Source organism: Desulfuromonas sp. CSMB_57 (genome assembly GCF_020194955.2).
Classification (GTDB): domain Bacteria; phylum Desulfobacterota; class Desulfuromonadia; order Desulfuromonadales; family Syntrophotaleaceae; genus JAFCIY02.
This window is the reverse complement of record NZ_JAFCIY020000022.1, coordinates 115,343-172,060: the sequence shown is the minus strand read 5'-3', so window position 1 is coordinate 172,060 and position 56,718 is coordinate 115,343. Positions and strand designations below refer to the sequence as shown.

Genomic DNA, 56,718 nt, shown 5'->3' with positions numbered 1-56,718 from the left:
CGATGTCGTCATTGGTGGCGCGGTTGTTGTAGGCCTCGATGCCGTCCAGCCCCAGGACGGCAAAGGCATCGAACAGCTGCAGCAGCTCGGCGCGCTGATCGCTGATGTAGGAGGGATGGGCCAGCACCGCCACGCCGCCGGCGCCGTGCAGCAGGTCGATGGCATCCTGCAGGGGGAAAAACCGCTTGGGCTCGTTGCAGGGGATCAGATACTGATGGAAGGCCTGTTCCTGGCCGGCGACGTAACCCCGCTCCATGAGCACCTGGGCGATATGGGGGCGTCCGGGGGTGCCGGCGGCCCGCGCCCGGACTTCGGCGAAGTCGATGGGCGCCCGCCCTTCCTCCTGCAGGCGGGCATTGATATTGGCGACGATGCGCTCGTTACGTCCGCCGCGGAAGGCCCGAAACTCGGCCAGAGCAGCGGTCAGGGCCGGCTGGTGATGATCGATGCCGTAGCCGAGGATGTGAATATCCTCCCAGGTTTCCCACTGCACGGACAATTCCACCGCCGGCAGCACCTCCACCCCCAGGACGGCGCCGGCGGCCAGGGCCTGGTCGATGCCGTCGACATTGTCGTGATCGGTCAGGGCCACGGCGGAAAGGCCGGCGACGGCGGCTTGACGGATGACTTCCGCCGGTGGAAAACGGCCATCGGAACAGGTGCTGTGCAGGTGCAGATCGACCCAGCGTGGCATGGCAAAACTCCCTGAAAGGTAAATGTTCAGCACAGGGTCTCGGGGTGTCCATGCCGAGGGTGTCTGGCGCCCGGATGGCGCCGGCCAAGCCCCAGGGATGGGTTCATGCGTCCCTCGGCGTGGGCGCCCCGAGTCCCTTTTCTGCGGCTGCTGAATAGAGACCCCTGAATAAATATCGGCTACTTGCGCCGCACCCGGAACCCGGCCTGCTCCCAGCCGGCGGTATCGGCGGCGTTACGGCCACCTTGCGGGGCACGCTGCTTGCCGCCGGCCGAACCCGCGACCGGTTGGGGCAACGTCTCCTTGATGGACAGGCCGATGCGCCGCCGCACGGCATCGACACTCAGCACCTTGACCTGTACCACATCGCCGACCCGCACCACCTCGGCCGGATCCTTGACGAAGCGGTGCGCCAGGTGGCTGACATGCACCAGGCCGTCCTGATGCACGCCGATATCGACGAAGGCGCCGAAGGCGGCGACGTTGGTCACCGTGCCGGGCAGAATCATGCCGGCCTGCAGGTCGGTGATTTCCCGGATATCCTCACGGAATGCAACGGTTTCGAAACGGCGCCGCGGATCGCGGCCCGGCTTTTTCAGTTCTTCAAGGATATCCCGCAGGGTCGGCAGGCCGACGGTGGCGGTCACGTAGCGGGCCGGATCGATACCCGCCACGGCCGCGGGATCCGAGGCCAGGGCGGCGACGGAGCGACCGAGATCGGCGGCCATGGCCGCCACCGCGGCGTAGTTCTCCGGATGGACGGCGGTGTTGTCCAGGGGTTCCGTGCCGTTGCGGATGCGCAGGAAGCCGGCCGCCTGCTCGAAGGCCTTGGGCCCGAAACGCGGCACCTGCAGCAGTTCCCTGCGGGAGGCAAAGGCGCCCTGCTCCTCCCGCCGGCGCACCATGGCCCGCGCCAGGGACTCGCCGATGCCGGAGACATAGGACAGCAGCGCCCAGGAGGCGGTATTGAGATCCACCCCGACATAATTGACGCAGCTTTCCACCGTTTCGTCCAAGGCCTTTTTCAGGGCCGTTTGACTGACGTCGTGCTGGTACTGGCCGACACCGATGCTCTTCGGATCGATCTTGACCAGTTCCGCCAGGGGGTCCTGCAGACGCCGGGCGATGGAAATGGCGCCGCGCACGGTGACGTCCAGATCCGGGAATTCCTCGCGGGCGATATCGGAGGCCGAATAGACGCTGGCACCGGCCTCGTTGACCATCACCACCGGCAGATCCATGCCTGCCTCGCGCAGGGTCTCCCGGACGAAGAGATCCATTTCGCGGCCGGCGGTGCCGTTACCGATGGCGATCATCTCCATCTCGTGGTCGCGCAGCAGGCTCAACAGGGTCTGCCGGGCCGGGTCCACCCGGCCCTTGCCGGCATGGGGATAGATGGTGGCTTCGGCCAGAAAGCGGCCGGTGCCGTCCACCGCCGCCAGCTTGGATCCGGTGCGCAGCCCCGGATCGACCCCCAGTACCCTTCGGCCGCCGGCCGGCGGCAGCAACAACAGATTGCGCAGGTTGGCGGCGAACACGGCGATGGCCGCCTCGTCGGCCTGCTGTTTGGCCTGCAGGCGCAGTTCCACCTCAATGGAGGGGGCGATGAGCCGCCGATAGGCATCCTCGGCCACGGCGGCCAGCAGGTTCTGAAAAATACTCGGCCGCTGCACCAGAAAAGTACGCAGGTGTTGGACAATAGCCTCTTCGGGAGCTTCGATGGCGAGGCGCAGCACCTCCTCCTTCTCACCGCGGCGCATGGCCAGCATGCGGTGGGAAGGCACCTCGCGCAAGGGTTCGCGATGTTCGTAGTACATCTCGTACTTGCTGACCCGGCCGACCTGCTCAGGGGCGACCTTGGAACAGAACACCCCCTGCTCCCAAGTGATGCGGCGCACCCAGGCCCGCACCTCGGCCTGCTCGCTGAGCCGCTCGGCCAAAATGTCCGCCGCCCCCTGCAGGGCCGCCGCGGCATCCGGCACCTCCCCTTCGGGATGGACAAAGGGCGCCGCGGCCTCTTCCGGCCGACCCGCGGTCAGGGACTGGGCGGCCACCAGATCGGCCAGGGGTTCCAGCCCCCGCTCCCGGGCGATGGTGGCGCGGGTCCGGCGACGCGGCTTGAATGGCAGATAGAGATCTTCCAGTTCGTTCTTCTGCCGCACCGCCTCGATGCGCGCGCGCAACTCCGGGGTCAGCTTGCCCTGGCCGTCGATGGTGGCCGACACCGTCGCCTTGCGCTCTTCCAACTCGCTGAAATAGGCACAACGGTCCGCCAGGGTGCGGATTTGGACCTCATCGAGTTCGCCGGTGCGTTCCTTGCGGTAGCGGGCGATGAAGGGCACCGTGGCCCCCTCGCGCAACAGAGCCACGGTCTGCTGCACCTGAAAAGGCTGCAGTCCGGTTTCCTCGATCAGAAAGGCGAGAACCCGGGACAACTGGATATCATCAAGGGACATGGGATGGGAACTCCTTGCTGTGGTGGATTGAAGGGGCCGATTGTACCACGCCGGGCCGGACAGGGGAAGGTTGGGTGTAACTATTCGCCATCCGTGGAAAGTGTTCCACGGCGGGATCACTTGACCGCTCGCCCGCTTCCGGGTAGATTGAGCTCCGACACCTTTCCGGGGAGTTTCCATGGCGCCACTGCTCGACGTCCGCAATCTGCGCACCTATTTTTTTACCGGCGGCGGCCTGGTCAAGGCAGTGCGCGGGGTGGATTTCGCCATTGAAGAGGGGCAGACCCTGGCCCTGGTCGGAGAGTCGGGCTGCGGCAAATCGGTCACCGCCCTGTCTCTGCTGCGCCTGGTGCCCCCGCCGGGCCGGGTGGTGGAAGGCCAGATCCTGTTCGGCGGTGAGGACCTGCGACTGCTACCGCCCCACGAGATGCAGCGGGTGCGGGGCGATCACATCGCCATGGTATTCCAGGAGCCCATGACCTCCCTCAACCCGGTGCTGCGGATCGGAGAACAGATCGCCGAGGTGCTGCGGGTGCATCGCGGCCTGAAACGCCGCGAAGCCCTGGAGCGCGCCGAAGAACTGCTGAGCAAGGTCGGCATTCCCGAACCGCGCCGGCGGCGCGACGAGTATCCCCATCAACTCTCCGGCGGCATGCGGCAACGGGTGGTCATCGCCATGGCTCTGGCCTGCAATCCGCGCCTGCTCATCGCCGACGAACCGACCACGGCTCTGGACGTCACCATCCAGGCCCAGATCATGGCCCTGCTCAATGAACTCAAGGAACAGTACCGCATGACCACCCTGCTCATCACCCACGATCTGGGGGTGGTCGCCCAAAGCGCCGACCAGGTGGCCATCATGCACAGCGGCCTGATCATGGAATACGCGCCCACCCTCACCCTGTTCGAACAGGCCCGCCATCCCTACACCCGCAGCCTGCTGGCCTGCCTGCCGCGTCTGGGGGAAAAACGCCGGCGCCTGGAGACGCCCATGCGCGTCGAGAGCCATGACGCCGCCACTTTTCTGGATCTCTGCCCGCCGCCCTTCGGCCTGCAGGAGGGCAAACTGCCGCCGCTGCAGGAGGTCGAACCGGGCCACCTGGTCCGCTGCTGGAGCCTGTGAATGGAGACCTTGCTCGAGGTTCGTGACCTGCACAAAAGCTTCAACGTCGGTGGCACACCCCTGGCCGGCAAAAGGCTGCGCCTGACGGCGGTGGACGGGGTATCCTTCACCTTGCGGCGCGGCGAAACCCTGGGCCTGGTAGGGGAATCGGGCTGTGGTAAATCGACCACGGGCAAAGCCATCCTGCGACTGGTCGAACCGGATTCCGGCCAGGTGCTGTTCGCCGGGCGCGACCTGCTGCAATTCTCGGCCCGGTCGTTGCGCGAAGAGCGCCGTCGCATGCAGATGATCTTCCAGGACCCCTATTCGTCCCTCAACCCGCGCCAGTCGGTGGCCGCCATCATCGGCGAACCGCTGCGGATTCACGGCCTGGCCAAGGGCGCCGAACTGCAGCGGGAGGTGCTGCGACTGCTGCGAACCGTGGGCCTGGGGCCGGAGCATCTGGATCGCTACCCCCATGAATTTTCCGGCGGTCAGCGCCAGCGCATCGGCATCGCCCGCGCCCTGGCCGTCAGTCCCGACCTGATCGTCGCCGACGAACCGGTCTCGGCACTGGATCTCTCCATCCAGGCCCAGATCATCAACCTGCTGCAGGACGTGCAACAGCAGTTCGAACTCAGCTACCTGTTCATCGCCCACGACCTTTCGGTCATCGAGCATATCAGCGACCGGGTGGCGGTGATGTACCTGGGCAGGTTGGTGGAATTGGCGCCGGCCACGGACCTCTACCGCGCGCCGCGCCATCCCTACAGCGAAGCCCTGCTCAACGCCGTGCCGGTACCCGACCCCAAGCTGCGGCGCCAGGCTCCCCGTCTGCTCGGCGAGCCCCCCTCGCCCATCACGCCGCCGCCGGGTTGCCACTTCCATCCGCGCTGCCCCTATGCCCGGGACCTCTGCCGGGAACAGCGACCGCCCCTGGCCGACCAGGGCGGCGGCCATCTGGCGGCCTGCCATTTCAGCTCGGAAGTCGGCCGCTTCCGAATTTGAACGGCCGTGGCAACTCCCTGCCGGGCGTGGACTATCAGCGGCTACAACCTGCCAGAAAGCTGCTTCCCATGGGTTTGATCCAGACCGATCCGCACCGCTGCCGCGCCTGCCACGCCTGCGTGCGCCATTGCCCCGTCAAGGCAATCCGGGTGTCGGCCGACAGTGCCGCCACCGACCCGGCACGCTGTATTGCCTGCGGCCGCTGCCTGCAGGCCTGCAGTCCCCAGGCGCGTACCGCCGGTGGCGCCTTGCAGCGCGTGCGTCGCCTGCTGGACCGGCGCGAACCGACGGTGGCCGTGCTTGGTCCGGCGTTTCCGGCTTTCTACGGCGACTGGCAGCCTGGTCGCCTGGTGGCAGCCATCCGCCAACTGGGCTTTCAGGGGGTTCATGAGGGCGCCGTCGGGGCCGACCTGCTGGCCCGGGTGGTGCCGGGCCTGCTGAGCGCCCAGGGCCAACCGCCCTGCATTCTCAGCCATTGCCCGGCGGTCGTGGCGTTGGTGGAACGCCATTTTCCGCAACTGCTGCGCCATCTGCTGCCCGTGGTTACCCCCTTGGTGGCGGCGGCCCGGTTGATCCGCAAGCCATTGGATCAGACCCCGCGCATCGTCCTCATCAGTTCCTGTTTCGCCACCAAAGGAGAAATGGCCGACGACCAGATTGCGGATTCCGTCGATGCCGCCCTGACCTTTGCCGAGCTCAATCTGCTGCTGAGCGATGCCGGCCATACCCCGCAGCGCCTTGGGGAGGAAGACTTTTCCGGGCCGGCCGGCGGCCTGGGACGGCGTTTCCCGTTGCCGGCCGCGGCCCTGTCCGTACTGGGACTCGGGACCGCCAGTGACCCCGAGGTGCTGAGCGCCGAAGGCGCGGACAACGTCCTGGAAATCCTGCGCGACCTGGCGGCAGGCCGTATCCACCCGCGTTTGGTGGATTTGCGCTGGTGTCGGGGCGGCTGCCTGGCGGGCAGCGATGGCGGCAGCCGGCTGAGCGCTTTTGCCCGGGCGCCTTTGATCCGGCACTATGCCGCCACGGCCAAACCTGCCGGGGAAATCGGCGTCGATGATGTACTCCCCCGGTCCGACCTGCAGCGCCGCTTTACCCACCGCCATCCGGCGCGGGATCTGCCCGATGGCGAACATATCCGCCGCATCCTGCAGGCCACCGACAAGTATGCCATAGGGGATGAGCTGAACTGCGGCGCCTGCGGTTATCCGACCTGCCGCGAGCATGCCGCGGCGGTCTGCCGGGGGCTGGCCCGCGAGGACATGTGCCGGCCCTGGTTCATCAAGCGGCTGAGCGCCCAGAGCCGGCAGATGGAGCAGCGCTACCAGCTGGCCCGGCTGGTCCTCTCCGGCCGGGAACAGGTGGGCGACCTGGTGGCCCGGGACGCGCCAACCCGAAAACTGCTTCAGATTGGCCGGGAACTGGCGGCGACGGAGAGCCCCTTGCTGCTGCGGGGCGAGCCCGGCACGGGCAAGAAGACCTTGGCACGCTTGATCCATGACAGCAGCCCGCGGGCGGCTTTGCCCATGGCGATGGTCAATTGCAGCGGCCGGACTGCCGAGCAGTTGCTGCGCATGCTGCGCGGACCGGACGCACCTGGCATCGAAGGTTCCGAACCGCCCGGCGGGCTGTTGCTGATGGCCTCCGGCAGCACCCTGGTGCTGGAGGAAATCGGCGATGCCCCGGCGGAAATCCAATCTTTTCTGGCCGAGGTCCTGGACCGCAGCCATTTTTCCCTGCCGGGCGGCAAAATCGAGCAGCCTCTGAACGTGCGGCTGATGGCCACCAGCTCGCGCAACCTGGAGGCGGGCCTGCAGGAGGGCTGGTTCAACCGCGACCTGTATGTGCATTTCAGCCTCTGCAGCCTGAACCTGCCGCCCCTGCGAGCCCGGGGGGACTCCCTGCCGGAACTGGTCCGGACCCTGCTGCGACGAGCCGCGCAACGGTTGCACCTCCAGGTGTCCGATATGGAACCGGCGGTGCTAAAGATTCTGCAGGGCCATGACTGGCCGGGCAACCTCTACGAACTGGCCAACGTTCTGGAGCGGGCGGCACAGTTGGCCGACGGCGCCCCCATCCGGGCGGAGCACCTGCCCCTCTTGCCAACCGCCGGTCCGGCAGCGGACTCGGCGGAGCGCCACCGGGACTTTCGTGCCAGCCGCGATCGACAATTGCAGGGCATCGAGCACAGTCTTCTGGAACGGTTTCTGCACGAAAACAACGGCAACGTCAGCGCCGCGGCCCGCAGCGCCAATCTGCCGCGACGCACCTTTTACCGCCTGCTGGAACGGCATGGCCTGCAGCGGCGGGAGAGTCCGAGGGGCGCGCCCCGTAAAGGGAACGACTGAGTCCGTCGCTTTGGCGGTCAGGCCCTTGTTGCCATTATCATTTCATGCCCGGGAAATGCTCATGAACCGAAAAACCACTCCCCGTCTTGATCTGCACACCCTGGAAGATATCAGCGCTCTGATCCTGCGCTCCCACGATCTGACTGAAACCATGAACAACATTGTCGCCATGGTGGCCCGGCGCATGGGTTCGGAGGTTTGCTCCATCTACCTGCTGGAGGAGGATCAACAGACCTTGCGGTTGCGCGCCAGCAAGGGACTGTCGCGGCGGGCCGTAGGTCAGGTAACCATGAAAATCGGCGAGGGTCTGACCGGCCTGGCAGCCGAGGAGCGGCGCGCCGTGGCCATCGAAGAAGCCCAGGACCATCCCCGCTTCCGCTATTTCCGGGAAACCGGCGAAGAACGCTTTCACTCCTTTCTCGGCATCCCGCTGCTGGACCGCGCCGCACCCATCGGCGTGCTGGTGGTGCAGACCCGGCAGCCGCGCCGCTTCAGCGGCGAGGAAATCAGCCTGCTGTCGACCATCGCCTTCCAGGTCTCCTCCATCGTCGTCAATGCCCGGCTGCTGGATTCCATTCACCGCAAGGAGGCCGAGGCACGCCGCTATGCCGAAGCTCTGCGCCTGGCCGGCGAAGCCCGCAGCGAAACGGCGGAACCGACCGGTGAAGCCGCCACGACCGTACTGCGCGGCGTCGTCGCCTATCCGGGTCTGGTCTCCGGCCCGGCCCAGGTGCTCATGAGCCAGGACGGCTTGGCCGACATTCTCGACGAACATCTGGTGGACCCGGCAGGTGAGCACCGTAAGCTGGAAGCGGCCCTGGAAAAAACCCTGATCCAGACCCTGTTCCTGGAAAAGCGGGTGGCGGAGCGGCTGTCCCAGGAGGATGCCGCCATTTTTCATACCCATCTGATGATCCTCGAGGACCGCACCTTTCAGGAGCGCCTGCGTGACCAGATCGACCAGCGCCACAGCGCCCGTTTCGCCCTCAAAAAGGTGGTCGGCCAATATATCGAGGCCTTCGAAAAGATGGAGGACCCCTATCTGCGGGAACGGGCGGCGGATCTCAAGGATATCGGCCGCCGGCTGGCGGCCAATCTGGCCGGGGACGATCCTCTGCCGTTGCAGCTAAAGGCGTCCGGGATCCTGGTGGCCCGCGAGATTCTGCCCTCGGACATGGCAATGCTGGACCACCAGATGATTCGCGGTCTGCTGACGGAAGCCGGCGAACGCAATTCCCACGCGGCCATCATGGCCAAATCCTTGGGCATTCCGGCTCTGGTCGCGGTCAAGGGCGCCCTGCAGCACATCGCCCCGGACGATCACCTGGTGCTGGACGGCAATTCCGGACTGGTGCACATCAACCCTCCGGCCCGGGTGCTGGAGGAGTACCGGCGACTGGAGGAGGATGCCGGCCGCGAACTGCACCGCTTGGAGGAGTTTCGCGATCTGCCGGCGGTGACGGCCGACGGGGTATCGGTGGAATTGCGTGCCAACATCGGCCTGCTCAGCGACGTAGCGGTCGCCCTGCGCAACGGCGCCGCCGGAGTCGGCCTGTATCGCACGGAGTTTCCCTACATGATTCGCTCGGATTTTCCCAGCCGCGAAGAGCAGTACCAGCTCTATGCGCGGGTGGTGCAGGGCTTCCAGGGGCAACCGGTGACCATTCGCACTCTGGATATCGGCGGCGACAAGGGTTTGCCCTATTTTACGCCCCCCCGTGAAGACAATCCGTTCATGGGCTGGCGCTCGGTACGCGTCTCCCTGGACAACCGGGACATCTTCCGCACCCAGATCGAGGCCATCCTCATGGCGGCCGTGCACGGCCCGGTGAAACTGCTGTTCCCCATGATTTCGGGTTCGGAGGAAGTCCAGGCCTGCAAGACGGTGGTGCGGGAGGCGCGGCGGCAACTGGAACAGGAAGGCATCGCCTGCGCCGCCGAACTGCCCTTGGGCATCATGGTGGAAGTGCCGGCGGCCGTGCAGCTGGCCGCGCAATTGGCCCGGGAGGTGGATTTCTTTGCCCTCGGCACCAACGACCTGATCCAGTACCTGCTGGCCGCCGATCGCAACAATCCGCTGGTCAGTCGCTATTATGATCCGCTGCACCCGGCGGTGTTGCAGGCTCTGGCCCAGGTCACCCGGGTCGCCGTAGAACAGGGCAAAGGACTCTGCCTGTGCGGGGAAATGGCCAGCGATCCGCTGAATTTCATTTTTTTGCTCGGGCTGGGATTACGGGAATTTTCCATGGCAGCACCCTTTATTCCTCGTACCAAGGCTCTCTTGAGACGCCTTTCCAGCCAGATTGCCCGGCAGACGGCGCGGCGGGTGCTGCAGCTGAGCGACAGCCGGCAGATTCGCACCGAATTGCAAACCGTACTCGACAGCCTCCCGGACGCCGATCCGGATTCCTGAGGAGACCGTCCATGGCCGGCAACGGACCGCCGGACTCCGGTTCAGGGATTCCGGGAGGAGGGTTCGGTGTCCGTCAGCAGAGCCATGACCAGTCCCCGGCCGGCCCGCACCTGGAGCAGCAGAGCCTCGGTCGCCGCTGCATCGAGGGGCCGGGCGAACAGATAGCCCTGTCCCTGACGACATCCGAGCCGACGCACAATCTCCAGTTGCTCGACGGTTTCGATGCCTTCAGCCAGGACTTCCATCCGCAGGCTGCGCCCCAGGGCGATGATGGCCGCAACGATGGCGGCATCGTTGGCATCACTCACCAGATTGCTGACGAAACTCTGGTCGATCTTAAGGCGGGAGAAGGGAAAACGCTTCAAGTAGTTGAGGGAACTGTAGCCGGCACCGAAATCATCGATGGCCAGACGGACGCCGATCCGCCGTAAGGCGCCGAGCAGTTCCACGGTACTGGTTACGCTCTGCATCAGCATGCTTTCGGTCAGTTCCAGTTCGAGCAGATGGGGCGGCAGCGCAGTTTCTTCCAGGATCTTGACCACCGTATCGACAAACACGGGCTGACTGAACTGCCGGGCGGAAATATTGACCGCCACCGGCAGGGGCGGCAACCCCTGTGCCTGCCATTGCATGGATTGTCGACAGGCCTGACGCAGAATCTCCTCACCGAGGCGAACAATCAGGCCGGACTCCTCCGCCACCTGAATGAACTGCCGAGGCATCAGCAGGCCACGTTCCGGGTGTTGCCAACGCACGAGGGACTCCAGCCCGATGAGCTGCCCGGTCTGCAGGTCGTACTGGGGCTGATAGTGGACGGACAACTGCCCTGCCTCCAGGGCCTGGCGCAGGTCGTTTTCCAGAGCCAGCCGGGAATTCAGGTCGGCGTGCATCAACGGCGTATAGAACTGGAAACTGTTGCGGCCCTGCTCCTTGGCCTGGTACATGGCGGTATCCACGCATTTCAACAAGGATTGGGCGTCGGGGGCATGGCGGGGATAAAGACTGATGCCCAGGCTGCCGGTCAAATAGAAATGCTGTTCGCCAACGCTGAAAGGCTCGGCGATGCTGACCAAAACCTTATGGGCCACCGCCCGGGCGGCAGGAAGATCGGTGATGCCTTCCACCACGACCAGAAACTCGTCGCCGCCGAAGCGGGCGACGAAATCGCTCTCGCGAACGATTTTTTCCAGACGACGGCCGACCTCCACCAGGATTTCATCCCCCGTATCGTGACCCAGGGCATCGTTGATGTTTTTGAACAGGTCGAGATCGAGCAACAGCAGGGCAACCATGGTGCCCTGCCGGCGAGCGCGGTCCAAGGATTGGGCCAAACGCTCGAAGGCCTGCACCCGGTTGGGCAAACCGGTCAGGACATCATGATAGGCCAAAAAATCCAGCCGCGTCTGGTTTTCCCGGAGCATGCGCTCCGCTTCCCGTTGTTCGGACAGATCCCGCATGAGGATGAAAAAATAGCAGCGGCCGTTGGATTTGACCCGGCTGATGCCGATGTGGGCCGGGAAACTGGAACCATCCCGGCAGCGCACCATGAGTTCCACCTGGCCGCTGCCGCTCTCCATGGCCGTCAGCAGCTTGGATAGCGGCAGGGTGGTACCGATATCCTCCCAGGATAACTGCAGCAATTCCTCCGGCCGATAGCCCAGGCGCGTCCAGGCCCGGCGGTTGACGTCCATGACCCGGCCCTGTTCGTCACACAGGAAAAAGCCGTCCGTCGATTCCTGGAAGATATGCCGAAACAGCTGTTCGCTCTCCCGTTGACGTTCCCGTGATGCCAGCAGTCGATCCCAGACCAGGTACAGCACCACCCCGGCCAGCAGGCTGACCCCCAGCAGCCAGACGTTGAAATAGACGATGGTCTGTCGGCCCTTATTGTAGACCGATCGCGGCAGCAGGGCCGTCAACCCGAGGGCCGGGCCGCCATATACATCCCGCAGCAGAAAAAGACCTTGCAACCGAGCCCCATCCAAAGGCCACAGGCGCACCTCGACGGAACCGGAAATCCACCCCTCCTGCTCCGGCCGGAAAGCGGCGGGTTCGGCCGCTGCAAAATCCAATTGCAGGCCGCATCGCTCGGCCAAGCGTGCCAGTTCTTCCCGATTCAGAAACCGTCCCATGAGCAGCGCGCCCCGCGCCGGGCCCGAACCGTCTCCCGGCAGAATGGCGTGGGCCGCCAACAGCAAAGGACCTTCCGGCAGCACCAACAGCCCTTGCAGAGACTGCGAAGCATCCCGAAAACTCCAGAAGGTATTGTCCCGGCCGATTTCCGCCAACAGCCCGGCGGGGATCGGACGTAACTCCCCTTTCTCAAGATCAAACCCCCGGCCCGCCACGGGCCGGCCCTGTTCATCCAGAAAGAGGATGACATTCAGACGCAGTGCTTCGAAGGAATTGTCAATCAGGTTGGAGGTGATGAAACGCGAGTCGCCCTCCTGCATGTACCGGTAGGCATCGTCCCAAATGGCCCAATCCCGCACGGGCCGAAAGATACCGGCCAGGTTTTCTCCATAGACCGAGACTCCCCGTTCCAGGTTTTCACGGGCCAGTTGCTGTTCCAGATCGACATAGGTCGGGAGAAAGTACCACTGCCCCAGAGCCAGCAGCAGCAGATCCAACCCCGCCAGCAGTGAGGCAACGCCGATGAGCAATTTCCAGCGAATGGTCATATCCGGTTCCCGCGATGGTGGTCAAAAACATCCGGCGACACTGCCCACCCGACAAGGTGCTGCAGTATGGACAAGGCCAATTAATACAATCCTAGGATTAGGTTTGTCAAAGTCAATCTTGCAAAAACGATTAATTTCCAAAACGGGGATTTTTTCGGAAGGGAACCTTGACGCCTGGGTGCCGGGCCGGTTATTGCGGACCGGCACCCAGGCAATTGGAGCGAGGAGAAGTCGAGCTTTGAGCGCCCTTTACCGGGTCCGGCGGCGGGTTGCCGCCACCCGGTCCGGCGTTACTGCCAGGCCAGGACCTTGTTCAGGCTTTCCTGGAGAATGGCCAGCTTTTCCTGGGCCTCGACGAGTTTGGCGCGATCCTTTTCCAGCACCGCGGGCGGGGCCTTGGCCACAAAGTCCTCGTTGGAGAGCTTTTTGCTGAACAGGGCCACGTCCTTTTCCACCTTGCCGATTTCCTTCTGCAGACGTTTGCGCTCTTCGTCCAGATCGATGAGTCCGGCCAGGGGCAGCAGGATTTCCACCTCGCCGGCCACCTGGGTGGCAGCCTGGGGCGGCCGGGCGACACCGACGCCGCAGTCCAGGGACGCGAGTCGGGCCAGAGTGCGCAGATAGTTTTCGCCCTCGGCCATGACGGCGACCGCCGCCGGAGTTTTGCAATCAAGTACGGCATCGATGCGCTTGCCGGGCGGCACGTTCATCTCGCCGCGGATGTTGCGGATGCCCTTGATGACTTCCATGATCTGCTCCATGCGCGCCGCTGCCGCGCCATCCACGGCGGCCCCATCGCCGTCGACATAGGCCGCCAGCATGATGGACGGCACCGGGCGGGTGCCGGGCAAAGCCTGCCAGATTTCCTCGGTGACAAAGGGCATGAAGGGATGCAGCAGGCGCAGCAGTTGTTCCAAAACGGTAAACAACACGGCCTGAGTGGTCTGCCGGCAGGTTGCATCATCACCGTACAGGGCATCCTTGCTCAACTCGATATACCAGTCGCAGAAGCTGTGCCAGGTGAAGGCATAAAGGGCGCCGGCCGCCTCGTTGAAACGGTATTCCGCCAGGGCCTGTTCCACCTCCTGCCGAACCTCGGCCAGCCGCGCGAAAATCCACTGGTCGGCCAGGGACAGCCGGGCCCCGGACAAGTTCATGCCGGCGGGTTCGAAGTCCTCCAGGTTCATCAGCGCGAAGCGGCTGGCGTTCCAAAGCTTGTTCACGAAATTGCGGTAGCCGGCGATGCGTTCCACGGACAGCTTGATGTCCCGGCCCTGGGCGGCGAAGGCGGCCAGGGTGAAGCGGAAGGCGTCGGTGCCGTACTCGTCGATGACCGTCAGGGGATCGATGACGTTACCCTTGCTCTTGCTCATCTTCTGGCCTTCCGCATCCCGCACCAGGGCATGGATGTAGACTTCGCGGAACGGCACCTCGCCCATGAACTTGAGGCCCATCATCATCATCCGGGCGACCCAGAAGAACAGGATGTCGAAGGCCGTCACCAGGCAGGAGGTCGGGTAGAACTTGTCCAATGCGACGGTTTTTTCCGGCCAGCCCATGGTGGAAAAAGGCCACAGGGCGGAGCTGAACCAGGTGTCGAGGACGTCCGTTTCCTGACGCAGTCGGGCCGCGCCGCAATGGCTGCAGGCATCGGGGTCCTGGCGGGCGACGGTCACTTCGCCACAGCTTTCGCAATACCAGGCGGGGATACGATGACCCCACCAGATCTGGCGGCTGATGCACCAGTCACGGATGTTGTTCATCCACTCGAAATAGGTCTTCTCCCACTGTTGGGGAACGATGCGGGTCCGCCCTTCCTGCACGGCGGCGATGGCCGGGGCCGCCAGGGGCGCGACCTTGACGTACCACTGCAGGCTCATGTAGGGCTCGATAACGGTCTTGCAGCGATAGCACTCACCGACGGCATTGAGGTGGCTGTCGGTCTTTTCCAAAAGTCCGGCAGCGTCCAGATCGGCCAGCACCCGCTTGCGGGCCTCGGTCCGGTCCAAGCCCCGATAGGGACCGCCGTTTTCGTTGACCACCCCGGAAGGATCGAAGATGTTGATGAATTCCAGGTTGTGGCGCTTGCCGATCTCGAAGTCGTTGAAATCGTGGGCCGGGGTAATTTTCACCGCGCCGCTGCCGAACTCCTTCTCGACATACTCATCGGCGATGATGGGAATTTCGCGCTGCAGCAGGGGCAGAACCACCGACTGGCCGATGAGATCGGCGTAACGGGGATCCTCCGGATGCACCGCCACGGCGCTGTCGCCGAGCATGGTTTCAGGTCGGGTGGTGGCGACGGTCAGAAAACGGTCGCTGTCCTTGACCGGATAGCGCAGATGCCAAAGCTGACCCTGCTGATCCTGATGTTCGACTTCCAGATCCGAGAGGGCGGTATGGCAACGCGGACACCAGTTGATAAGCCGGTTGTCGCGGTAGATGAGGCCTTCCTCGTAGAGGGTGACGAACACCTCCCGCACCGCCCGGGACAGGCCCTCATCCATGGTGAAGCGTTCCCGCGGCCAGTCACAGGAGGCCCCCAGTCGTTTGAGCTGGTTGATGATCTGGCCGCCCGATTCCTCCCGCCATTGCCAGACCCGCTCGACGAAACCCTCCCGGCCCAGCTCATGGCGATCGCTGCCGGCCGCTGCCAGCTGCTTTTCCACCACGTTCTGAGTGGCGATGCCGGCATGGTCGGTGCCCGGCTGCCAAAGGGCTTCGAAACCGCTCATGCGCTTCCAGCGCGTCAGGATATCCTGCAGGGTATTGTTGAGGGCATGGCCCATATGCAGCACGCCCGTGACGTTGGGCGGAGGTATGACGATGGAGAAAGGCGGTTTGGAGGAGTGCTCGTCCGCGTGAAAATACCCGTTCTGCTCCCAGAATCCGTACCATTTGGCTTCAACCTGGTGCGGTTCGTATCCTTTTTCGAGTTTCGACTCCATGGACCGTCCATCCTTTAGGCAATGGGTTTCACCATCCCCCGGAGGATGGCACCCCTTAAACAAAAATAAACGGGGATTTAACAATCCCCGTTTCAGCCGTCAACGGCCGTATGGTCGCAAGCTTTGACCTGCTGCAAGGCAACGTAACCGTTCAGCACAGGGGTTCGGGACGTCCTCCCCGAGGGTGTCTGGCACCCGGATGGCGCCAGTCAAGCCCCAGGGATGGGTTCATGCGAACCTCGGGGTGGGCGGCGCGAGGCACTGTTCCACCATGCTGAATAGTTACAAGGCGACTTACGAAACGCACCGCCCGGCAGGCCGGCTACTGTGCTTCAGCCCGAATCCGGGCGATTTCATCCTTGATCATGGATTCCGCGAGGTCCGGCACCACTTCCCAAACCACCCGCTCCACGATACTGCCGGCCAAACGTTCCAGAACCTGCCCGGCAACGCGCTCGACGATACGGGTCAAATCCTCTTCGCTCAGAGCCTGGAGGCGTTCTTCGGCGCTCGGAACGGGACCCGCTGCCGCGATCGGCTCGGCCAAGCCTGGTGCGACGACCGAAATTTCATCAGCGCCAATAGCCGGAGTTTCCTGCCAGGCATCCAACCCGCCAACGTGGAAATCGGTCGCCTCGATGGTCGCCGGCGCCTCGGCAAAGTTATCCTCGAACCCGAAATCGACGGTATCGACCTCCTCGGGCAATTCGGCGGCCGGTTGCGCCAACCGGGAAATCAGGCCGCTATCCTGAAAGAACGCCAGGCCGTTGGTGCTCCGAACCTCCGCGTCTGCCGCCGCAGCGCCGGAAGCCTCTCCCCCATGCGCGGTTTCTTGCTCGCCGAAGGGGGGCCAGGTTGCATCGGCCAATTCATCAACCCCCGGCTCGTCAATCTGGTCTTCGACCTCTTGCGGCTCTTGGTAGGACAACCATTGCGGAGTACCCTGCGGCTCATCCATCGTCGGCGGAAATGCCGGTGCCGCCATGTCCTCCTCGGCCATCAACTCATCGAGGGAGGGCACCTCGTCGGTGCCCGGGCCGACATCCGGCGCGGTCGGTGCGGGTGCATCGAGACCGGACAGATCAGGCTCGGGCTCAAAGTACTCTTCCATGATGTCGCTTTCATCAAGAAAGAGAATTTCATCGTCGTCGTCCTCCGGCCACGCCTCGGCGTCCGACAACATGTTCCCAGCCGGCCCAGCGGACGTTGCCGGCGGCTCCTGAATCTCCGCAGACCAGTCCCCGAAAGCGGCGGCATGGGGCTCGCCGTCACCCAACGCCTCCGCGTCTCGAGCTGCAACCACTGCGGCCAGTTCCTGATCGTCCCACCCCATCGCCGCCGGCACGGCGTCGGCCAACTCCGGGCCGGGGGCAGGCGTGGCAACAAAGGGTTCCGGCTCCTGAAAACCGGGAAGCTCCTCCCACATGTCGGCCGCGGCCGGCGCGGCGGGCGCCGCCGGTTCTGCAACGGAAGGCACCGGACGCGCCATGGCCTGGACCAGAAGGTCCTCGATTTTGTCGAGCAGGGACTGGGATTCGAAGGGCTTGGCAATCCAGCCATCGGCCCCGACCATGCGGGCACGCGCCTCGTCAAAGGGCTCGAAGGCCCCCGTCAGCAGCAAAACCGGAACATTCCGCAACTCCGGCTCCTGCTTGACCGCGGCGCACAGTTCATAGCCGTTTTTCCCGGGCATGACGACGTCGGCAAGAATCAGATCGGGCCGCCGCAAACGGGCTTCCTGGAGGGCGGCATCACCGTTGCTCACGGTGGTCAGGTCGAGGTTCTCACCGGTGCAAATGATCCCGACAACCTTCTGGATGGTCACACTGTCATCGGCCAGCAACAGCTTTTTATTCATTCAAGCCTCCTGCGCCCCATGATAAAGAAGACGGCTGTATTTGAAACGGTTCCCGGCATCCTGCCTCCGGCTGCAACGACTGCCGCCCCCGATTCACAAGGAGCAACCCAGCCGGCTTTACAGCCCGCAGACAGGCACGACCGGTTCTGCCTGACCAAATCATCCGGCCCCAAGTGGCCCGACAACGGAAGACAATGGATCTGCCTGACAAAAGCCCCTCATGGGCACGCATCGCAATGGATAAAAAAACGGTTCAACGCTAACACAGGGATCCTGACCTGTCAAGTTTATTAAGCGGAAAATTCAATAGGTTATGCCCTCTCGGGAAAACCTTGCCGGGGGCCTGAAGAAGACCGGCGGGGCACCCTGAGGAAGGTGTTCCGGGACCTGAATTGCCCGCCAAGCATACCACGCGATCCCTTTTGAAAAAACCATTTTGCGGCCCGTTCCATGCCCATGACGTCTAATTTTTATACACTTAAACCAAACCTGGAGCACCGCTGACTATATTTTAGACATCCCAGCCATCACCGAACACCCCGCCACCATCGTCCGGGCAACCGCGGGACAACCGCTACGACCGACAACAGAAAAGGCCGTCAATTGCCATCGGCAGGCCGTCAAAAGCGTATACGGCTCCACGTCAGGGCCATTTCATCCAAATTTCCAACCCGTTACGGAACTCCCAAAGAAAGGGGCAAGCAGCCGGAAAGTTGCTGATCTACCCGGTAATTGATTGAATTTTCCCGGCAAGGCTGTTAGCATGGAGCGGTTAAGTCATGTTCGTTCCCTGCGAACCGCTCCCGAGACGTGCCCGGTGAACGTGCTCAATCCTTCATCATCATGGCTGCCGGCGGCTGCAATCGGCCCGACAAGGCATAATTCCGTTCCATTGGAGTAATTCATGTTCGAAGTTCTGCAAAACGACACGCTGGCGCCCAATGTCCACCGTATGGTCATCAGGGCACCGCGCATAGCCAAGGCCCGTCAACCGGGCCAGTTCGTCATTGTCCATCCGGAGGCCGGTGGAGAACGTGTACCCTTGACCATCGGCGATGCCGACCCGGTGGCCGGAACCATTACCCTGTTCATCCAGGCCGTGGGAGCCACAACCCTGAAAATCACCAGTACTCCGGTGGGCGAAAGCCTGCGGGACATCGCCGGCCCCCTTGGCAAGGCCACGGATATCGAACATTGGGGCCGGGTCGTGTGCGTCGGCGGCGGCCTCGGTACGGCGGTCCTGTACCCCCTGGCCAAGGCTTTGGCGGCCGGCGGCAACGAAGTGACCACCATCATCGGCGGTCGTTCGGAGCCCTACATCATCCTGGCCGACGAGCTGGCGGTTTTTTCCCAAGTGCTTATCGCCACCGAGGACGGCAGCGCCGGACAGCAGGGCTTTGTGACCAACGTCCTGCAGGATCTCATCGACGACCCGGAGCGGCGCCCGGCCGCGGTCTTTGCCATCGGCCCGGTGCCCATGATGCGGGCCGTTGCGGAGTTGACCCGGCCCTATGGCATCAAGACCATCGTCAGCCTCAACCCCATCATGATCGATGGCACCGGCATGTGCGGCGGCTGTCGCGTCAAGGTCGGCGAAGAAACCAAATTCGCCTGCGTCGATGGTCCGGAATTCGACGGCCATCAGGTCGACTTCAAGCTGCTGATGGACCGGCTGACCATGTACCGGGAACAGGAAGCTGTTCTGCTGGAGGAATTGCCCCAGGAACTGCGTGACAAAATCATCAAGGTCAAGCGATAACATACCATGAAAAAGACTCTCTCCCCCAAAGAACGGATGGCTATCGAGCGGGTGCGCATGCCCGAGCAGGACCCGCAACAGCGCAACACCAATTTCGCGGAAGTCAACCTCGGTCTGACCGAAGAACAGGCCATCCGCGAAGCGCAACGCTGCCTGCTGTGCAAGAACCGGCCCTGTGTGGCCGGTTGCCCGGTACGGGTTCGGATTCCCGAATTCATTGCCGCCCTGGCGGAAGGCAATCTTCCCGAAGCGGCGCGCATCCTGCTAGCCGACAATACCCTGCCGGCGGTCTGCGGCCGGGTCTGTCCTCAGGAAACCCAGTGCGAAGCGGTTTGCGTGCGGGGCGCCAAAGGCGCTCCGGTGGCCGTCGGCTACCTGGAGCGGTATGTGGCCGATTGGGCCATGGCCCACCCCGACCAACTGCCCCATGAACCGCTGCCGGCGCCGACCGGAAAGAAGGTCGCCATCGTCGGTTCCGGTCCGGCCGGTCTGACCATGGCCGGAGAACTGGCCCGCATGGGACACGCGGTGACGGTTTTCGAAGCTCTGCACGAAACCGGCGGCGTGTTGCGTTACGGCATTCCGGAATTCCGGCTGCCGAAGCGCATCGTCGACCTGGAGGTCGCGCGCCTGACAGCCCTCGGCGTGGAAATCGAGTGCAATGTCGTGGTCGGCAAGACCCTCACCCTGGACGAACTGCGGCGGGACTTCGATGCCGTATTCATCGGCAACGGGGCGGGCCTGCCAGTCATGCTCGACATCCCCGGCGAGAACCTCAAGGGGGTCTATTCCGCCAATGAATACCTGACCCGCGTCAACCTGATGGCGGCCTGGCGCAGCGACCGCCCCACGCCCATCATCCACGGCAAGAGGGTGGTCGTCATCGGCGGCGGCAATACCGCCATGGATGCGGTGCGGACCTCGCGGCGCCTGGGCGCCGAGCGCTCCATCATCCTCTATCGCCGCACGGAGGCGGAGATGCCGGCCCGCATCGAGGAAATCCACCACGCCAAGGAAGAGGGCATCGAATTCATCCTGCTGGCGGCGCCCCTGGAGATCCTCGGCAACGAGCAGGGCTGGGTCAGGGGCTTGCTCTGTCAGCGCATGGAACTGGGCGAACCGGATGCTTCCGGCCGCCGCCGCCCGGTCCCCATTCCCGGCGACACCTTCGAACTGGAAGTAGACGTGGTGGTCAATGCCATCGGCACGCGTGCCAATCCGCTGCTGACCGCCACCGCACCGGACCTGAAGCTCAACAAGTGGGGCAACATCGAAACGGACGAAAACGGTGCCACCAACCTGCCCGGCGTCTTCGCCGGCGGCGACATCGTCCGCGGCGGCGCCACGGTCATCCTGGCCATGGGCGACGGCAAAACGGCGGCCCGCTCCATCGATGAATATCTTCAGAAGAAGGGCGACCACACTGCCAAACAATAGGCAGCAGATTCACCCCCAAATCTTTCCAAACTTAACTAGGCCCGTGCAACGGAGTTGCACGGGCCTAGTATTTTGCACAAATTCGCAGAACAGCAATAAAAAACGGGAACCCGCATCACTGCAAGTTCCCGTAATTTTGGTTTTGGTAGCGGGGGCAGGATTTGAACCTGCGACCTTCGGGTTATGAGCCCGACGAGCTACCAAGCTGCTCCACCCCGCGTCAAGAGTTGGGATAGTACGTCAATCGCCAAGCCATGTCAAATCTTTTTTCAGCAATCTTTTTCCAGTACCCTGGAAGGCTCAGCGCGCCCGGACGATGGTGGACGTGGCCAGTCGGTCCGCCTTGATGGCGGCGGCACTGCTGTTGGCAGCCTCGCGACTGGTGAAGGGTCCGGCATAAATACGGTACCAGTAGCCTTTTTCCCCCAGGTTGACGCCTTCCACATAGGCGGGGAAGCCCTTCTGGGCCAGGCGATCCCGCAAGCCGTCGGCAGCACTTTTTTCCTTCAGGGAAGCCACTTGCACCACATACAGGGCACCGCTGTCGGACTTGGCGGGGGCCGTTTTTTTCTCGGCCGGCGGCGCGGGGGTGGGCGCTACGGCCGGCGCGGGTTTGGGTGTTACGGCCTTGGGGGCCGGAACACTGGCCGTTACCGGCCGGGGAGCTGTTGCCGTGGCAGCCGTCGGGGCGGAAGCCGCCGCGGGCCGGGGAGTGGATGTTGCAGACGCGGATGCCTTGGACGGCTCGCTCCCGGAACCGGGCGGCAGGTTGATGCCGCTGCCGAGAGGCGGCTGCTTGCCCTGGGGCAGGCTGTCATAAAAGGTCAGTTGCGATGCACTGGAATCGTCCGTCACAACGGTTTCGGTGATACCGTCGCCGGGCTCCTCGGTCACCGGCTCCGGCGGGGCGGGAATGGCAATCCGCTGCGGTTCAGCCGTCGTCACCGCGGCCACCGGGGCCTCTCCGCGTCCGCCCCGACCTACCATCACCCCCAAGGAAAAACTGACCAGGGCCACAACCAGGGCCAATATCAGCAACAGCAAGCTCTGGCGCTTTTCCATCCGCCTCTGGGTGCGCAATCCAACCTGACGATTCATGGCAACTCCCCCTACATGGTTTCTGGCGCTGACACTCCCAACAACAGCAGAGCATTCTGCAGCACGGTTCGAACACAGTTTACCAGATAGAGCCGCGCTCGGCTGGTTTCCGGATCCTCACTCAGGACCCGCTCCTTGTTGTAGTAGCTGTGGAACCTGGCCGCCAGATCCTGCAGATAAAACACGATGCGGTGCGGCTCAAAATGCCGCGCCGCCCCGGCTACCGTTTCCGGATAGCGGTCCAGCGCCTTGGCGAGGGCCAGTTCCTCATCGAGAGTCAGCCGATCGACATCCACCTGGCCCAGTTCCGGCGGCTGCAGGCCCTGATCCCGGGCGTTACGATTGATGCTGCAGATCCGGGCATGGGCATATTGGACATAATATACCGGATTTTCATTGCTTTGTTTTTTTGCCAATTCCAGGTCGAAATCCAGTTGGCTGTCGGAACGGCGCATGAGGAAAAAGAACCGGCAGGCGTCTCGGCCGACCTCGTCGATGACTTCGCGCAGGGTCACAAACTCGCCGGATCGGGTGCTCATGGCTACCTGCTGGCCGTCGCGCAACAGGTTAACCAGTTGCACCAGGATAATCTGCAGATCCTCGGGGTTGCGTCCCAGCCCGGCCAACATGGCCTTCATGCGAGGCACATAGCCATGGTGGTCGGCACCCCAGACATCCACTACCAGGTCGAAACCACGCTCGAATTTTTCCTTGTGATAGGCCACATCGGAGGCAAAATAGGTGGTGGCTCCGTTGGAACGCACCAGCACCCGGTCCTTGTCGTCGCCATAATCGCTGGTGCGCAACCACAGCGCACCTTCCTGTTCGTAGGTCAGACCGCGCTCCTTGAGCAGGGCGATGCCTGCTTCGACTTCGCCCCGATCATACAGACCCTGCTCGCTGTACCAGTTGTCGAAGCCTACCCCGAAAGCCTGCAAATCCTCTTCGATGCCGTTCCGGATCCGACCGCCGCCATATTCGGCAAAATGGCGGATGGCCTGTTTTTCCGGCAATTCCAGCAATCGTTCCCCGTCCCGCTCCAACACCTCGCGGGCCAAATCCTTGATGTAGACCCCCTGATAGCAGTCCTGGGGGAATGCAATGTCTTCTCCCAAAAGCTCGCGGTACCGCAGATACAGAGAACGTCCCAGGGTATCCATCTGGTTGCCGGCATCATTGATATAGTATTCTCGTTGCACCTGGTATCCCGCAGCCTGCAGCACCGAAGCCACGGCATCTCCCGTGGCGGCGCCCCGACCATGGCCGATATGCAGGGGACCGGTCGGGTTGGCACTGACGAACTCGACCTGCACCTTGCGTCCTGCGCCCTGTTGACCGCAGCCGTAGCTGCGCCCCTGACGCACCACCTCATCCAGCACGCCGAACCAGCACCGCGGGGTCAGAAAGAAATTGATGAATCCCGGGCCCGCAATCTCGACCCGATTCCAAAGGCCGTCGCCCTGCCCCAGAGCGGCCACCAGCGCTTCGGCCACTTTGCGAGGCGCCTGTTTCTCCTCCCTGGCCAACAGCATGGCCACATTGGTGGAAAAATCGCCATGCTCGACATGGGCCGGAACTTCGACGGTGAAATCGGGGCAATGTCCCGAGTGCAGCTGCCCCTGGCTGAAACAGCTCTGTAGCGCCCGTCTGATATGCTGCTGCAAACGTTCTTTCATGGATGATTCTTTCTGTTGAATTTATGGTTTGGTGCGGAACCGCGAAACGGTCGGAGCCTGCCGAAACCGGGCCTTCCAGCCTGGCAGCTGAAAATAGGGTATGTTAGCGTTCCGGCAAGCTCCCTGTCAAGCAGCGTGCCACAGAAAAAAACCCGGCTGGTGCCGGGTTTAAAAACAGGGAGGCGATGATGACGCCCATCCGCCGCCATAGTGTTCCAATCAGGGTTTGGGAGGCGCCGGAGCCTGATCCGATTTCCCGGAATCGTCGGGAAACTGGTAAACGATTTCATCCTCTTTTACCATCCCCAGTTCCTGACGGGCGATATTTTCTATATATCGCCGGTCCGATTGCAAACGCTGTGCCTCCGCCTGCAAACGGCGGTTGGTATCTTCCTGGCGCGCTACCTGCTGCTCCAAATCGGCGCGCTGCCGCCTGGCCTGCAACATGCGCAGCACGCCTTTTTCGCCAAACAAAGCCACAGCCAGTATCAAAACAATGATGACAATGGGCACCAGGGGCATTCGGGATGTAGGGAACCGCTTTTTTTCCTGGGGCTTGCTATTCGACATGATTTTCCTCCACCGGTCACACCTGATTGCTGAATGAGCCCATCCCGAGTCTTTCGCCAATTCGTACGTCGAAAAGATCCCTTCCCGATTGCCGTTTCCCATGCCCGCCGGTAGCGTCCGTCAACCGCAGGCAGGTCAGTTCAGAACAAGCTTATCGCGGATTTTATCAAAGGTGGCGCGACCGACGCCCTTGACCTTGAGCAGATCCTCGATCTTCTTAAACGGACCATTGGCCTCCCGGTATTCCACGATGCGCTGGGCGGTAACCGGCCCGATTCCCGCCAGGGACTGCAGTTGCTTGGCGCTGGAGCGGTTGAGTGAAACGGTTTTGGCAACCGCCTTGGTGGCGGGAGCCGGGTCGGCCGACCAGACGGTCATGGGTGACACGGCAAACGTTCCCAAAACCATCAACATGACTACACATAACTTTCTCATGGAACCTCCTTTTCAGATTGGATAACTGGGGCTGCATCATATCCCGGTGGCTGAAAACCCGTCGACACCCAGTTAACACGATCCCATGAAATAGATCAATGAAATTTTATAAATTTTCCTCGTCCAGCGCCATGGCTTGCCTAGCAGACTTCTGCGCAAGCGGCGGTCCCTTGGCCGGCTACAGTTCCGTCACACCCTCGTCCGTGCGCCGTCCCAGACGACTGCCGTAATTGGCCACCCGGCCAAGTCCGGTCAGCGCCAGACCGAACAGAATCTGCTGATCGTCCCGGCGATCGCGCCAGGTCAGGAACAGACTCCAGCACTGCGCCCGATATTCCAGGTTGACGAGGTTCTCCAGGGTGACGCTGCCGTCCAGGGCGTAGCGCTGCTCGTAGCTGACATACACCGGTTTCAGCCAGGAGGTTTCAGCCCGGGCGGCCAGATACTCGTTGACGTCCCGAGCATAGCGGTATCGCAGGGCCAGGAGATTTCCCCGCTGGTCGTCAATCCCGCCTTCGGCGTTGAGCACCAGTAAGCCTCGGTCGCCGACCAGATCATAGCGGGTATCGATATCCACGTAACTCTGGCGGGTGGGCCGCACAATCAGCTCCGCCCGCAGGTCGGACCAGCGGGACTCCTGCCCTTCCGGTTCCAGCAGCCCATGCCAGGAAGGCTTCAGATCGTAATTCTGGGCCAGGCGAAAATAGAGGATCTCGCGATAATCGACCTCTCCCGAGGTACTTTCCGAACGGGCGGTGAGGCGGTTGACGATGCCGAGACTGACCGTATTGCGACGGCCGATAAAATCGGCGCTTTCGAATTGCGGCAGGCTGCCCTGATCGACTTTCGGAATGTAGACATAACCGACTTCCGGCTGCATGACATGCTGGATTTTATCCACGCCCCAGCGGTTCCAATCATAGACCCGCGACAGACGGGTTCCCAGGCGCAGGGACAGGTCGGGCACCCCCTGGTGCTCCCGGCTGTCGGATTCGCTGTAGAAACGCTCCCGATAGCCGATTTCGGCGCCGGCCTCAAGCCAGCCCCAGGGGTTGAATTCGGCGGAGAAGGCCGGTCGGACACCGATACGCCCCCCCTTGAGCCCTTCTTCCTGCCACAGATAGGCCCCGTCGGCATCAAGGCGATAGTAGAAAGGGGTATAGCCGAGGCGCCGCCGGATCATGGCAAACTGAACCTCCGGCAACCGCTGCAGGGTCAGGTCGTTGTCATCCTTGAGCTGGCGGACATAGCGCACCTGCCCGGCCAGATTGTTCTTGCCCCAGTTGCGGCTGGCGGCCACCACCGATTCGGCCGTATCGCGGTTGTAATCACCGGCCGCCTCGCCGAAATTATCGAAAAAATCGCGGCTGCTGACGTATTCCACATCCGCCGTCAGCCACACCTGGCCGGGCAGCGTGCCACTGTGCTGCCACTCGAAGGCCAGTTGATCGCTTTCGCCGCGCAACCCGCTGACATGGTAGGCTTTGGCTTCGCCTTCATTGTCGTGGCCCAGAAAGTATCGGAACTCCAGCCCCTTGCCGACTCCCAGCTTGGATAGATAATCGACGTAAAAGGTCGCATCCAGATGTCGATCGAGCACCTGGTAATAGGCCAGGGACAGTTCCAGGCCCCGTTTGTCCGAATGACCGAAGCGGGGCATGAGGAGTCCGGATTCCCGTTCGAGTTTGACCGGATAGCCGATAATGGGCAGGTAAAAAACCGGAACATCATGGATATGAAACAGCACGTGGCGGGCCCAGGCATATTCGCCGACCGTCACATCCAGCCGCCGGGCGCTGAATTTCCAGGACGGCCGTTCGCCGTCGCAGGTGGTAAAGGTGCCGTCCTGAACCCGGTAACGGTATTTTCCCAACCGCTCGAGTTCGGCGCCGGCAACGTGAAAATTGGGTTGGGTCACGAAAATGCGGCCGTTACTGATGCGGCCGGTTTCATTTTCCAGGTTGAGTTGCAGCGCCTCACCGGTGACCACCCCCTCCGGACTTTCCAGCCGAACGGCACCGAAAGCCGCGGCATCACCGGTTTCGGTATGATATTCAACCCGATCGGCAATCAGCGTCTGCTCCCCTTTACTGAGATGCACGTCACCCAAGGCTTCATACATGCCGCGCTGCGGATCGAAACGGACCTCTTCAGCCTGCAGTTCAACCGGTTCCCGGCTACTCCCAGACTCCGGGGTTTGCCCCCAGGCACCGCCAAACGGCAGCAGGCAAAAAACCCCCACCAGGGCAAGCCGCCCCCAACCTTTAGTGTTCAGCACGGTACGTCTCCTGCGTCATAAGATATTCACGGGCCTCAGCCACCAGGAACAGGGACCCGGCCACCAGCACCAGGTCCCCAGCATCGCTGTCCGCCAGAGCCGCGCTCAGGGCCGCCGCCGGGGAGACCAAAACCTCGGCCGGTTTTCCCGCCGCGCGCGCCAGTTCAGCCAATTCGATGGGCGCCACCGCCTCCGGCACCCGCGGTGCGGTGCAGTACAGATGCGTCACCAGCGGCAGCAACGGAGCCAAAAGGTCCGCCGCCCGACGCGGGCCCTTCATGCCTACGACCCAGCGAACGGCGCCGGGACGGAGGTCCATGAGATAATCGGCCAGAACCCGCGCCCCGCCCTCGTTGTGGGCCCCGTCGAGCAGAATGCGCTGCCGGCCGCCCCACCATTCCAGGCGCCCGGGCCAGCGCACTGCCTGAACCCCCTCCCGTATGGCCTGTTCCTGCAGGGGTCGGTTGCCGGCACAGAACAGGCTGCAGGCGGCGATGGCTACGGCCAGGTTGTGGTGCTGATGGCGTCCGGGAAGACCGGGTTGCAGATTCGGCAGTTGCAGGCCCAAGCCCTGAAAATCGAATCCCTCCGCATGACTGGTGCATTGGAAGTCCCGCTGCCAGAGGACGGCCGGAGCGCCGCTCTGTCCACAGCGGGCCAGCAGTACCTCCAGGGCTTCGGGCGGCTGGGCACCGATCACCACCGGCGTACCAGGCTTGACGATACCGGCCTTTTCCGCGGCAATGGCCGCCAGGCTGGAACCAAGATGCTCGGCATGATCGAGGCAGATGGGCGTAATCACCGACACCGCCGGGGTGACGACATTGGTTGCATCCAGGCGGCCGCCCATCCCCACTTCCAGCACCACCGCATCCACTGCCTGACGCTGAAAATATAGCAGAGCCAGGGCGGTGGTGAACTCGAAAAAAGTCAGGGGCAGGCCGGTGCCGGCTTCCCGAAGCTCCGCCGTCAGGGTGGCGACCCGAGTCTCCGGGATGGGTTGGCGATTGATTTGGATGCGTTCCGTGAAAGAGTGCAGATGGGGGGAGGTATACAGTCCGGTGGAACGCCCGCTGCGCTGCAGAATGGATGCAGCCGCAGCGGCGGTGGACCCTTTGCCGTTGGTGCCGGCGACATGGAGAATCGGCAGACCGGCTGCAGGCTGTCCAAGGCGGTCCAGCAAGCTCCGGATATTGTCCAGGCCGAGCTTGATGCCGAAGCGCTGCAGACCATACAGGTAATCCAGGCTCTGCCGAAAGTCCATGACTCAGTTCTTCATGAAAATATTGAGAACCTGCGCCAGCCGGGCTTTCATCTCCGGCCGCCGGACAATCATATCGACCATGCCATGCTCCAACAGATATTCGGAACGCTGAAATCCTTCGGGTAGCTTCTGGCGGATGGTCTGCTCGATGACCCGGGGGCCGGCAAAGCCGATGAGGGCCCGTGGTTCGGCCATGTTGATGTCTCCCAGCATGGCGAAACTGGCCGTGACCCCGCCGGTGGTCGGATCCGTCAGGACTGAAATGAAAGGCAGCCCGGCGGCCTTGAGGCGCGCCAGAGCGGCACTGCTTTTGGCCATCTGCATCAGGGACAGAATGCTTTCCTGCATCCTCGCTCCCCCGGAGGAAGAAAACACCAGGCAGGGACAACGGTTAGCCAGAGCCTGTTCAATGGCCCGAGTCACCTTCTCACCGACCACCGAGCCCATGCTGCCGCCCATGAAACCAAAATCGAACACCGCCATCACCACCGGCAGAGCGTCGATGGTCCCTTCGCCCCACAGCACGGCATCCTTCAATCCGCTGGCCAGAATAGCCAGCTTGATGCGATCCCGGTACCGTTTGGTGTCCCGGAAATCGAGGAAATCGACGGACTGCATGTCGGCGTCGTGTTCGACAAAGGAACCTTCATCCAGCACCAGAGCGATCCGTTCCCGGGCCGAAATGCGAAAATGGTAGTCGCATTTGGGGCACACGTTCTGGTTGCGCTCGATTTCCTTGGCATAAATAATTTCATTGCAGTGGGGACATTTACGCCAGACGCCCTCGGGCATCTTCACTTTTTTGCTGGCAACAGGCACGATGGGCGCCTTGGACTTCTGAAACCAGGCCATCTTTATCCCTCGAAGGCTAGAGCGTGAAAAATGGTGTCAGCCGGCTTTGGCCCGGTCCATGCCTTCACGCAGGGACCGGATAAAAGCTTTCACCCGGGGCAGCAATTCCGGCGCGTCACCGCATTCGGCGATGATTTTGACCAGGGCACTGCCCACCACCACGGCATCGGCAAACTGGGCCACCGCGCCGGCATCTTCCGGCGTGGTAATGCCAAAACCAACGGCGACCGGCACAGGGCTGCCCTTTCGAAGAGCACGCACCTGCTCTTCGATGGCTCGGACATCAACCTGCTGGACCCCGGTAACACCGGTCATGGACACGAAATAGAGGTAGCCCTCCCCCACTGCCCGCAACCGCGCCATACGCTCGGGCGGGGTGGTCGGCGCCAGCAGGGTGATAAGCCGTAGACCGGCCTGTCGAAAGGCAGTATGCACTTCTCCCGCTTCTTCGGGCGGCAGATCCACCAACAAGACGCCATCCACGCCGGCCTCGGCCGCCTCCATCGCAAACCGCTCTACACCAAAGCGAAAAACGGGATTGAAATAACCCATCAGGACAATGGGGACATTGGTATGTTTCCGTACCTGCCGCACCATCTCCAGAATCCCGGCCAAGGTGGCTCCGGCCGCCAGCGCCCGCTCCGAGGCAGCCTGAATGGTCGGACCATCCGCCATGGGGTCGGAGAAGGGCACCCCCAGCTCGATGAGATCGGCACCGCTTTCCACCAGCGCATGAATCAGTTGTTCGGTGATACCCATTGCGGGATCACCGGCGGTGATGAAGGGGATCAACGCCCGGGCGCCGCTCCGCTGCAATTGTTCAAAGGTCGCTTCGATGCGTCCCATGGTTCCTTCCTGTTGGCTCGCCATTAAAAAGGTTGTTCAACGGAATGCTCATCCACGGCAGCCCCTGCCGCCAGCGCCTGGACGGCCTCCAGCAATTCCAGAAACATGACCGCCGTCATACGGCCGGTCTGCACGTTGTAGCGGCTGGTATGGTAACAGGCCACCAGCCAGAGCCCGTTCGACAATCGGTAACGCGCCCCATGGGCAAAAGGGTAGTCCGCGACCCGTTGGATAATACCCTGTTCGCGGCACAGTCGCAGATAGCTGTCATAGGCACCGCGGCCCAGGGCCACCACCACCTGCAAGCGGTTCAGCTTGGCCTGCTCCATGGCCAAAAAGGGGCGACAGCAGGCAAACTCCGCCGGCGCCGGCTTGTTTCCCGGCGGCGCGCACTTGACCGCGTTGCTGATATAGAGATCGCGCAGAGCCAAACCGTCCCCCAAGGCGGTCGCCGATGGTTGGCTGGCGAGACCGGTCTGATACAGCAGGGGATACATGAAGTCCCCGGCGCCATCACCGGTGAACGGCCGCCCGGTGCGGTTCGCGCCATGGGCACCGGGCGCCAGACCGAGGATCCAGATGCGCGCCTGGCGGTCGCCGAAACCGGCCACCGGCCGATTCCAGTACTCCGCCCGTCCGCGGCCACGTGCCGGGGGCAGCTGGTCCAGGTAGGCCGCCAGACGCGCGCAACGCCGGCAGGCGGCTAATTCTTCAAGCGCGGCGACGCTCACGAACCGCTGCTTTCCGGGGCCTCGGTCGAGGTTTTTTTGGCTCCGCCCCGCCGCCGCCGGGCCCGCTTGCGCGGGGTTGCTGCGCCCTCTTCCCTGACCTTGGCCGGCTTGCCCATGCCGGGCTTGGTCGGCCCTGGTTTGCGCCCCTTGGCCGCCTTGCGGGACGGGGCATAGGGCTGGTAATTGGTGACGAAATCTTCATCGACGGGGAATACGGCAGGGATGGGGTGACCGATATACGCCTCGATGTCGGCCAGGTAAAAGACCAGATCCTCGTCGGCGAAACTGATGGCCTTGCCGCTGGCTCCGGCCCGGGCGGTGCGCCCGATGCGATGCACGTAGTCCTCGGGATCCTGGGGCAGGTCATAGTTGACGACGTGGGTCACGCCGTCGACATGAATGCCGCGGGACGCCACATCCGTAGCCACCAGGAACCGGAGCTTGCCCTCTTTGAAATCGGTCAGAATGCTCATCCGCTTCTTTTGCAGGATGTCGCCGGAAATGATCGCTGCCTGCTGCCCGTTGGCCTGCAGGCGGCCGGCCAGGTGCTCGGCCTCGCGCTTGGTATTGACGAACAGCAGCACCCGGCTGGCATCCGCCTCGCGCTGCAGCAGCCCCAACAGCAACCCGAATTTCTCCCGCCGCGAGACGTGATAAAGGATCTCTTCGACCTGCTCGGCGGTGACCTTTTCGGGCGCGATCTTGACCTTTTCAGCCAAGTCCATGAATTCCCAGGCCAATTCCATCACCCGCCGCGACAGGGTGGCGGAAAACAGCATGGTCTGGCGTCGCTCGAAAGGCGGCAGCTTGCGCAGAATATAACGCAAATCCTTGATGAAGCCCATATCGAACATGCGATCCGCTTCATCGATGACCACCGCCTCGATGCGATCAAAATTGAACACCCGCTGTTTGGCATAGTCGATAAGGCGCCCCGGGGTGGCAATGATGATATCCACGCCATCCTTGAGGGCCTGGCGCTGCTTGTCGTAATCGACGCCACCGAAAATGGCCTGAATTTTGAAATCGCAAAAGGCCCCGAGGCCCTTGGCGTCCTCCGCAATCTGCACCACCAGTTCCCGGGTCGGCGCCATGATCAGGGCCCTGGGTCCCTGGCTGGCGCGCGGCCCGCCGCGCAGCAGCCGGGCAAACAGGGAGATGAGAAAAGCGGCCGTTTTACCGGTGCCGGTCTGGGCCTGGGCGGCGACATCCTTGCCGGCCAGGGCCAGGGGGATGGATTGCTCCTGAACCGGAGTCAAATCCGTGAATCCAACCGCCGCGATGCCTTGTTGCACCGCTTCAGGCAGATTCAGTTCGGAAAATTTCATGTTTTGTCCTGTCTAAAGTTCCACGCCCATGACCTCGGCCACGGTGTGGATGTCCTTGTCGCCCCGCCCGGAAAGGCAGACGACGATGATTGCATCGCGCGGCATGGTTGGTGCCATTTTGACAACTTGGGCGATGGCATGGGAACTTTCCAGCGCCGGCAGAATGCCTTCCAACTCGGTCAGCAGGCGGAAGGCCGCCAGGGCCTCGTCATCGGTGATGGACACATATTCCGCGCGGCCGATGCTGTGCAGATACGAGTGTTCCGGACCGACCCCGGGATAGTCGAGGCCGGCGGATACGGAATGGGCATGACTGATCTGCCCTTCCTCGTCTTGCAGTAAATAGGTCTTGTTGCCGTGCAACACGCCGACGGAACCGGCGCCGATACTTGCGGCATGCTTGCCCGTTGCCACGCCCAGACCGGCCGCTTCGACGCCGAACAGGCGCACCTGCCGGTCCTCGACAAAGGGATGGAACAGGCCCATGGCATTGGAACCGCCGCCGACACACGCCACGGCGGCGTCCGGCAGACGGCCTTCGGCGGCCAGAATCTGGGCCCGCGCCTCACGGCCGATGACCGCCTGAAAATCCCGGACCATGGCCGGATAGGGATGGGGTCCGGCGACGGTGCCGATGACGTAAAAGGTGTCGCGCACCCGGGTCACCCAATGACGCAGCGCCTCATTCATGGCATCCTTCAAGGTTGCCGCGCCGCTGGTAACGCCATGCACCTTGGCCCCCAGCAGTTTCATGCGAAAGACATTCAAGGCCTGGCGGCGAATATCCTCCGTGCCCATGAACACCTCGCACTCCATGCCGAACAGAGCTGCAACGGTGGCGGTCGCAACCCCATGTTGGCCGGCGCCGGTTTCGGCGATCACCCGCTGCTTGCCCATGCGCCGGGCTAAAAGAGCCTGTCCGACGGTATTGTTGACCTTGTGGGCGCCGGTATGGTTGAGATCCTCCCGCTTGAGGTATACTTTCGCGCCGCCCAGGTGCTCGGTCAATCGGCGGGCCAGATACAAGGGACTGGGACGACCGACATAGTCGCGCAAGTAGCCGTCCAGTTCCTGCTGAAAGGCCGGATCGGCCGCCGCCGCCTGGTAGGCGGATTCCAGTTCGAACAGAGCCGGCATCAGGGTTTCGGCCACATATCGGCCGCCGAACTGACCGAAATGACCATCGGAATCGGGAAAACGGTACATTTATTTACTCCATAAGAGTTCGGGCATTGTGGATAAAGGCCGCCACCCGCCGGGGATCCTTGCGGCCGGGAGCGCGCTCCACACCGCTGGAGACATCCACTCCGTAAGGCGCAACCTGCTGCACGGCCTGACGGACGTTGTCCGGCTCGAGACCTCCCGCCAGAATGACCCGTCGGCGACGGGCTATTGCGGCCGCCACCTGCCAGTCACAGCGCTGTCCGGTGCCACCGTAGGTACCCGCCACCCAGGCATCCAGCAGGATGGTCGTTGCCGGATAGGCAGCCAGCGCCTGTACGCTGCCGGCATCGCGCAAACGCACCGCCTTGACCACCCTTCGATGTGTTGCGATCAGGGCACCACAATCGGCCGGACTTTCATCGCCGTGCAACTGTATCACATCCAGTCCGCAGTCCTGGGCCACGGTTCGAATCTCCAACACCGGTCGATTGACAAACAGACCTACGGTCGTGACCAGCGGCGGCAACGCGGCAATAATGTCCGCGGCCTGCGCCGGCGTCACACAACGGGGGCTGGCCGGATGAAAGACGAAGCCCAGTGCATCGGCGCCACAGTCTGCCGCGTGCAGAGCATCCTCAAGGCAGGTAATGCCGCAGATTTTAATCCGGAGCGAGGCCATCGTTTGCTACCTGCCTGGAAAAAGGCGGCCGGCGCCAGCGCCGTTCAACCCGGAAGAAGACGTCAATCCTTCAGCAGCGACGTCAGTTTGGCCGCGACATCCGCCTCCCGCATCAGGCTTTCGCCGATGAGAAACGCCTGGGCACCGGCCTGCTGCAACCGGCGGATGTCGGCACGATGGCGGAGGCCACTTTCCGCAACGACCAGACGCCCTGCGGGAATCAGGGGCAGCAAACGCTCGGTGGTCGCCAAATCGGTATGAAAGGTCTGCAAGTTACGATTATTGATGCCAAGCATGGCGGCCGGAACTTGCAGCGCCCGCTCCAGTTCGGCTTCATCATGCACTTCGAGCAGCACATCGAGCTCCAGTTCCCCCGCCAGCCGGGAGAACTCCTGCAAGCGGGAGAGATCCAGAGCGGCGGCAATGAGCAGTACCGCGTCGGCGCCAAAAGCCCGCGCCTCATAAATCTGATAGGCATCGACGATAAAGTCCTTGCGCAGCAGAGGCAGGTCCACCGCCGCACGAATCGACGCCAGATAATCGAGGTGACCGAAGAAAAATCGTTCGTCCGTAAGTACCGAAAGACAGGCGGCGCCGGCTTCCTGATAGACCCGGGCGATGGCTATCGGGTCGAAATCGGACCGGATGATGCCCTTGGATGGCGAGCCCTTCTTGACTTCGGCAATGATGGCGGTGCCGGTCTCACTGCGTCGGCGCAGCGCCGCGGCGAACCCCTTCACCGGTGGCTGCACCCGGATCTGTTCGCACAGGCGGTTCAGAGAACGCTGCTGACTGGCCCTGGCTACTTCCGCCTGCTTGTGCTGCAATATGTCGTCGAGTATCACTGATTGGTCATCCTGATGAGAGCCTCGAGTTTTGCCAGCGCCCGCCCGGACGAAAGGGCCTCGGCAGCCTGTGACACCCCGTCGGCAATGGTATCGGCGCGGCCGGCGGCCACCAGGGCAAAAGCGCTGTTGAGCAGGACGATATCGCGGCGCGGCCCCGCAACGCCTTCTAGAACCCCCCGAACCAAATCGGCGTTGCAACGCGCATCGCCACCCTTTAAGGCATCCAGGGAGCAGATCTCAAAACCAAAATCCTCCGGAGACACGCCATAGACCCGATATTGGCCGTCGCGGATTTCCGCCACCCGGGTGGAGTTGGTCAGAGTGATCTCGTCCATGCCGTCCAATCCGTGGACGACAAAGCCGCGCTTGCAGCCCAACCGGCAGAGAACATCCGCCAGGGTGGCCACCAGTTCTTCCCGATAGACCCCGAGCACCTGCCGATCGGCGCCGGCGGGATTGGTCAGGGGACCGAGCAGATTGAAAATGGTACGGATGCCGATTTCCTTGCGCGGGCCGATGGCATGGCGCATGGCCCCATGCAACGCCGGCGCGAACAGAAAGCCGATGCCCAACTCGTCGATGCAACGCTCCACCGTCTCCACCGGGACATCCAGATTGAGGCCCAAGGCTTCCAGGACGTCGGCGCTGCCGCACAGGGAGGAAACGCTGCGATTGCCGTGTTTGGCGACCCGTACCCCACAGGCCGCGACGACGAAGGCCACCGTGGTGGAAATGTTGAAACTTTTGGTGCCACTGCCCCCGGTGCCACAGGTATCGAGCACCGTCGTCATGGTTTCCAGATCCAGGTTGATGTCCTCGCGGTCCAGATCCAGCACCCGGCCGACCCGGACCGGCGTCACCCGATCCCGCATCACGCGGGCCGCACCGGTGATTTCATCAACCGTTTCGCCCTTCATTCGCAGGGCAACAATCAAGGCGGCGATCTGCGCCGGCGTCGCTTCGCCGCCCATGATCTGATCCATGACCGAGATCATCTGGGATTCGGAAAGGTCTTGGCCTTCCACCACCTGTGCAATGGCCTGCTTGATCATGCCGTTGACCGCCTCCGCGTCAGCTGATGTCCAGAAAGTTTTTCAGAAGATTCTTGCCGCCCACGGTCAAAATCGACTCGGGATGAAACTGGACGCCCCAAAGGGGCAATTGGCGGTGGCGGAGCCCCATGATTTCTCCGTCCTCGGTCCAGGCCGTGATTTCAAGACAGTCCGGCATGGAGGCCCTTTCGATGACCAGGGAATGGTAGCGGATGGCATCAAAAGGACAGGGCATGCCAGCGTACAACTCCCGACCGTCATGAAAAATCGGACTGGTCTTGCCGTGCATCAGAGACGCCGCCCGAATGATGCGACCCCCATAGGCATACCCAATAGCCTGATGGCCGAGGCACACACCGAGAATGGGGATACGTCCTGCGAGAGCCTGAATCGCCGCGACGGAAATACCGGCCTCGGCCGGTGTACAGGGCCCGGGTGAGACGACCAGCCGGCGAGGTTGGCGGGCTTCAATCTCAGCCACTGTTATGCGATCGTTGCGATGGACCTCGACCTCTTCCCCCAATTCGGCCAAATACTGCACGAGGTTATAGGTGAAGGAGTCGTAGTTGTCGATCATCAGCAGCATGTCAGTCCAACCCCCCGCGTGCCATGGCGACGGCCTTCATGGCGCCCCGGGCTTTGCTCAGCGTTTCCTGGTATTCTGCCTCAGGATCCGAATCGGCGACGATGCCGGCGCCGGCCTGGAGATAGATGTGCTCGTTCTGAACCACCAGGGTACGGATGGCAATGGCCATATCCATGTTGCCGGTAAAAGAAAAGTACCCGACCGCGCCGCCATAAATCTCACGCCGACAGGGTTCGAGTTCATCGATTATCTGCATCGCACGAATTTTTGGCGCGCCGCTCAGGGTGCCGGCCGGAAAGGTCGCCCGCAGAACATCAAAGGCATCTTGGCCGGCGGAAAGCTCGCCGCGTACGTTCGAAACGATATGCATGACGTGGGAATAGCGCTCGATGACCATCAACTCGCTGACTTCCACCGACCCGGTGCGGCAGACCCGCCCCAGATCGTTGCGGCCCAGATCGACCAACATGATATGCTCGGCGCGTTCTTTGGGATCGGCTAGCAACTCCGCTTCCAATCGCAAATCTTCTTCGCTGTCGGCGCCGCGCCGCCGGGTGCCGGCGATGGGCCTCAACTCAACCCGCTCGCCCTCCTTGCGCACCAGCACTTCCGGAGAAGCACCGATGACCAAGGTCGCACCGAAGCGCAAAAAAAACATGTAGGGGGAGGGGTTCAATGTCCGGAGAGCCCGATAGATGTCCAAGGGTTCGGTGTTACCCAACGCCCCCGAAAACCGCTGCGACAAAACCACCTGAATCACGTCACCGGCCCGCACATACTCCTTACAACGTTCCACCGCGTTGCAAAAGCCGGCATGGCTGAAATTGGATTCAAAATCGACGCCCCGAGCCTCGCCGCCGGGACCGCGCGCCACCCGCAGGGGTTCGCGAAGTTGCCCGACCAGATCCTCGATGGCCTGGATCCCGCGCCGATAGGCGACGGCCAAATCCTCCCCATCAGGGTGTACATTGCAGACCACTTTGATGGTCTGACGCAGGTTGTCGAAAATAAGCAGTTTTTCCGTCAACAGAAAACAGGCATCGTAAGCCCCTATTTCCTGAGCCCCGGAATCAGGCAGATGCTCGAAAAAGCGCACCATGTCATAGCCGCAATAGCCGACCATGCCGCCGAAAAACCGGGGAAGCTCCGGCACCGGCAGAGCCTGGTAGCGTCCCAGGAACTGCCTCAGAACCACCATGGGATCATCGGCACGGCCACTTTCCAGGATCTGGCCGCCAACCACGATTTCCCAATGCGGACCGCGGCAACGAAACAGCTTTCCGGGACCGCTGCCCAAAAAAGAATAGCGGGCCCATTTTTCGGCGCCGGCGATACTTTCCAGCAGAAAGGAAGTTTCGCCATCGTCGATTTTAAGAAAGGCCGATACCGGTGTCTCGAGATCAGCCAGAATTTCCCGGTAAACGGGGACCACCGCCGAGGTGGCAGCCAGGGTGCGGAATTCCTCAAATGACGGTTGATACATGCCCACTCCTGATTGTTAAGAAGTGGAAATTACCATGGAGTCACCCTGATGGTCAACTGCCGCGGTCACCTCACTGCCACCCCAAAAACAGAAAGAGGCAAGGAGTTCCCCCCCTGCCTCTGTCCATGCTTATGTCAATGGGACTGACAGCTTATTCATCCCCTTCGGTGCCGGCATTCTCGACCGGCGCCTCGACCGGAGCCACAGCTACAGCCGGCTCTGCCGCTGCAACGGGTTTGGCCTTGGGAGTGAACTCCTCTTCCACCAGCTCGATACGGACCAAGGCAGCGTTATCACCCAGACGCTGGCCAAGACGCAGAATGCGGGTGTAGCCACCCGGCCGGTCCTGAAAACGCGGACCGATCATATCGAACAGCTTTCCGACGACCTTGCGATCGCGCAGGACCTGGGCAGCCTGCCGGCGTGCATGAAGATCGCCGCGCTTGCCGAGGGTGATCATTTTTTCAGCCAGTTTACGAAGTTCCTTGGCCCGCGCATCGGTAGTGGTAATCTTCTCGTGTTCGAGCAGAGAAGTCACCATGTTGCGCATCATGGCCGCGCGGTGACTGGAATTTCTTCCCAGCCTTCTCCCGGTATTATTATGACGCATGTTACAACGGTCCTTTCATCTTAAGTTGGACGCCGAAGGCGGTCAGACATCCTCCTTCCCTTCCTGGATCATTTTCAGATACTCCGGGTCAGGGAAGTTTTCCAGCACCATCCCGAGGGACAGGCCCATATCAGCCAGGATATCCTTAATCTCGTTCAATGACTTGCGCCCGAAATTCTGGGTTTTCAGCATTTCGGCCTCACTGCGCTGCACCAAATCTCCGATAAGGTGAATATTGGCGTTTTTCAGGCAGTTGGCGCTACGCACGGAAAGTTCGAGCTCGTCAACGGAACGATACAGATTTTCGTTGATTTTGCGGCTTTCATCACCCTCGAGTTCATCGCCGACTTCCAGGTTTTCATCGAAATTGATGAAAATCTGAAGCTGCTCCTTGAGGATCTTGGCTGCATAAGCGACCGCGTCATCCGGCCTGATACTGCCGTCCGAATTCACCTCCAGAATCAACTTGTCATAGTCAGTGATTTGACCGACACGGGCGTTGGTTACGGTAAAGTTCACCTTTTTTACAGGGGAAAACAGAGCATCGATGGGAATGGTGCCTACCGGCGATTTTTCATCCCGGTTGCGATCGGCGGGAACATAGCCCTTGCCGCTGGCGACAACCATTTCCATTTCAACATCTGCATCCTTGCCGCAGGTCAGGACATGATGATCCGGATTCAGGATTTCGACGTGGGAATCCGTAATGATATCACCAGCCGTGACAATTCCGGCACCTTTTTTGACGATGCGGATGTTGCGGCTGTCCTGGCCGTGCAACTTCAACAGCACGCCTTTGAGGTTGAGAATAATGTCCGTGACATCCTCGGTCACACCGGGCACATGAGAGAACTCATGCAGTACCCCTTTGATGCGCACCGAGGTGATGGCCGCCCCTTGCAGGGAGGACAGCAGCACTCGGCGCAGCGAATTGCCGAGCGTGGTACCGAAGCCGCGCTCGAAAGGCTCGGCAACAAACTTGCCGAAGGTGTCCGTCAGGGTATCCGAATCGACCTGCAGGCGTTTGGGCTTGATCAGGTCTCTCCAGTTTTTATACATTCGTTTCCTCCGTAATGAGACGACCGGAATCAGCCTAACCCGTTACTTGGAGTACAACTCGACAATGAGCTGCTCCTGGAAAACCGGGGTGGTCATTTCCTCACGTACCGGCAGCGTTTTAAGAACACCTTTGAAGGCTTCGCGATCCAGTTCCACCCAGGAAGGCAGCCCGCGACGCATCACACTGTCAAGAGATTCGTTGATGCGCGCCATCTTCCTGCTCTTTTCACGCAACTCGATAACGTCGCCCGGTCGCACCAGAAAGGACGGGATGTTGACTTTGCGGCCGTTGACATGGAAATGCCCCTGCCGCAGCATCATGCGTGCCTCGGACCGGGAGTTGGCGAAACCAAGCCGATAGAGGACGCTATCGAGGCGCCGCTCCAGCAGCACCAGCAAGTTTTCGCCCGTGACACCCTTCATGCGGTCCGCCTTGTCAAAGTAGGCGCGAAATTGTTTTTCAAGCAGGCCGTAGGTACGCTTGACACGCTGTTTTTCGCGCAACTGTGTCCCATAATCCGACACCTTGACGCGACCCTGACCATGTTGACCGGGAGCATAATTGCGTCGCTCGACCGCACATTTGTCCGTATAGCACCTGTCCCCCTTGAGGAACAGTTTCATGTTTTCCCTTCTGCACAGGCGGCAGACAGGCCCAGTATATCTAGCCAACGCTCATCCTCCTTGTAAGTTTAAACTCTTCTACGCTTGGGCGGACGGCATCCATTATGCGGAATCGGGGTCACGTCCTTGATGATGCTGATATTAAGCCCCGATGCCGACAGGGCCCGGAGTGCCGACTCGCGTCCGGAGCCAGGCCCGTTGACCCGTACCTCAACGGCGCGAAGTCCGTGTTCCATGGCTTTTTTAGCTGCGTCCTCGGCAGCCACCTGGGCGGCAAAGGGCGTGCTTTTGCGAGACCCTTTGAAACTCATGGCTCCGCAGGTCGACCACGAAATGACGTTGCCGCTCACATCGGTAATGGTAACGATGGTATTGTTGAAGGTCGCCTGAATATGAGCGATACCATTGGCTACGTTTTTTTTCTCTACTTTTTTTCTAACTACTTTTTTTCCGGCCTTAGCCATGGTGCCTCCCCTTATTTCCTTTTACCGGCGACAGTTTTCCGGGGCCCCTTACGAGTCCTGGCGTTGGTCTTGGTTTTCTGCCCACGCACGGGCAGACCCTTGCGATGACGCAGACCCCGATAGCAACCCAAATCCATCAGGCGCTTGATGTTGCCGGTGACCTCGCGCCGCAAATCCCCTTCAACCGGGTAGCCGGCTTCAATGACTTCCCTGATCTTGCCCGCTTCCACCTCGGTCAGATCATCGGACCGGGTATTCGGGTCTACCCCGGCTTTACCCAGGATTTCCAGGGACAGGGAGCGGCCGATGCCGTAGATATAGGTGAGGGCCACCTCAATCCGTTTGTTTCTTGGTAAATCGATACCAGCGATGCGTGCCAATTTCGTATCCTCCTGATCCCGTTAGCCCTGTTTCTGCTTATGCTTGGGATTTTCGCAGATGATCCTGACAATTCCCTTACGCTTGACGACTTTGCATTTGGTGCAAATCGGCTTGACCGAAGCTCGAACTTTCATTGGTTCGTCCCTTTTTCTTGCCTGTGCAGCGTCAACCCGGGAAAACGGCTGGACTCCCCCGCTAGCTGCCCGTGAAATAATTTAAACCGCCGTAAGTATTGCCGGCCCTTTATCGGTAATGGCCACCGTGTGTTCAAAATGTGCCGAGGGCCGCCCATCGACTGTCACGGCCGTCCAGCCATCCGCCAATATTTTAACCCCCATATCCCCGGCATTGATCATCGGCTCAATCGCCAGCGTCATCCCGGGACGCAACAAGGGTCCCTGCCCGGCCGCCCCGAAGTTGGGAATCTGGGGATCCTCGTGCAGAGACTTCCCGATCCCATGTCCGACAAACTCCCTGACGACAGCCAACCCTTCGCTTTCCACATAGGATTGCACCGCGTGGGAAATATCGGAGAGACGATGCCCAGGCTTGGCCTGAGCAATGGCCAACTCAAGGGAACGCCTGGTCACTTCGACAAGGTGTGCCTTTTCCTGGCTGACCGGCCCAACCGGTACGGTAATGGCAGCATCACCGTAAAATCCGTGCCAGATTACCCCAAAATCGATACTAAGTATCTGCCCGTCCCGAAGCGGGCAGGCATCGGGAAACCCGTGAACCACCTTTTCATCAGGAGAGGAGCAGATACTGAAGGGAAACCCGCCGTACCCCTTGAAGGCAGGCCGCGCCCCCCGTTTCCGGCATTCACGCTCCGCCAACTCATCAAGCTCCAAAGTCGTTACCCCGGGCTTGATATTTTCCTGAAGTAACTGCAGGATTTCCGCCACCATCCGCCCGGCTTCCCGCATACGCCCCAGTTCATGGGCATTTTTTAACACAATCACGGTTAACAGCCAAGTGCTTGGAGTATCTCGGCCTGCACCGTCTGGATAGCCTGCATTCCGTCTATGGATTTGAGCAGCCCGGCATTATTATAATACTCAACCAGAGGGGCCGTCTGTTGCGCGTAAACGTCCAGGCGCTTGCGTACGGTCGCCTCACGGTCATCATCGCGCTGTATCAAGGCACTGCCGCATTCACCGCAGGTATCGGCAGACTCAGGCGGATCAAATTGCACGTGGTACATCCGCCCGCAGTCGGGACAAGTTCGGCGACCGCTGATGCGCTCGACAACCGCCTCGTTATCCACCTCGAGGGAAATCACCATGTTGATGCTTTTGCCCAGGTCTGCGAGATTGCTTTGCAGGGCGTCGGCCTGAGCGACCGTCCTGGGGAATCCGTCAAGAATGAACCCGTTTACACAATCATCCTTCTGCAGTCGCTCACGAACGATTCCCACCACGACCTCATCGGGCACCAGCGCACCGGCATCCATCATGGCCTTCGCCTTGAGGCCCATGGGTGTACCCTCCTTGACGGCCGCCCGCAGCATATCCCCCGTGGAGACCTGTGGAATACCCAGGTGTTGTGCAATCATTTTAGCCTGAGTACCCTTCCCCGAACCGGGAGGTCCCAGCAAAATGAGATTCATTTACATAACCCTTTCTACCCGCGCCGGCCCCGAAGGCTGACACCCTTCATAAAACCTTCATAGGAGCGGGAAATCAGGTGCGCCTCAATCTGAGCCGCGGTATCCATCCCGACACCAATGACAATCAACAGAGATGTACCACCGAAAAAAAAGGGTACGTTGAAGCGCCCGATAAGAAGGGTCGGCAAAACACAAACGGCGGAAATATAAAGTGCTCCGGCAAAAGTCAGGCGGCCAAGCACGGTATCGATATAATCCGAGGTTGCTTTGCCGGGCCGGATTCCCGGTATGTATCCACCCTGCTTCTTCACGTTTTCCGCCACATCAACCGGATTGAAAGTCACAGCCGTGTAGAAGTAACAGAAGAAGATGATAAATGCAACATAAAAGAGGTTGTAGACCCAGTGAGCAGGAGTCATCATGCCGGCAATGCTCTTGACCCAGCCCACGTCCACCAGGTTGGCCACCGTCGCGGGAAACATGATGATGGAACTGGCAAATATGGGCGGAATCACTCCACTCATATTGATTTTCAACGGCAGGTGACTTTTCTGCCCACCGTAGTTTCGCATCCCGACCACACGCTTGGCGTAATGAATGGGAAGCCGTCGCTGCCCCAACTCCATGAAGACGATGGCCCAAATGGCGGCCACCATGATCAATCCAATCACCAGCAGAGCAAAGAGACTGATGGTTCCAGACTGCATCAGGCGAACCGTATTCACCAGGGCACCAGGCAGGTTGGCCACGATACCGGTGAAGATAATCAGCGAAATGCCGTTCCCAATCCCTCGCTCGGTGATCTGCTCGCCGACCCACATGATAAAAGCCGTACCCGCGGTGAGGGTAATGACGGTCAACAGAATAAAACCAAGCCCGGGGGCGGCCACCACCGGTTCACCGGCCGGCCCACGCATGGTCTGCAGCCCGACGGCGATACCTGTCCCCTGAACGATGGAAAGGACGATGGTCCCATACCGCGTCCATTTGGTGATGGTCTTCCGACCCTGCTCCCCCTCTTTACTGAGTCGCTCCACAGGTTCGAAGACCACGGACAGCAACTGCAGAATGATCGAGGCACTGATATATGGCATGATCCCTAGAGCAAACACGGTCATTCGCTCAAGAGCACCGCCGGTAAAAGCACTGACCATACCCAGCAGCGTTCCTTCCGTGCCTGCAAAGAAACGCGCCAGCACCTGGGCGTTCACCCCGGGTGTTGGCACATGACAACCGATCCGATAGACCGCCAGCATGCCGATGGTAAATAGGACACGCCGACGCAGTTCAGGTATGGCAAAGATGTGCTGGATACTTTTGATCAATGTCAGATGACCTCGGCTTTGCCGCCGGCGGCAGCGATTTTATCCAGGGCGGATTGGCTGAATTTATGCGCCCGAACAGTCAAGGCTTTATCCAGTTCGCCATCGCCAAGCACCTTGATGCCGTCATGAATCTTATTGAACAGGCCAGCCTGACCCATGGCTTCCAGATCAACGACGCTACCGGCTTCGAACAGAGCCTGCAATTCCCGAAGATTGACCAGAGCGTAGACTTTCTTGTCCAGGGATTTGAAACCCCGCTTCGGCAAGCGCCGCTGCAAGGGCATCTGACCGCCCTCAAAACCGGCCTTGATGCTGCCGCCGGAGCGGGCCTTTTGGCCCTTATGACCCTTGCCGGCGGTTTTCCCGGTGCCGGAGCCCGGACCACGGCCAATGCGTTTCCGATTACGTTTAGAGCCGATTGCCGGCCGCAGATTACTCAGATCCATCGTCATTATCCTTGTCCTGTCATTCCTCAACGGCGACCATGTGCTCAACTTTCCTGACCATTCCGCGAATTTCCGGGGTATCCGGCAGCAAAACGGTTTTGTTGAGTTTGGTCAGCCCGAGGCCTTTAAGAACCTTGGTGAAATATGCCTTGCGGCCGATACCGCTTTTTTTGAGAGTTACCCTGATTTGTGCGGCCATCCGAACCTCCTGCTCTGCACTCTATTCCTCTGCGTTAGCTCCCCGAAGAGCAATCAGCTCCTCGGCACTCTTCAACTGGCTCAGAGCATTGACAGTAGCCCGCACCACATTGTGGGGGTTATTGGAACCGATACACTTGGACAAAATGTCACCGATACCAGCAACCTCCAGAACAGCGCGTACGGCACCCCCGGCAATGACTCCGGTACCCGCCGAAGCCGGTTTGAGCAAGACCTTCCCAGCACCGAATTTCCCGGTCACGTCAAAAGGAATGGTCCTTTGCTGCAGAGGCACTCGAATCAGGTTTTTCTTGGCCTGTTCAACGCCTTTGCGAATGGCCTCAGGTACTTCCTTGGCCTTCCCGTGGCCATAGCCCACCACACCGTGCCCGTCACCTACCACCACCAGCGCAGAAAAGCTGAAACGCCGCCCACCTTTGACCACCTTGGCACACCGGTTGATGTGCACCACACGGTCGGTCAGTTCCATATCGTTGGCATCAATGCGAAGCAAAGACATCCTCCTTTACCTAAAAAGACAGGCCGGCTTCCCGGGCCGCTTCAGCAAGACTTTTAACACGCCCATGGTACAGGAAACCGTTGCGATCAAAGACCACTTCCTTGATCTCCCGGGCCAAGGCCATGCGAGCAATGGCTTCGCCAACCGCTTTGGCGGCCTGAACGTTGCCGGTATAACCCAGGCCATCGGCCACCTCGGCATTCACCGTGGATGCCGCAGCAAGGGTTTTGCCTGTAGTATCTTCAATGATTTGTGCGTAGATATGCTTGGCGCTGCGGTATACGCACAATCTCGGCTTGCCGACAGTGCCACGAACCTTGCGGCGCACCCGAACCTTTCGCTTCAACCGCGCCTGACGTCTTTTTGTAGCGGCGTTCACAGCTAGTCTCCTTGCCCTAATGAGCTTTATTTTTTGCCGGCCTTACCGGCCTTGCGGACAATCCGCTCTTCGGCGTACTTGATTCCCTTGCCCTTGTAAGGCTCAGGCCCACGGAAAGAGCGAATCTTGGCCGCCGTAGCGCCGACCAGTTCTTTGTCAATGCCGCGCACAAAGACCTTGGTCTGTTTTTCCACCTCGACTGAAATGCCCTGCGGCAGGGGATATTCGATAGGGTGCGAATAGCCCAAGGCCAAATTCAGGGTATCGCCTTTCACCTCGGCGCGATAACCGACACCGTTGATTTCAAGGGCCCGCTGGAAACCGTTGGCCACACCTTCAACCATATTGGCCACCAAAGCCCTGGTCAAACCCTGGAAGGCCCGGTCCTGCTTGCCGTCTTTGGCACAACTGACCAACACCTGATTATCAACGGTTTCCAGGCTGATACCATCCACAATCTGCCGCCGAAGCTCCCCTTTGGGACCCTTGACCGAGACAGCACCCCCGGAGACAGACACCTGTACACCCTTCGGGAGTACGATGGGTTTTTTCCCAATTCTCGACATCTTCTGGCTCCTTAGCCGTTACTGCTTACCAGACGGCGCACAAAACTTCACCGCCAACCTGAGCTTCACGGGCCGCGGCATCATGCAACACCCCTTTGGAGGTGGACAGGATGGCGTTCCCGAGGCCGTTCTTCACCACCGGAATTTCGTCTTTTCCAACATAGACGCGACGGCCCGGCGTAGAAACGCGCTCAATGGCGTGAATTACATGGGTGTTATCGTTGGCATACTTCAGGTAGACCCGCAGCACGCCCTGCTTGTCGTCGCTGATCACCTTGAAGTTTCGAATATAGCCGAGATCCTTCAGCACCACCGCCAGCGCCTCTTTGAGAGTGGAACTGGGGATATCACACTTCTGGTGCTTAGCCAGGCCCGCATTACGAATCCGGGTCAGCATATCGGCGACGGGATCTGTCATTGCCATGGATGCAACTCCTTACTGATTACCAACTGGATTTGATTACGCCGGGAAGTTTGCCTTCAAGCGCAAGCTTGCGCAGGCAAATACGGCACATATCAAATTTGCGGTAATAAGCTCTCGGCCGCCCGCAAAGGGGGCAGCGATTATATTGACGAACCTGAAATTTCTGCTTCCGGCCCGCTTTGATCATCATCGATTTTTTGGCCACGACGTCCTCCCCTAGCTCTGAGCTTTTTTGGTAAAGGGCATGCCGATGGCGGCCAGCAGAGCACGGCCTTCTTCGTCATTTTTGGCCGTGGTCACAATGGTCACGTTGAGCCCTTTGAGCTTATCAATTTTTTCCAAGTCGATTTCGGGAAAAATCAACTGCTCACGCACGCCAAGGGTGTAATTTCCGCGACCGTCGAATCCTTTACGGGAAACCCCTTTAAAATCGCGCACCCGCGGCAAAGCTACATTGATGAGACGATCCAGGAATTCATAGGCCCGGTCCCTGCGCAATGTGACCATGCAGCCGATAGGCATGCCCTCACGCAGCTTGAACTGCGCGATGGATTTCTTTGCCTTGGTTACCACCGGTTTCTGCCCGGTGATACGCCCCAGTTCCTCGACGGCCGATTCCAGAATTTTGATATTCTGAATCGCTTCACCGAGGCCCATATTGACGACCACCTTTTCGATCCGGGGTACTTCCATCACGTTTTTCAGCTGGAGATCGACGGCCAACCGCGGCGCGATTTCAGTCTGGTATTTTTCTTTCAGTCTTGCACCCATGGAAATCCTCCGTTATTTATCCACGATCTCGTTGCACTTTTTGCAATAGCGCACCTTGCTGCCGTCTTCCAGGAAGCGCATGCCGGTACGGGTCGGCTGATTGCAGGCACCGCACACCAGAGCAACGTTCGAGACATCCAACGGAGCTTCCTTTTCAACAATGCCACCCTGGGCATTGCTTCGTCCGGGTCGCGTATGCCGTTTTACCATATTCAGGTTTTCGACAACAACCCGACCCTTATCCGTGAAGACCCGGATCACCTGGCCGGACTTGCCTTTTTCCTTGCCGGCGGTGATTCTGACCAGGTCGCCTTTTTTAACGTGTAACTTTTTCGCTGCCATTGTTATCTCCCACTACCGGTTTCTTAGAGCACTTCAGGGGCCAGCGATACGATCTTCATGAACCGCTTGGCACGAAGTTCTCTGGCAACCGGACCGAAAATACGAGTCCCGACAGGCTCACCGGCAGGATTGACCACTACGGCAGAGTTCTTGTCGAAACGGATCGCCGACCCGTCAGCCCGAGGAACCTCCTTGGCAGTCCGGACGATAACCGCTCGCACCACATCCCCTTTTTTGACACGGGAATTAGGCAGGGCCTCCTTGACGGAGCAGATGATGATATCTCCAAGCCCGGCATATTTCCGCTTGGAGCCACCAAGCACCTTGATGCAGCAAAGCTTCCGGGCTCCGGAATTGTCTGCGACATCAAGCATCGTCTGCATCTGTATCATGACTAGTTTCTCCTACAGAATAACGTTCTTTTCAAGGATTTCCCTGACCCGCCACCGTTTATCGCGAGAGAGCGGCCGCGTTTCGACCACCGCCACCTTATCGCCGACATTACAGCGATTCTCTTCATCATGGGCTTTGAAGGTCACCCGACGCTTGATATATTTTTTATAGACCGGATGCAGGACCAACTGGTCGACTTTCACCACTACGGTCTTGTCCATCTTGTCGCTGACGACGATCCCGACGCGGGTCTTACGATTACCACGAACCTGTTTCATTGAATTCCTCCCACGCCCCTTTAGCCGCGCTTCTCACGCAAGATGGTCATTGCCCGTGCGATATCCCGACGCGTCTTCGGCAACCGGGCGCTACTCTCCAACTGACCAGCTGCCATTTGGAACTTGAGATTGAACAGTTCCCGGTTCAGATCCTGAACCTTTTTTTCCAGATCGTCCACGCTCAGTTCGCGCAACTCGTTAGCCTTCATGACCCGCATCCTCCCTGACAACAATCTTGGTCTTTACCGGCAGCTTGTGTGCGGCCAGCCGCAGGGCCTCACAGGCGATTTCCGCGGTCACACCCTGCATTTCATACAGCATCATGCCAGGCCGAATAACCGCCACCCAGCTCTCAGGGGAACCTTTCCCTTTGCCCATACGTGTTTCAGCGGGCTTCCGGGTCAACGGCTTATCAGGGAAAATCCGAATCCAGATTTTTCCCCCGCGCTTGACGTGCCTCGTCATGGCACGACGGGCCGACTCGATCTGCCGCGAAGAAAGCCACCCGCACTCCACGGCTTTCAAACCAAAATCACCGAAATTCAACTCGGTCCCACGGGTTGCGGTCCCGGTCATCCGGCCCGTAAACTGTTTTCTATGTTTAACCTTCTTGGGCATTAACATGGCAAATAACTCCTATCCGGTTCCCTTTACTGCTCCTGGGACAAGACTTCGCCCTTGAAGATCAGGACCTTGACGCCTATGATCCCGTAGGTAGTCTTGGCTTCGGCAAAGCCGTAATCGATATCCGCGCGAAGCGTATGCAGAGGCACCCGGCCTTCTCGGTACCATTCCGTACGGCTCATCTCTGCGCCGCCAAGACGACCACTACAATTCACCTTGATACCCTGGGCGCCGAATTTCAAAGCCATGCTGACCGCTTTTTTCATGGCGCGCCGGAAGGCAACGCGGCGCTCCAGTTGCAAGGCCACATTTTCAGCCACCAACTGGGCATCGATTTCAGGCTTGCGCACTTCCTGGATATTGATGAAAACTTCTTTATCGGTGATGCGGGCCAGATCCTTTTTCAGGGCTTCAACCTCTGCACCCTTCTTGCCGATAATAATCCCGGGACGTGCGGCAAAGATGTTGATTTTAGCTTTATTTGCGGCGCGTTCCAAGTCAATTTTGGAAATTCCGGCATGATAAAGCCGTTTTTTCAGGTAGTCCCGCAGTTTGGCATCCTCATGCACGAGTTTCGAGTAATCGCCCTCGGCATACCAACGAGATCCCCAGGTCTTCACGACCCCCAATCTAAATCCTACTGGATGAACTTTCTGGCCCAAATCATCACCTCCCTTTAATTTTTATTTTTCGTTCAGTACCACGGTGATATGGCTGGTGGGTTTGCGAATTTTGGTTGCCCGGCCCTGGGCACGCGGCATGAAGCGCTTCAGTGCCGGCCCCTGATCCACGGTAATCGTCGCAACCACCAGGCGATCGACATCGGCGATCCCCTTTTGTTCGGCGTTGGCCACGGCAGAACTGACCAGTTTCGAAACCACGCCGGCCGCTTTCTGCGGAGAAAAGTTGAGAATGTTCAGTGCTTCCTGAACCCCTTTGCCCCGCACCATATCAACCACCAAGCGGGTCTTTCTCGGGGACAGTCGCGCATATCTGAGCTGGGCCCTGGCTTCCATGTATTGCTACTCCTTCGCGAAAACGCTCGGCTATTTTTTACTCTTCTTATCGGCACCATGTCCATAGTAGGTGCGCGTGGGAGCGAATTCGCCAAGCTTATGCCCTACCATGTTTTCCGTCACGAACACCGGGATAAACTTCTTCCCGTTGTGAACGGCGAAGGTGTATCCAACGAATTCGGGGATAATGGTCGATCGCCGAGACCAGGTCTTCACAACCTTTTTGGAACCGGCGCCCCCTTCGGTATCAATCTTCCGAAGCAGGCTCTCCTCGATGTACGGCCCTTTTTTGATCGATCTAGCCACAGTGATCTCCTCTATTTCAACAGTTCTTATTTTTTACGACGCACAATGAAACGACTGGTGCGCTTGTTGACACGAGTCTTGTAACCCTTGGTCGGCACGCCCCACGGCGTGACCGGATGACGACCGCCGGAACTCTTGCCTTCGCCGCCGCCGTGCGGATGGTCGACCGGGTTCATGGCGACGCCGCGAGATTGCGGACGCTTGCCCAGCCAGCGATTACGCCCGGCCTTGCCCATTTTGACATTTTCATGGTGAATGTTACCGACCTGTCCCACCGTGGCGCAGCAGTCCTGCAACACCAACCGCACTTCACCGGAAGGTAACCGCAACTGGGCGTACTTGCCTTCCTTGGCGGCAATCATGGCATAGGTCCCGGCGCTGCGTGCCAACTGTCCACCCTTGCCCACCTTGAGTTCCACATTGTGCACCCAGGTACCAAGGGGAATAGAGCGGATGGCCATGGCATTGCCAGGCTTGATGTCGGCATCGGCACTGGCCACGACCGTATCGCCAACGCGCAAGCCGACGGGCGCCAGGATATAACGCTTTTCGCCATCGGAGTAGCAAACCAGGGCGATGCGAGCGGACCGGTTCGGGTCATACTCGATGCTCACGACCTTGGCCGGAATCTCTTTCTTTTCCCGCCGAAAATCGATCAGTCGGTACTTGCGTTTATGCCCACCACCGGTGTGACGTTTGGTGATGCGACCGGCATTGTTCCGGCCCCCCGAACGATCGAGTTTTTCAACCAGGGTTTTCTCAGGCTTGGCCGCGGTTATATCGCTAAAATCGGCCGACGTCATATGGCGGCGGCCGGGTGAGGTCGGCTTGAATTTTTTGATTGCCATTTTCGTTACTCCGTATGACTTGATTGCACCTGATTAAACACCGAACAGGTCGATCTTGCTGCCCTCGGCCAGGGTAACATAGGCCTTCTTCCAATTGGAGCGCTTGCCGATATTGCGCCCAACCCGCTTGACCTTACCGGCGACGAGGATGGTGTTAACGGTCCTCACCTTGACATCGAAAGCTTTTTCAACAGCCTGCTTGATTTCAAGTTTGTTGGCCAAACGACCAACTTCGAAGGCGATTACCTGCGGACCGCCCTCCTGTTGAACGGTTTTTTCGGTCACCAACGGCCGCTTCAGAATTTCATGCAACGGTTTCATCAGGCTAACACTCCTTCCAACTGGTCTACAGCCCCATCGGTCAAAACCAGGTTGGGGTAGTGCATCAGGTCGTAAACATTAACCCCTTCAGCCTTCAGAACCTTAACGTTCGGCAGATTCCGCGCCGAAAGTTCAAGGTTCAGATTGTCGCCTTCGACCACGAACAGCACCTTGTCCAGACCAAAGCGATCCAGAACCTGAACGAACTGCTTGGTGCTGATGGCCTCAAGGGCAATCTCATTCAGCACGGCCAGGCGCTCTTCCTTGTAGCGGGCCGACAGGGCCGACCGCAAAGCTGCTTTTTTGACCTTTTTATTGAGCTTGAAGGCATAGCTGCGCGGCGTCGGACCGAAAACAATGCCGCCACCGACATGGTTGGGGGCCCTTGAACTTCCCTGACGGGCATTGCCGGTGCCTTTTTGACGGTACGGTTTACGACCGCCACCCGCCACGGCCGTGCGGTTTTTGCAGGCTGCGGTACCCTGGCGGCGTGCCGCCAGCTGATAACGCACCATATCGTGAATCAAGTATTCCTTGACCTCGGTATTGAATACCAGGTCGGACAATTCACGTTCCGCCACCTGATTCCGGTTTATATCATATACTGCAATCTTAGCCATGGTCTTTCTCCAGGATATCTGAGTACGGAGCCGCTATTTCGCCTTGCGGCTTTTCCGGATTACAACCAGCCCGTTGGCCGCGCCCGGAACAGCTCCTTTGATGAGAATCAAGTTCTCGCCGGCTCGTACATCAATAACTTCGAGGCCCTGAGTGGTCACCTTCCGGTTGCCCATCTGGCCGGCCATCTTCTTGCCCTTGAACACCCGTGAAGGCCAAGCGCTGCAGCCGATGGAGCCAGGGCGACGGTGAAACATGGAACCATGGGTATTGCGGCCACCCGAGAAGTTCCAACGCTTGATGACGCCCTGAAAGCCCTTGCCTTTGCTGGTCCCGCTGACATCGACCAATTCGCCGGCCGCAAAGAGCCCGTCGCAGGTAATCTCATCGCCGACCTGATGCTCATCGATACCTTCGACATCCAGCTCGCGCAGGTACTGAAAAGCCCCCTGACCCGCCTTCTTGAAGTGGCCCATCGCAGGCTGGTTGGTCCGCTGCGCCGCTTTTTGACCAAAACCCAACTGAAGGGCATTGTAGCCGTCAGTTTCCACAGTCTTCCGCTGCAGAACCACACAGGGTCCGGCCTGCACGACCGTAACCGGGATGCGTTTCCCGTCTGCAGCAAAGACCTGGGTCATACCCAGCTTCTTACCCAAGATTCCCTTCACCATGGTGTGTTCCCTTAACGCTCAAATATGTGATTTAAAGCTTGATTTCAACATCGACGCCGGCGGACAGGTCGAGCTTCATCAGCGCGTCGACCGTCTGCTGGGTCGGCTCAACGATATCCAGCAACCGCTTGTGGGTGCGCATTTCAAATTGCTCGCGGCTCTTTTTGTCCACGTGGGGACCACGCAGAACGCAATACTTGTTGATAACCGTCGGCAGTGGAATCGGCCCGGCGACCCGTGCCCCGGTACGCTTGGCGGTATCGACGATTTCATGCACCGAAAGATCGAGCAATTTATGATCGTAAGCCTTCAAACGGATTCTGATTTTCTGGCTTTGCATGGTGTTTTCCTTTATTCGATAATTTCGCTGACAACGCCGGCGCCGACGGTGCGACCGCCTTCGCGAATCGCGAAACGCAGTTCCTTGTCCATCGCGATGGGCGTAATCAGGGCCACGGTCATGCTGGCGTTGTCACCAGGCATTACCATCTCCGTCCCTTCGGCCAGTTCCACCACGCCGGTCACGTCCGTCGTCCGGAAGTAGAACTGCGGCCGGTAACCGTTGAAAAACGGCGTGTGGCGACCGCCTTCTTCCTTGGTCAGGATGTACGCTTCGGCCTTGAACTTGGTGTGCGGGGTGATGCTGCCCGGCTTCGAAAGAACCTGACCGCGCTCGATGTCCTCGCGCTTCACGCCGCGCAGCAGCACGCCGACGTTGTCGCCGGCCTGACCCTGATCCAGCAGCTTGCGGAACATCTCGACACCGGTCACGACCGTCTTCTGGGTCGCACGCATGCCGACGATCTCGACCTCTTCCTGCACCTTGATGACACCGCGCTCGATGCGACCGGTAGCCACGGTACCGCGGCCGGAAATGGAGAACACGTCTTCCACCGGCATCAGGAACGGCTTGTCGATGTCGCGCTCCGGCTGCGGAATGTAGGAGTCGACGGCTTCCATCAGCTTGAAAATGGCCTGCTCGCCCAACTCGCCGGGATCCCCCTCAAGGGCCTTCAGGGCGCTGCCGGAAATGATGGGAATCTCATCCCCGGGAAAGTCGTAGGTGCTCAGCAGTTCGCGCACTTCCAACTCCACCAGCTCCATCAACTCGGCGTCATCCACCATGTCGGCCTTGTTCAGAAACACCACCATGGCCGGCACGCCCACCTGACGGGCCAGCAGAATGTGCTCGCGGGTCTGGGGCATGGGGCCGTCGGCGGCCGACACCACCAGAATGGCGCCGTCCATCTGCGCCGCACCGGTGATCATGTTCTTGACGTAGTCGGCATGGCCGGGGCAGTCGACGTGGGCATAGTGACGATTCTCCGTCTCGTATTCCACGTGCGCGGTGGCGATGGTGATGCCGCGCTCCCGCTCTTCCGGCGCATTGTCGATCTGGTCGAAGGCCTTGAACTCGGCAAACCCCTTGCTCGCCATGACCTTGGTGATGGCTGCCGTCAGCGTGGTCTTACCATGGTCAACGTGACCGATCGTCCCGATATTGACGTGCGGCTTCTTTCTCTCGAATTTGGCTTTCGACATGAAGCTTCCTCCTGAAATTCGGGCTATCAGCCCTTGACCCGGGCAACGATTTCTTCGGAAATCGCCTTGGGAACCTGCGCATAGTGATCGAAGACCATGGTATAGGTTGCACGACCCTGGCTCATACTGCGCAACTGCGTGGCATAACCGAACATACTGGCCAAGGGGACATGGGCACTGATGACCTGAGCGCCGCCACGGGTATCCATACCCATGACCTTGCCACGGCGACTGCTCAAATCTCCCATGACGTCACCCATATATTCTTCGGGCACAACCACTTCAACGGCCATGATCGGCTCCAGCAGAACCGGGCTGGCCTTGGCGACAGCGGCCTTGAAACCCATGGAACCGGCCACCTTGAAAGCCATCTCCGAAGAGTCGACATCATGATAGGAACCGTCAAAACAACTGACCTTGACATCGACAATGGGGAACCCGGCGAGGAAACCGTTTTGGGATGCCTCCTCGGCGCCCTTGCCGACCGCGGGAATGTATTCCTTGGGAATGACCCCGCCCTTGATGTCATCGACGAAGACAAAACCGGTTCCGGGTTCCTGCGGCTCGACTTTCAGCCAGCAGTCCCCGTATTGACCTCGCCCACCGGACTGACGCACGAACTTGCCCTGCGCCTCGACAGCCTTGGTGATGGTCTCCCGATAGGCCACTTGGGGAGCTCCGACATTGGCGTCAACCTTGAATTCACGCTTCATCCGATCGATGATGATTTCAAGGTGGAGTTCGCCCATGCCGGAGAGGATGGTTTGCCCCGTCTCCTCGTCCGTCCGGACGCGCAGAGTGGGGTCCTCCTGGACCAGCTTGCCCAGCGCGGTGCCCATCTTTTCCTGGTCGCCCTTGGTTTTGGGTTCGATGGCGATATGAATAACCGGCTCGGGAAACTCCATGGCCTCAAGCAGGCAGGCGTTATCCGGATCACACAGGGTGTCGCCGGTGGTAGCAAACTTGAGTCCGACGGCGGCGGCAATATCGCCGGCATAGACCTGCTTGATCTCCTCACGCTTGTTGGCGTGCATCTTCAGCAGACGACCAAGGCGCTCCTTCTTCCCCTTGCTGGCATTCAGCACGGTGCTGCCCGTCTCTGCAATCCCGGAGTAAACCCGGAAAAAGGTCAACTGCCCGACAAAGGGATCGGTCATAACCTTGAAAGCGAGTGCCGCAAAGGGGCCGTCGTCCTTGGCCGGACGCTCAATCTCAACATCGGAATCGGGCAGGACGCCGCGAATGGCAGGCACATCCAGAGGCGAAGGCATATAATCCACCACCGCATCCAACAGGTTCTGAACGCCCTTGTTCTTGAACGCCGATCCGCACAGCACCGGAATGATCTTGATGCCGATGGTGGCCTTGCGAATACCAGCGCGAAGTTCGTCGATGGTCAGGGCCTCGCCGCCAAGGTACTTGTCCATCAATTCATCGTCGTGGGAACAGACCTCTTCGATCAGGGCCTCCCGGGCCGCCTCAACTTCGGCAAGCATATCTTCCGGGATATCGACCACCTCGTATTTGGCGCCGAGAGTTTCATCATCCCAGACGAGAGCCTTCTGCTCCACCAAATCCACCACCCCGGCAAAGTTTTCCTCCTTGCCGATGGGCAACTGCAGCGGAATGGCGTTGGCCCCCAGGCGCTCGCGGATCATATTGACCCCGCGATTGAAATCAGCGCCGATGCGGTCCATTTTATTGATGAAGGCCATGCGAGGCACGCCGTACTTGTCGGCTTGCCGCCAGACGGTCTCGGACTGCGGCTCAACCCCGCCGACCGAACAGAAAACCGCCACCGCCCCATCCAGAACACGCAGGGAGCGCTCAACCTCTACCGTGAAGTCAACGTGCCCGGGAGTGTCGATGATGTTGACGCGGTTATCCCGCCAAAAACAGGTAGTTGCCGCGGAAGTGATGGTGATGCCGCGCTCCTGCTCCTGCTCCATCCAGTCCATGGTGGCGGCGCCATCGTGGACCTCACCAATCTTATGCGAAACCCCGGTATAAAAGAGAATACGCTCAGTGGTAGTGGTCTTGCCGGCATCAATGTGCGCCATGATGCCGATATTCCGGGTCTTTTCTAACGCTACGAGACGAGCCACAACGAACTTCTTCCTTCCTTGAAGACTGGATGAATACTACCAGCGGTAATGGGCAAACGCCTTGTTGGCCTCGGCCATGCGGTGCGTATCTTCTTTTTTCTTCACCGTTGAACCGCGATTATTGGCGGCATCGAGCAACTCGCCGGCCAGACGCTCCTGCATGGTTTTCTCTCCACGCCCGCGGGCATAGTTGATCAACCAGCGAATCCCCAGCGCATTGCGGCGGTCGGCCCGAATTTCGACAGGCACCTGATAAGTGGAACCACCGACACGACGCGACTTGACTTCCAGCACCGGCCGTACGTTATCGAGGGCCTTCTTGAAAACCTCGAGCGCATTTTCGCCGGAACGCTCGGCCAACAAATCGAACGCGCCGTAAACAATCCCCTCAGCCGTGCTTTTCTTGCCTTGGAGCATGATCGCATTGATGAACTTGGCCACCATTCGATCATTATATTTGGGATCCGGAAGGATGACCCTCTTCGCTATCTCTCTTCTTCTCGGCATGGTTTCCCCTCACGCTCCTGGGCTACTTGGGACGCTTCGCGCCATACTTGGATCGGGCCTGCTTGCGATCCTTGACTCCCGCCAAATCCAGGGTGCCGCGCACAATATGGTAGCGCACACCCGGAAGGTCCTTGACGCGCCCCCCGCGAATGAGCACAACGGAGTGCTCCTGCAGGT

Annotated in this window: 61 protein-coding genes and 1 tRNA gene (2 of these 62 only partly in view); 6 read left to right on the top strand and 56 right to left on the bottom strand. The window is 60.4% G+C overall.

The annotated features are described in order from the left end of the window. Positions 1 to 694, bottom strand: partial view of a PHP domain-containing protein gene (locus JQN68_RS05970; protein WP_225071495.1) — the 5' portion only. 176 nt of this gene lie to the left of the window's left edge; only the first 694 of its 870 coding nucleotides appear in the window; its start codon is at positions 692 to 694; the stop codon falls past the left edge of the window. Positions 695 to 873: 179 nt separating this feature from the next. Further along, entirely contained in the window at positions 874 to 3,150 is a 2,277-nt protein-coding gene (locus JQN68_RS05965) for a Tex family protein (protein WP_225071496.1), read from the bottom strand. A gap of 178 nt (positions 3,151 to 3,328) precedes the next feature. On the opposite strand from JQN68_RS05965, the gene JQN68_RS05960 reads away from it, so the two are divergent. From JQN68_RS05960 to ptsP, 4 genes are all read left to right on the top strand, one after another. Next, positions 3,329 to 4,273, top strand: a complete 945-nt coding sequence (locus JQN68_RS05960; RefSeq protein WP_225071497.1) for an ABC transporter ATP-binding protein — start codon at positions 3,329 to 3,331, stop codon at positions 4,271 to 4,273. Further along, complete coding sequence (locus JQN68_RS05955; RefSeq protein WP_225071498.1) at positions 4,274 to 5,260, top strand: ABC transporter ATP-binding protein; 987 nt, start codon at positions 4,274 to 4,276, stop codon at positions 5,258 to 5,260. Between the two features lie 68 nt (positions 5,261 to 5,328). Then, on the top strand, positions 5,329 to 7,608 hold the full coding sequence (locus JQN68_RS05950) for a [Fe-Fe] hydrogenase large subunit C-terminal domain-containing protein (RefSeq protein WP_249621055.1): 2,280 nt from the start codon (positions 5,329 to 5,331) through the stop codon (positions 7,606 to 7,608). A 61-nt stretch (positions 7,609 to 7,669) separates the two neighbouring features. Next, positions 7,670 to 10,021: a phosphoenolpyruvate--protein phosphotransferase gene (gene ptsP / locus JQN68_RS05945; RefSeq protein ID WP_225071500.1), complete on the top strand. Its 2,352-nt coding sequence runs from the start codon at positions 7,670 to 7,672 to the stop codon at positions 10,019 to 10,021. 41 nt (positions 10,022 to 10,062) lie between these two features. Here ptsP and JQN68_RS05940 read toward each other — a convergent pair whose 3' ends face one another. The 3 genes from JQN68_RS05940 to JQN68_RS05930 form a co-directional block, all read right to left on the bottom strand. Next, entirely contained in the window at positions 10,063 to 12,702 is a 2,640-nt protein-coding gene (locus tag JQN68_RS05940) for a bifunctional diguanylate cyclase/phosphodiesterase (protein ID WP_225071501.1), read from the bottom strand. Between the two features lie 290 nt (positions 12,703 to 12,992). Continuing rightward, positions 12,993 to 15,650, bottom strand: coding sequence for a valine--tRNA ligase (locus tag JQN68_RS05935; RefSeq protein WP_225071502.1), 2,658 nt, complete (start codon positions 15,648 to 15,650; stop codon positions 12,993 to 12,995). Positions 15,651 to 15,972: 322 nt separating this feature from the next. Next, complete coding sequence (locus JQN68_RS05930) at positions 15,973 to 17,508, bottom strand: response regulator (RefSeq protein ID WP_225071503.1); 1,536 nt, start codon at positions 17,506 to 17,508, stop codon at positions 15,973 to 15,975. Positions 17,509 to 18,412: 904 nt separating this feature from the next. Between JQN68_RS05930 and JQN68_RS05925 the strand changes: the two genes are divergently transcribed. After that, on the top strand, positions 18,413 to 19,267 hold the full coding sequence (locus tag JQN68_RS05925) for a sulfide/dihydroorotate dehydrogenase-like FAD/NAD-binding protein (RefSeq protein WP_225071504.1): 855 nt from the start codon (positions 18,413 to 18,415) through the stop codon (positions 19,265 to 19,267). A gap of 6 nt (positions 19,268 to 19,273) precedes the next feature. After that, entirely contained in the window at positions 19,274 to 20,704 is a 1,431-nt protein-coding gene (gene gltA, locus JQN68_RS05920; RefSeq protein ID WP_225071505.1) for an NADPH-dependent glutamate synthase, read from the top strand. 143 nt (positions 20,705 to 20,847) lie between these two features. Here the strand turns inward: gltA and JQN68_RS05915 are convergent. From JQN68_RS05915 to rpsL, 51 genes are all read right to left on the bottom strand, one after another. Further along, positions 20,848 to 20,924 (bottom strand) — tRNA-Met (locus tag JQN68_RS05915). Between the two features lie 80 nt (positions 20,925 to 21,004). After that, positions 21,005 to 21,802, bottom strand: a complete 798-nt coding sequence (locus tag JQN68_RS05910) for an SPOR domain-containing protein (RefSeq protein WP_249621054.1) — start codon at positions 21,800 to 21,802, stop codon at positions 21,005 to 21,007. Between the two features lie 11 nt (positions 21,803 to 21,813). After that, on the bottom strand, positions 21,814 to 23,478 hold the full coding sequence (gene argS, locus JQN68_RS05905) for an arginine--tRNA ligase (RefSeq protein ID WP_225071507.1): 1,665 nt from the start codon (positions 23,476 to 23,478) through the stop codon (positions 21,814 to 21,816). 219 nt (positions 23,479 to 23,697) lie between these two features. Further along, complete coding sequence (locus JQN68_RS05900; protein WP_225071508.1) at positions 23,698 to 24,048, bottom strand: FtsB family cell division protein; 351 nt, start codon at positions 24,046 to 24,048, stop codon at positions 23,698 to 23,700. Between the two features lie 135 nt (positions 24,049 to 24,183). Beyond that, the gene (locus JQN68_RS05895) at positions 24,184 to 24,483 is read right to left on the bottom strand and encodes a ComEA family DNA-binding protein (protein WP_225071509.1); all 300 of its coding nucleotides are present in this window, start codon (positions 24,481 to 24,483) and stop codon (positions 24,184 to 24,186) included. 178 nt (positions 24,484 to 24,661) lie between these two features. Beyond that, positions 24,662 to 26,761 carry an LPS-assembly protein LptD gene (locus JQN68_RS05890; protein ID WP_225071510.1) on the bottom strand — a complete coding sequence of 700 codons (2,100 nt, stop codon included), beginning with the start codon at positions 26,759 to 26,761 and terminating at the stop codon, positions 24,662 to 24,664. Continuing rightward, complete coding sequence (locus tag JQN68_RS05885; protein ID WP_225071511.1) at positions 26,748 to 28,025, bottom strand: bifunctional folylpolyglutamate synthase/dihydrofolate synthase; 1,278 nt, start codon at positions 28,023 to 28,025, stop codon at positions 26,748 to 26,750. Before JQN68_RS05885 ends, JQN68_RS05890 begins: the two co-directional genes overlap by 14 nt. Positions 28,026 to 28,028: 3 nt before the next feature. Then, complete coding sequence (gene accD / locus JQN68_RS05880) at positions 28,029 to 28,877, bottom strand: acetyl-CoA carboxylase, carboxyltransferase subunit beta (RefSeq protein ID WP_225071512.1); 849 nt, start codon at positions 28,875 to 28,877, stop codon at positions 28,029 to 28,031. 36 nt (positions 28,878 to 28,913) lie between these two features. Next, complete coding sequence (gene trpA / locus JQN68_RS05875; RefSeq protein WP_225071513.1) at positions 28,914 to 29,723, bottom strand: tryptophan synthase subunit alpha; 810 nt, start codon at positions 29,721 to 29,723, stop codon at positions 28,914 to 28,916. Between the two features lie 23 nt (positions 29,724 to 29,746). Continuing rightward, positions 29,747 to 30,454 (bottom strand): uracil-DNA glycosylase, encoded by a 708-nt coding sequence (locus JQN68_RS05870; RefSeq protein WP_225071514.1) that lies wholly within the window; start codon positions 30,452 to 30,454, stop codon positions 29,747 to 29,749. After that, on the bottom strand, positions 30,451 to 31,782 hold the full coding sequence (locus JQN68_RS05865; RefSeq protein ID WP_225071515.1) for a DEAD/DEAH box helicase: 1,332 nt from the start codon (positions 31,780 to 31,782) through the stop codon (positions 30,451 to 30,453). The genes JQN68_RS05870 and JQN68_RS05865 overlap by 4 nt, the downstream gene beginning before the upstream one ends. Positions 31,783 to 31,794: 12 nt before the next feature. Continuing rightward, positions 31,795 to 32,988, bottom strand: coding sequence for a tryptophan synthase subunit beta (gene trpB / locus JQN68_RS05860; RefSeq protein WP_225071516.1), 1,194 nt, complete (start codon positions 32,986 to 32,988; stop codon positions 31,795 to 31,797). Between the two features lie 4 nt (positions 32,989 to 32,992). Continuing rightward, on the bottom strand, positions 32,993 to 33,625 hold the full coding sequence (locus tag JQN68_RS05855) for a phosphoribosylanthranilate isomerase (RefSeq protein ID WP_225071517.1): 633 nt from the start codon (positions 33,623 to 33,625) through the stop codon (positions 32,993 to 32,995). Between the two features lie 62 nt (positions 33,626 to 33,687). Then, the gene (gene trpC, locus JQN68_RS05850) at positions 33,688 to 34,470 is read right to left on the bottom strand and encodes an indole-3-glycerol phosphate synthase TrpC (protein WP_225071518.1); all 783 of its coding nucleotides are present in this window, start codon (positions 34,468 to 34,470) and stop codon (positions 33,688 to 33,690) included. After that, positions 34,467 to 35,525 (bottom strand): anthranilate phosphoribosyltransferase, encoded by a 1,059-nt coding sequence (gene trpD / locus JQN68_RS05845; protein WP_225071519.1) that lies wholly within the window; start codon positions 35,523 to 35,525, stop codon positions 34,467 to 34,469. The genes trpC and trpD overlap by 4 nt, the downstream gene beginning before the upstream one ends. A gap of 19 nt (positions 35,526 to 35,544) precedes the next feature. Further along, positions 35,545 to 36,111, bottom strand: a complete 567-nt coding sequence (locus JQN68_RS05840; RefSeq protein WP_225071520.1) for an anthranilate synthase component II — start codon at positions 36,109 to 36,111, stop codon at positions 35,545 to 35,547. A 1-nt stretch (position 36,112) separates the two neighbouring features. Then, positions 36,113 to 37,594, bottom strand: coding sequence for an anthranilate synthase component I (gene trpE / locus JQN68_RS05835; RefSeq protein ID WP_225071521.1), 1,482 nt, complete (start codon positions 37,592 to 37,594; stop codon positions 36,113 to 36,115). Between the two features lie 151 nt (positions 37,595 to 37,745). Beyond that, positions 37,746 to 38,204: a 50S ribosomal protein L17 gene (rplQ, locus tag JQN68_RS05830; protein WP_225071522.1), complete on the bottom strand. Its 459-nt coding sequence runs from the start codon at positions 38,202 to 38,204 to the stop codon at positions 37,746 to 37,748. A gap of 42 nt (positions 38,205 to 38,246) precedes the next feature. Beyond that, positions 38,247 to 39,263, bottom strand: a complete 1,017-nt coding sequence (locus tag JQN68_RS05825; RefSeq protein ID WP_225071523.1) for a DNA-directed RNA polymerase subunit alpha — start codon at positions 39,261 to 39,263, stop codon at positions 38,247 to 38,249. Positions 39,264 to 39,305: 42 nt separating this feature from the next. Continuing rightward, a complete protein-coding gene (rpsD, locus tag JQN68_RS05820) occupies positions 39,306 to 39,935 on the bottom strand; it encodes a 30S ribosomal protein S4 (protein ID WP_225071524.1) in 630 nt (209 codons plus the stop codon). A 20-nt stretch (positions 39,936 to 39,955) separates the two neighbouring features. Beyond that, positions 39,956 to 40,351, bottom strand: coding sequence for a 30S ribosomal protein S11 (gene rpsK, locus JQN68_RS05815; RefSeq protein ID WP_225071525.1), 396 nt, complete (start codon positions 40,349 to 40,351; stop codon positions 39,956 to 39,958). A gap of 11 nt (positions 40,352 to 40,362) precedes the next feature. Next, a complete protein-coding gene (rpsM, locus tag JQN68_RS05810; RefSeq protein WP_225071526.1) occupies positions 40,363 to 40,731 on the bottom strand; it encodes a 30S ribosomal protein S13 in 369 nt (122 codons plus the stop codon). A gap of 21 nt (positions 40,732 to 40,752) precedes the next feature. Then, positions 40,753 to 40,866, bottom strand: a complete 114-nt coding sequence (gene rpmJ, locus JQN68_RS05805) for a 50S ribosomal protein L36 (RefSeq protein ID WP_225071527.1) — start codon at positions 40,864 to 40,866, stop codon at positions 40,753 to 40,755. Positions 40,867 to 40,947: 81 nt separating this feature from the next. Then, entirely contained in the window at positions 40,948 to 41,694 is a 747-nt protein-coding gene (gene map / locus JQN68_RS05800; protein WP_225071528.1) for a type I methionyl aminopeptidase, read from the bottom strand. Positions 41,695 to 41,696: 2 nt separating this feature from the next. Further along, on the bottom strand, positions 41,697 to 42,341 hold the full coding sequence (locus tag JQN68_RS05795) for an adenylate kinase (RefSeq protein ID WP_225071529.1): 645 nt from the start codon (positions 42,339 to 42,341) through the stop codon (positions 41,697 to 41,699). A 14-nt stretch (positions 42,342 to 42,355) separates the two neighbouring features. Then, positions 42,356 to 43,666, bottom strand: a complete 1,311-nt coding sequence (secY, locus tag JQN68_RS05790) for a preprotein translocase subunit SecY (RefSeq protein ID WP_225071530.1) — start codon at positions 43,664 to 43,666, stop codon at positions 42,356 to 42,358. Between the two features lie 2 nt (positions 43,667 to 43,668). Beyond that, positions 43,669 to 44,112: a 50S ribosomal protein L15 gene (gene rplO / locus JQN68_RS05785; protein ID WP_225071531.1), complete on the bottom strand. Its 444-nt coding sequence runs from the start codon at positions 44,110 to 44,112 to the stop codon at positions 43,669 to 43,671. A 19-nt stretch (positions 44,113 to 44,131) separates the two neighbouring features. Beyond that, entirely contained in the window at positions 44,132 to 44,311 is a 180-nt protein-coding gene (gene rpmD / locus JQN68_RS05780) for a 50S ribosomal protein L30 (RefSeq protein WP_225071532.1), read from the bottom strand. Between the two features lie 21 nt (positions 44,312 to 44,332). Continuing rightward, complete coding sequence (gene rpsE, locus JQN68_RS05775; RefSeq protein ID WP_502799348.1) at positions 44,333 to 44,830, bottom strand: 30S ribosomal protein S5; 498 nt, start codon at positions 44,828 to 44,830, stop codon at positions 44,333 to 44,335. Between the two features lie 10 nt (positions 44,831 to 44,840). Next, positions 44,841 to 45,209 (bottom strand): 50S ribosomal protein L18, encoded by a 369-nt coding sequence (gene rplR, locus JQN68_RS05770; protein ID WP_225071534.1) that lies wholly within the window; start codon positions 45,207 to 45,209, stop codon positions 44,841 to 44,843. 26 nt (positions 45,210 to 45,235) lie between these two features. Further along, a complete protein-coding gene (gene rplF / locus JQN68_RS05765) occupies positions 45,236 to 45,775 on the bottom strand; it encodes a 50S ribosomal protein L6 (protein ID WP_225071535.1) in 540 nt (179 codons plus the stop codon). Between the two features lie 25 nt (positions 45,776 to 45,800). Beyond that, a complete protein-coding gene (gene rpsH, locus JQN68_RS05760) occupies positions 45,801 to 46,199 on the bottom strand; it encodes a 30S ribosomal protein S8 (RefSeq protein ID WP_225071536.1) in 399 nt (132 codons plus the stop codon). A 19-nt stretch (positions 46,200 to 46,218) separates the two neighbouring features. Beyond that, complete coding sequence (locus tag JQN68_RS05755) at positions 46,219 to 46,404, bottom strand: type Z 30S ribosomal protein S14 (RefSeq protein ID WP_225071537.1); 186 nt, start codon at positions 46,402 to 46,404, stop codon at positions 46,219 to 46,221. Between the two features lie 11 nt (positions 46,405 to 46,415). Beyond that, complete coding sequence (gene rplE, locus JQN68_RS05750) at positions 46,416 to 46,970, bottom strand: 50S ribosomal protein L5 (RefSeq protein WP_225071538.1); 555 nt, start codon at positions 46,968 to 46,970, stop codon at positions 46,416 to 46,418. A gap of 12 nt (positions 46,971 to 46,982) precedes the next feature. Next, entirely contained in the window at positions 46,983 to 47,312 is a 330-nt protein-coding gene (rplX, locus tag JQN68_RS05745; protein ID WP_225071539.1) for a 50S ribosomal protein L24, read from the bottom strand. A 23-nt stretch (positions 47,313 to 47,335) separates the two neighbouring features. After that, positions 47,336 to 47,704: a 50S ribosomal protein L14 gene (gene rplN, locus JQN68_RS05740; RefSeq protein ID WP_225071540.1), complete on the bottom strand. Its 369-nt coding sequence runs from the start codon at positions 47,702 to 47,704 to the stop codon at positions 47,336 to 47,338. Between the two features lie 12 nt (positions 47,705 to 47,716). Next, positions 47,717 to 47,983, bottom strand: coding sequence for a 30S ribosomal protein S17 (gene rpsQ, locus JQN68_RS05735; RefSeq protein ID WP_225071541.1), 267 nt, complete (start codon positions 47,981 to 47,983; stop codon positions 47,717 to 47,719). 20 nt (positions 47,984 to 48,003) lie between these two features. Beyond that, a complete protein-coding gene (gene rpmC, locus JQN68_RS05730; RefSeq protein ID WP_225071542.1) occupies positions 48,004 to 48,192 on the bottom strand; it encodes a 50S ribosomal protein L29 in 189 nt (62 codons plus the stop codon). Continuing rightward, positions 48,182 to 48,607 (bottom strand): 50S ribosomal protein L16, encoded by a 426-nt coding sequence (rplP, locus tag JQN68_RS05725; RefSeq protein ID WP_225071543.1) that lies wholly within the window; start codon positions 48,605 to 48,607, stop codon positions 48,182 to 48,184. The genes rpmC and rplP overlap by 11 nt, the downstream gene beginning before the upstream one ends. A 26-nt stretch (positions 48,608 to 48,633) precedes the next feature. Beyond that, the gene (rpsC, locus tag JQN68_RS05720; RefSeq protein ID WP_225071544.1) at positions 48,634 to 49,269 is read right to left on the bottom strand and encodes a 30S ribosomal protein S3; all 636 of its coding nucleotides are present in this window, start codon (positions 49,267 to 49,269) and stop codon (positions 48,634 to 48,636) included. A gap of 21 nt (positions 49,270 to 49,290) precedes the next feature. Beyond that, the gene (gene rplV, locus JQN68_RS05715; RefSeq protein ID WP_225071545.1) at positions 49,291 to 49,623 is read right to left on the bottom strand and encodes a 50S ribosomal protein L22; all 333 of its coding nucleotides are present in this window, start codon (positions 49,621 to 49,623) and stop codon (positions 49,291 to 49,293) included. Between the two features lie 30 nt (positions 49,624 to 49,653). After that, complete coding sequence (gene rpsS / locus JQN68_RS05710) at positions 49,654 to 49,929, bottom strand: 30S ribosomal protein S19 (protein ID WP_225071546.1); 276 nt, start codon at positions 49,927 to 49,929, stop codon at positions 49,654 to 49,656. Between the two features lie 26 nt (positions 49,930 to 49,955). Continuing rightward, positions 49,956 to 50,777, bottom strand: coding sequence for a 50S ribosomal protein L2 (gene rplB / locus JQN68_RS05705; protein ID WP_225071547.1), 822 nt, complete (start codon positions 50,775 to 50,777; stop codon positions 49,956 to 49,958). A 33-nt stretch (positions 50,778 to 50,810) separates the two neighbouring features. After that, positions 50,811 to 51,098, bottom strand: a complete 288-nt coding sequence (locus JQN68_RS05700; RefSeq protein WP_225071548.1) for a 50S ribosomal protein L23 — start codon at positions 51,096 to 51,098, stop codon at positions 50,811 to 50,813. Next, the gene (rplD, locus tag JQN68_RS05695; RefSeq protein WP_225071549.1) at positions 51,098 to 51,718 is read right to left on the bottom strand and encodes a 50S ribosomal protein L4; all 621 of its coding nucleotides are present in this window, start codon (positions 51,716 to 51,718) and stop codon (positions 51,098 to 51,100) included. The genes JQN68_RS05700 and rplD overlap by 1 nt, the downstream gene beginning before the upstream one ends. Positions 51,719 to 51,751: 33 nt before the next feature. Continuing rightward, positions 51,752 to 52,387 (bottom strand): 50S ribosomal protein L3, encoded by a 636-nt coding sequence (gene rplC, locus JQN68_RS05690; protein ID WP_225071550.1) that lies wholly within the window; start codon positions 52,385 to 52,387, stop codon positions 51,752 to 51,754. Between the two features lie 31 nt (positions 52,388 to 52,418). Next, on the bottom strand, positions 52,419 to 52,727 hold the full coding sequence (rpsJ, locus tag JQN68_RS05685) for a 30S ribosomal protein S10 (protein ID WP_225071551.1): 309 nt from the start codon (positions 52,725 to 52,727) through the stop codon (positions 52,419 to 52,421). Positions 52,728 to 52,738: 11 nt separating this feature from the next. Continuing rightward, positions 52,739 to 53,929, bottom strand: a complete 1,191-nt coding sequence (tuf, locus tag JQN68_RS05680; RefSeq protein WP_225071552.1) for an elongation factor Tu — start codon at positions 53,927 to 53,929, stop codon at positions 52,739 to 52,741. 26 nt (positions 53,930 to 53,955) lie between these two features. Continuing rightward, positions 53,956 to 56,034, bottom strand: a complete 2,079-nt coding sequence (gene fusA / locus JQN68_RS05675) for an elongation factor G (RefSeq protein WP_225071553.1) — start codon at positions 56,032 to 56,034, stop codon at positions 53,956 to 53,958. Between the two features lie 36 nt (positions 56,035 to 56,070). Then, a complete protein-coding gene (gene rpsG, locus JQN68_RS05670; RefSeq protein ID WP_225071554.1) occupies positions 56,071 to 56,541 on the bottom strand; it encodes a 30S ribosomal protein S7 in 471 nt (156 codons plus the stop codon). A gap of 22 nt (positions 56,542 to 56,563) precedes the next feature. Further along, on the bottom strand, positions 56,564 to 56,718 hold the 3' end of the coding sequence (rpsL, locus tag JQN68_RS05665; RefSeq protein ID WP_225071555.1) for a 30S ribosomal protein S12. 217 nt of this gene lie beyond the right edge of the window; only the last 155 of its 372 coding nucleotides appear in the window; the start codon falls outside the window, past its right edge; the stop codon is at positions 56,564 to 56,566.

Excerpts from the sequence above, each read along its gene's own strand:
- rplO (WP_225071531.1), bottom strand. The coding sequence starts at position 44,112 with ATGGATCTGAGTAATCTGCGGCCGGCAATCGGCTCTAAACGTAATCGG.
- rpsE (WP_502799348.1), bottom strand. The coding sequence starts at position 44,830 with ATGTCTTTGCTTCGCATTGATGCCAACGATATGGAACTGACCGACCGT.
- trpD (WP_225071519.1), bottom strand. The coding sequence starts at position 35,525 with ATGATCAAGCAGGCCATTGCACAGGTGGTGGAAGGCCAAGACCTTTCC.
- rpsK (WP_225071525.1), bottom strand. The coding sequence starts at position 40,351 with ATGGCTAAGGCCGGAAAAAAAGTAGTTAGAAAAAAAGTAGAGAAAAAA.
- JQN68_RS05960 (WP_225071497.1), top strand. The coding sequence starts at position 3,329 with ATGGCGCCACTGCTCGACGTCCGCAATCTGCGCACCTATTTTTTTACC.
- gltA (WP_225071505.1), top strand. The coding sequence starts at position 19,274 with ATGAAAAAGACTCTCTCCCCCAAAGAACGGATGGCTATCGAGCGGGTG.
- JQN68_RS05895 (WP_225071509.1), bottom strand. The coding sequence starts at position 24,483 with ATGAGAAAGTTATGTGTAGTCATGTTGATGGTTTTGGGAACGTTTGCC.
- rpsH (WP_225071536.1), bottom strand. The coding sequence starts at position 46,199 with ATGGCAATGACAGATCCCGTCGCCGATATGCTGACCCGGATTCGTAAT.
- trpE (WP_225071521.1), bottom strand. The coding sequence starts at position 37,594 with ATGTATCAACCGTCATTTGAGGAATTCCGCACCCTGGCTGCCACCTCG.
- rplV (WP_225071545.1), bottom strand. The coding sequence starts at position 49,623 with ATGGAAGCCAGGGCCCAGCTCAGATATGCGCGACTGTCCCCGAGAAAG.
- argS (WP_225071507.1), bottom strand. The coding sequence starts at position 23,478 with ATGAAAGAACGTTTGCAGCAGCATATCAGACGGGCGCTACAGAGCTGT.
- JQN68_RS05930 (WP_225071503.1), bottom strand. The coding sequence starts at position 17,508 with ATGAATAAAAAGCTGTTGCTGGCCGATGACAGTGTGACCATCCAGAAG.
- JQN68_RS05950 (WP_249621055.1), top strand. The coding sequence starts at position 5,329 with ATGGGTTTGATCCAGACCGATCCGCACCGCTGCCGCGCCTGCCACGCC.
- trpB (WP_225071516.1), bottom strand. The coding sequence starts at position 32,988 with ATGTACCGTTTTCCCGATTCCGATGGTCATTTCGGTCAGTTCGGCGGC.
- rpmJ (WP_225071527.1), bottom strand. The coding sequence starts at position 40,866 with ATGAAAGTTCGAGCTTCGGTCAAGCCGATTTGCACCAAATGCAAAGTC.
- ptsP (WP_225071500.1), top strand. The coding sequence starts at position 7,670 with ATGAACCGAAAAACCACTCCCCGTCTTGATCTGCACACCCTGGAAGAT.
- rplB (WP_225071547.1), bottom strand. The coding sequence starts at position 50,777 with ATGGCAATCAAAAAATTCAAGCCGACCTCACCCGGCCGCCGCCATATG.
- JQN68_RS05935 (WP_225071502.1), bottom strand. The coding sequence starts at position 15,650 with ATGGAGTCGAAACTCGAAAAAGGATACGAACCGCACCAGGTTGAAGCC.
- rplC (WP_225071550.1), bottom strand. The coding sequence starts at position 52,387 with ATGGTGAAGGGAATCTTGGGTAAGAAGCTGGGTATGACCCAGGTCTTT.
- JQN68_RS05910 (WP_249621054.1), bottom strand. The coding sequence starts at position 21,802 with ATGAATCGTCAGGTTGGATTGCGCACCCAGAGGCGGATGGAAAAGCGC.
- JQN68_RS05865 (WP_225071515.1), bottom strand. The coding sequence starts at position 31,782 with ATGAAATTTTCCGAACTGAATCTGCCTGAAGCGGTGCAACAAGGCATC.
- JQN68_RS05965 (WP_225071496.1), bottom strand. The coding sequence starts at position 3,150 with ATGTCCCTTGATGATATCCAGTTGTCCCGGGTTCTCGCCTTTCTGATC.
- JQN68_RS05900 (WP_225071508.1), bottom strand. The coding sequence starts at position 24,048 with ATGTCGAATAGCAAGCCCCAGGAAAAAAAGCGGTTCCCTACATCCCGA.
- rpsJ (WP_225071551.1), bottom strand. The coding sequence starts at position 52,727 with ATGCAAAGCCAGAAAATCAGAATCCGTTTGAAGGCTTACGATCATAAA.
- rplQ (WP_225071522.1), bottom strand. The coding sequence starts at position 38,204 with ATGCGTCATAATAATACCGGGAGAAGGCTGGGAAGAAATTCCAGTCAC.
- JQN68_RS05885 (WP_225071511.1), bottom strand. The coding sequence starts at position 28,025 with ATGGACTTTCGGCAGAGCCTGGATTACCTGTATGGTCTGCAGCGCTTC.
- JQN68_RS05940 (WP_225071501.1), bottom strand. The coding sequence starts at position 12,702 with ATGACCATTCGCTGGAAATTGCTCATCGGCGTTGCCTCACTGCTGGCG.
- rplX (WP_225071539.1), bottom strand. The coding sequence starts at position 47,312 with ATGGCAGCGAAAAAGTTACACGTTAAAAAAGGCGACCTGGTCAGAATC.
- JQN68_RS05825 (WP_225071523.1), bottom strand. The coding sequence starts at position 39,263 with ATGTATAAAAACTGGAGAGACCTGATCAAGCCCAAACGCCTGCAGGTC.
- rpsG (WP_225071554.1), bottom strand. The coding sequence starts at position 56,541 with ATGCCGAGAAGAAGAGAGATAGCGAAGAGGGTCATCCTTCCGGATCCC.
- rpsQ (WP_225071541.1), bottom strand. The coding sequence starts at position 47,983 with ATGAAACAGGTTCGTGGTAATCGTAAGACCCGCGTCGGGATCGTCGTC.
- rplN (WP_225071540.1), bottom strand. The coding sequence starts at position 47,704 with ATGATACAGATGCAGACGATGCTTGATGTCGCAGACAATTCCGGAGCC.
- JQN68_RS05700 (WP_225071548.1), bottom strand. The coding sequence starts at position 51,098 with ATGAAACCGTTGCATGAAATTCTGAAGCGGCCGTTGGTGACCGAAAAA.
- JQN68_RS05795 (WP_225071529.1), bottom strand. The coding sequence starts at position 42,341 with ATGAATCTCATTTTGCTGGGACCTCCCGGTTCGGGGAAGGGTACTCAG.
- JQN68_RS05855 (WP_225071517.1), bottom strand. The coding sequence starts at position 33,625 with ATGGCCTCGCTCCGGATTAAAATCTGCGGCATTACCTGCCTTGAGGAT.
- JQN68_RS05925 (WP_225071504.1), top strand. The coding sequence starts at position 18,413 with ATGTTCGAAGTTCTGCAAAACGACACGCTGGCGCCCAATGTCCACCGT.
- JQN68_RS05955 (WP_225071498.1), top strand. The coding sequence starts at position 4,274 with ATGGAGACCTTGCTCGAGGTTCGTGACCTGCACAAAAGCTTCAACGTC.
- rpmC (WP_225071542.1), bottom strand. The coding sequence starts at position 48,192 with ATGAAGGCTAACGAGTTGCGCGAACTGAGCGTGGACGATCTGGAAAAA.
- rplE (WP_225071538.1), bottom strand. The coding sequence starts at position 46,970 with ATGGGTGCAAGACTGAAAGAAAAATACCAGACTGAAATCGCGCCGCGG.
- rplD (WP_225071549.1), bottom strand. The coding sequence starts at position 51,718 with ATGGCTAAGATTGCAGTATATGATATAAACCGGAATCAGGTGGCGGAA.
- tuf (WP_225071552.1), bottom strand. The coding sequence starts at position 53,929 with ATGTCGAAAGCCAAATTCGAGAGAAAGAAGCCGCACGTCAATATCGGG.
- accD (WP_225071512.1), bottom strand. The coding sequence starts at position 28,877 with ATGGCCTGGTTTCAGAAGTCCAAGGCGCCCATCGTGCCTGTTGCCAGC.
- trpA (WP_225071513.1), bottom strand. The coding sequence starts at position 29,723 with ATGGGACGCATCGAAGCGACCTTTGAACAATTGCAGCGGAGCGGCGCC.
- rplF (WP_225071535.1), bottom strand. The coding sequence starts at position 45,775 with ATGTCGAGAATTGGGAAAAAACCCATCGTACTCCCGAAGGGTGTACAG.
- rplP (WP_225071543.1), bottom strand. The coding sequence starts at position 48,607 with ATGTTAATGCCCAAGAAGGTTAAACATAGAAAACAGTTTACGGGCCGG.
- rpmD (WP_225071532.1), bottom strand. The coding sequence starts at position 44,311 with ATGGCCGCACAAATCAGGGTAACTCTCAAAAAAAGCGGTATCGGCCGC.
- JQN68_RS05840 (WP_225071520.1), bottom strand. The coding sequence starts at position 36,111 with ATGCTGCTGATGATCGACAACTACGACTCCTTCACCTATAACCTCGTG.